This is a genomic window from Acinetobacter sp. SAAs474 (assembly GCF_032823475.1).
In the GTDB taxonomy this organism is placed as follows: Bacteria; Pseudomonadota; Gammaproteobacteria; order Pseudomonadales; family Moraxellaceae; genus Acinetobacter.
The window spans coordinates 1326444-1384114 of record NZ_CP127915.1; the positions used below are offsets into that span (position 1 = coordinate 1326444).

Genomic DNA, 57671 nt, shown 5'->3' on the forward strand with positions numbered 1-57671 from the left:
CTTTATTTTAAAATGGTGATTCAGTCCATTTTAAACGCGATAAAAATATATATTTCAACAAAATATATCAAATTTTCTTATTAAAAATTTAATATTTTTTTCATATCCACGCTACTATATTCATCAATGATAATTCAAGGAGTAGTCATCTGTGGAAAGATTAGAAAGACACGCTTCATTTGGCGGTTGGCAAGAAGTATATAAGCATGAGTCCGCAGTATTAAAATGTTCAATGCATTTTTCAATTTATATTCCCCCATATCATGATCATGAAAAACTACCAGTAATTTATTGGCTTTCCGGTCTTACCTGTAACGAACAAAATTTTATTACCAAAGCGGGTGCTCAAAAATATGCCGCTGAGCATAAGGTAATTATTGTTGCTCCTGATACCTCTCCTCGAGGTGAATCTGTTCCAGATGATCAAAGTTATGATTTAGGTCAAGGTGCCGGTTTTTATCTAAATGCAACTCAACAACCTTGGGCAAAAAATTATAGAATGTATGATTATATTGTTGATGAGTTAAGAGCTTTAATCGATCAAAATTTCCCTACCAATAAAGTTCAAAGCATAATGGGGCATAGTGCTGGTGGACATGGTGCATTGGTGATTGGATTAAGAAATCCTGATATTTACCACAGTATTTCTGCTTTTTCACCGATTGTTGCTCCTTCACAAGTGCCTTGGGGACAAAAGGCATTTACGGCTTATCTTGGTACAGATCAGGCTTTATGGTCTAACTATGATGCTGTCGAGTTAATCAAATCAAGTTCTGTGAAGATGCCTATTTTGATTGATCAAGGTACGGAAGATTCTTTCCTAAAAGAACAGTTGAATCCTGAAATTTTAGTAAATGCATGCAAAGCTAAAGACTATCCGGTTACTGTAAACATGCGAGATGGATACGATCATAGCTATTATTTTATCGCCAGCTTTATTGAAGAGCATGTCAAATTTCATGCCGATTTTTTATACTGATTGATCTGCGGTGATGTTGACGATATAGTCTAATGAAGCGATAAAACTTTGCATGATAAGCACTTAAACGATGTTATGTATCTTAAGAGGATATGGGGTATTCCCTTTAGGATTCATAACATACAGTTTAACTCAGATCATGACTGGCTAAAAAGCATTAGCATGAGACACGTTGCCATACGGCATCTAATGTTTCATTGCCCATGCGACTAAGATGCTCTAGAACGACTTGTTCAAGTTTAGTTTGATCAACTTCATCGGACTGAAATATAATTTCTACTTGAAGTGTATCAGTTTGTGGCTGTAAAGAGACGGTTGCAGTCGGCATAAAAATTTGTAGTTGTGTGCTGGTCTCAGTCACATCAAATTTATGTTTCCAATGGTTGAGTAAACGTTTTGCAATACGATGTGATTGTTGGCTATTAATCGTGGTAAAACTTTTCATCTTCTTTCCTTGTTGGGTGCTTTAAAAACTATAGTATATGATCAATGCTATGCTGCTATTGAGTAAAACTATCTACAGCTCATATCTCAATGGTATTCATTCACTTCAAGACTGTTTAAAAAAACTGATATTTCTGACTGTAAGTTTGATTTACACAATTGATGATAAAAATGATGGATGGATGTAAAGATCTTAAAATGGGACTGAAATAAACTTAAAAGTTATTTTTATTTGATCATTTTACAGAAAAAACTTATCTATGACTTAGGTGAGTTAGAATATAAGGGTGTTATGCGCTGAAGTAAACAAATCAAGCAACGATGATCAGATTTATTTTAATCAGATGGCAGGTTGAATAGTTTGTTATAATTGTTTTACCTATCTTGATCATAGCCAGGTTCATTCATGTCCAAGCCATATTTAATCGCACCGTCTATTTTATCTGCAGATTTTGCCCGTTTAGGTGAAGAAGTAGATAATGTTTTGGCTGCAGGAGCTGATGTTATTCATTTTGATGTGATGGATAATCACTATGTTCCTAATTTAACATTTGGTGCTGGTGTATGTAAGGCATTAAAAAATTATGGTATCCAAGCACCTATTGATGTGCACTTAATGGTATCACCTGTAGATCGTTTAATTGGAGATTTTCTAGAAGCTGGTGCAGATATTATTACGTTCCATCCTGAGGCATCAGATCATATAGATCGTTCTTTACAATTAATTAAATCTGGTGGTGCCAAAGCTGGTTTAGTCTTTAATCCCGCAACACCATTACATTATTTAGATTATGTCATGGATAAAGTTGATCAAATCTTATTAATGAGTGTCAATCCTGGTTTTGGTGGGCAAAAATTTATTCCAATGACATTGGAAAAATTACGCCAAGTACGTCACATGATTGATGCTTCTGGTCGTGATATTCGTTTGGAAGTTGATGGGGGTGTTGGTCCTGCAAATATTCGTGAAATCGCAGAAGCAGGTGCTGATATGTTTGTTGCTGGCTCAGCCATTTTTAATCAGCCAGATTATAAGGTGGTTATTGATCAAATGCGTCAAGCTTTGGCTCAAGTGGGAACCCACTGTATTTAATAGATGATATATCACGAAGCAATCACTTTATTGCTGTGGATAACTTTATGGATATCTATGTTGATAACGGTGATCATAGCTGATGCATATTAGCATAAATTTAAGCATAACAGATTAAAAAAAGGACGATTATTGTTTATTTATTGGTCTGTTGTGCGAATTTTACTCGCTTTTGTGTCGACAAAAGTAATTTTTAAATAATATATCAATAATGATTATTGAATCTTATATTGACCATAAATCATGCAGTCTAATCTACGGGTATTTATTACAGTTGGTTGCAATATGTAATCAAATTGTTTCAATTGATACTTTTTTTATTGAGCAATCGTGATGATTCCGTTATTCTCTGCGCCACTTAAAAGAAGTAGCTTAAATCAAAGGTGAGTTTTGTCTATATTCAAAAACAAACGTTGTTGGTTTGTTTATCTCATAATTTTTTTTATGGGATGGAATAGTATCGCCTTCGCTTCTTTACAACATCATATGCCAGCGCAGCATCATGTTCAGCATAAAATGGTGCATATGGTGAGTTTGTCTTTAACCACTAAAGATCTTCATCATAAAGCCAATTGTCAACAGCATCTGTCACAGACTCATACCGTTTCAGATGGTTGTGATGTATGGTCAGCTCAACAGCATCATCAGCATGAAAACTGTCAAGATTGTTCTTCTATGTTATGTCAGAACGCTTGGCCTTGTTTAGATTTTAATGCTGTAGCGATCATAGTGTCGAATCACTTAAATAGCCATCGTGCTGTGCTGAACTCTAAATATCTTATTCATCCTTTAAAAGGATATAAACGAGACGTATTGCGTCCTCCGCAGACCTAATCCTTAAATTATTTTAATGTTTATTATTTTTAAGGATAAGTCATGTCTATTCAAAAATCACAGTATGTTTTACTGACTGTTGCTGTATGCCTTTCAACAACATCTTGGGCCGCAGTTCGTGAATATCAGCTTTATATTGATGAAGCTTACGTTAATATTACGGGTAAACCTGTCAAAAAAATTACAGTAAATGGCCAATTTCCTGCACCTGCATTAGTGTTTGAAGAGGGAGATGATGCCATTATTCGAGTTCATAATCGCCTAAAAGATCAAGATACTTCAATTCATTGGCATGGATTATTATTACCAGGTTTAATGGATGGTGTGCCGGGGTTTAATCAGTTTAATGCGATTAAGCCCAATCAAAGTTTTGTCTATCAATTTAAAGTGCGTCAAAATGGTACATATTGGTACCATGCACATTCCAAAGGTCAAGAACAAGATGGTTTATATGGCGCATTAACAATTTATCCGCAGCACAAGCAGCCGATTGCAGCACATGAAATCACTGATCGTGATTATGTCATTATGCTATCTGACTTTCATGAGTCAACCAGTGAGCAAATTTTTGCCAATTTAAAAAAATCAGCAGAATATTATCAAAATAAAAGAGAAACATTATTTGATTTAATTAGACAAGTAAAACAGCAAGGCATTCAAAAAACTTGGCAACAACGTGCAATGTGGAATCAAATGAGAATGTTAAGAACAGATCTCTCTGATGTAACTGGCTATACGTTTTTAGTTAATGGTCAAACACCACAGCAAAATTGGCAAGCGATGTTTAAACAAGGTGAAAAGATTCGCTTACGCTTTATTAATGCCTCAGCGATGTCTTTTTTTGATGTCAGAATTCCCAATTTAAAAATGACGGTGGTCAGTGCAGATGGTCAAGCAGTTAAACCAGTACCTGTTGATGAGTTTCGCATAGGTGCTGCAGAAACTTATGATGTCATTGTTGAACCACAGCAGCCCTATTATCAAATTCAAGCAGAATCTATTGATCGTACTGGATTTGCGTTAGCAAGTTTGATGGATGAAGCGCATTCTCAGCCCGTTAGCATCACTGAACCTGTTGCCCGACCACGTGCATTGTTGACGATGGAAGATATGGGCCATGGTGAGATGACAGCTTCTGAACAGCATGATCATAAAATGCCAGAATCCATGCTAACCAACAATGATGATTTACAGCACAATCAACCACATGAGTCGATGCATGTAGCTAAAGATAGATCAGGCTTTGAGGCACAAGATCATCGTACAGCGATGAGTACGAGTATGGAAAAAGATACTGATCTATCAGGACATGAGGCGATGTCTAAGCATGTTAATCATTTAACTGAAAGTACAGCAACTGAAACTTTAGGTTGGGCTAATGCTTCAACACCTGTGGGTGCAAAAGCATTACAGTATTCTGATTTACAGGCACTGGTCCCTCAAAAAGATCTGCGTCCAGCCGAGCGTGAGCTCACCATTCATTTAGGTGGCAATATGGAACGCTATATATGGACGATCAATGGTAAAAAATTTAATGAAGCAGAACCTTTTCACGTTAAATATGGTGAACGAGTTCGCTTAAAATTTGTGAATGATACGATGATGGCTCATCCAATGCATTTACATGGTATGTTTATGCAGTTAGAAAATGGGCAATCTATCACAAATATGCCAAATAAGCATACTATCGTGATTCCGCCAGGAAAGACGATGACAGCCTTATTGACAGCCGATGAGTTAGGAGAATGGGCGATTCATTGTCATCTTCTTTATCATATGAGTGCGGGCATGATGAATAAAATGATCATTGCGCATGTCGATAACGAATCAAAAATAAAAAATGACTTAAATCAAATAAAAATTACAGGAGGTCAGCATGAACATCATTAACCTCATGCATATGCGTATTTTAGGTACATCATTACTTTTAACCATGACATCTGCTTATGCACAACAGGATAAAAATAATATCAAATCAAATGACTATAGCGAAGAAGCTGCTGAAAATCATGCATCAGATAGTCCACAATTAAGTGCGGATGATCATTTATCTGAACATGGTGGTCAACTTCATCAGTCGACCGAAGTGGAAACAAAATGGCTGAATGAAAATGGTCATAATGTTTGGCATAGTCAGTTAGAAAGCCGCATTGGTACAGATGAAAACCAACTATTTGTGCAAATTAATATGGAGAAAGCTGAATCTGAAAAACCGGCCTATGATGCTAAAGTGATGTATGGGCGAGCAATTGCCGAGTTTTGGAATGCGCAAATTGGCTTACGACATTATCGTCAAACAGAGCAACAGGCTGAAAAAAACCAAACCTACGCTGCTATTGGTTTACATGGTTTAGCCCGTTATTTTTTTGATACGGATATTTATATCTATGCTGGAAAAGATCGGCAATTTTTAATGACTGCTGAATTTGATCGAGATATTTTGATTACACAAAAGTTGATTGCACAACCGTATTTACATAGTGAAATTGTCTTTAGTGATCAATCAAAATATGCAAAAAAAACAGGAATTAATCATATTAGTGCTGGTTTGGAAACACGTTATGAAATCACTAAACAAATTATGCCTTTTATTGAAGTAGGCTATAAATATGAAAAAGGTCATCCAGAAACATTATGGCAAGAGCATGAAACTTATTCACATGGCTGGTTATATGGTGCTGGAGTAAAATTCTTATTTTAACGTAGGATGCAAATGATACTGTGGTAAATTAAAGTATAATACTTTAATTGATTTACAATATTATTTGGCTGTAAAACTTGCTCCTTAGTAGCAAGTTTTACAGCTATTAGTTGCTAGCGTTATAGGCAATATTGCCATGCTTTACATCATTTTAGCTCTCATACCAATCTATTGACTATAAAGGCATACTTTTAATAGGGTTTTTTAGGTCTTCTAAGCCATAAAGAATGCTATAGTATCATTTTAATTTTTTCTCTTTTTGCCTTGTTTGAGGGTTTTATGTCTTTACCTAACTGTCCAAAATGTCAATCAGAATATACCTATGAAGATGGGGCTTTATTGATTTGTCCAGAATGTGCTTATGAATGGCAAGAAAAACAACAGGAATTCATTGAGCAGGAGGTAATTGTAATTAAAGATGCACATGGTCAAGTATTGGCTGATGGTGATACTGTAAGTGTAATTAAAGATTTAAAGATTAAAGGCTCATCTGCTGTTGTTAAAGTGGGTACTAAAGCCAAAAATATCCGTTTACTGACAAATGCTGCCGACGATCATGATATTGATTGTAAAATTGATGGTCTGGGAGCAATGAAGTTAAAATCAGAATATGTAAAAAAGGTTTAGTATCGTTTAAAAATCATGCTAATTATCGCTGAATAAAAGTGCATGTGTGTTTTGTTGCTCTGGCCTTATTGGCATAAAACATTCATATTACCTATAAATATTTAGGAATCGTGTTATGCCGCATATACATGTTGAATACTCGGATAATATTGAAAATTTAGCAACACAATCGCTATTACTGGCTTTAAACCATTGTTTGGTTGAAGGACAATATGCTGTTGCAGTCGATATTAAAAGTCGAGCGATTGCTCAAACTGATTATTGTATTGGTTTGGCTGAAAAACAGCAGGCTTATGTGCATGTTAAAGTTTCGCTATTAACAGGGCGTTCTTTAGAGATTCGACAGGAAATTTCTCAAAAAGTATTACAAGTTTTGTCTGATCAATTGGCTGTTCTTTCATCACCATTAACCATTCAAGCTTGCGTAGAAATTTTTGAAATGCCAGTGGAAACTTATGCTAAAAAAATAATCTAATATCTTGACTGAAAATCGTTAATATTGGATCTAGCCGCTATACAATCAATGAGACATATTGAGGTGATAGCGGCTTAATCGTATTACAGTATCGTAGATCAAATTAAAGATGATGATATTATTTATGGTTGATCACTAAGTTGAGGCGTTGCATAAACCTCTGCTGTCGTTTTAATTTTTAATTTAATATAGCTGTATTCTGATGAAAAAGTTTTTTAAGATTTGTATTGCATTAATCATCATCTTAATCCTTTACTGGTTTGTCTCTCCTTATTGGGTGCTCTATCAAGTTTCACGTGCGATTGAAAAAAATCAAACTGAACAATTAATTCAATATATTGATTTTCCAAAGGTACGTGAAAGCTTAGAGATACAGGTGAATCAAAAAATAAATCAGGAGTTAGCGAGGAATCATGTGCTCACACAAGATATGATTGCGCATGGTTTACAGCAACTGATGATCAAACCATTGCTTGACGCAACAATCACACCCGAAATGATCATGCTTGTGATGCAAGGTAAATTATTGACAGATCGTTCTTCACAGCAAATAGCTGTATTGAGTGGCTTATGGTTATCAAAAACCTCTCAACTTGATCAATCTGATGCGAGTTCAGAGATCGTCGCAAATGATGGTGAAAATAAAGTAGAAATTACACAAGCCAGATTCGATACTTGGAATCAATTCCATGTACGTATTGTACTTCATCAACATTATCCACTTGAGGTCATTTTACAACCCGAAGCAGGGCAATGGAAAATTGTTAAGCTGATGATTGTCGATTAGTATCTACTGGGTCTTTGTCTGGATAGATTGACATACGCTCATCACTTAAGTGTTGATTATATTAGGTTTTTATCACCTATTGGTATAGCTCGTCGCTTTAGATCGTATACCTGTGCTTACACGTCATGTGATATAGCAATGCTGTACTTATGTTTAATGATTAAAAAGATTGAGTTTATAAGAACTTGAAATTTATAACAAAAGTAGCTAGATGTTGGCTTAAATAATATTTTAATGCGCGATAATGTGATTTTTTTAACATTATATTTTATTATTGTGATTTTATTTGCTGTAAACTATGATTGCTTTGATCGTCACCAGAATAAAAACAGGATTTAAATATATTAAATCGAGGCTTCATGGGGGTAAGTTAATGCCAGCAATTTTTATTGGTCATGAATACAGTGCTGAAGAAATATTATTTAAAATTAAACAGTGGGATGATGCTATTGCTCAACTAGATTTAGCAACGATTATTGATCTCTGTGAAAAAGATATTCATATTTTTGATTTGACTCAACAAGTTGAAGGGACTGAAGAATTAAAATATTTATGGCAATATTACAAATTATATTTTTCAGAAAACATACGTGTCTATCGACGAAAAATCACTATTTTTGCGCAACCTCATTTAGCGTTTATGTATTGTGATAGTAAAATTGATCATGCCAATCTACAGCAATCCTTACATGTACCTTGGTGTAGAACAACCTTCTGTTTTCAAAAAAAACATACGTCATGGAAAATTGCTCATCAACATATTTCTTTAGCGCAGTCATGGTAAATGTATTGGTCGATATCGGTTTGTATAATATTAAAATCAACAACAAATCTATTCCAATATTTTAAAAAGGAGCATAAATGGCTTTTCATGATTTCTATCGATTGAGCTCACATGCTGTAATTTTCAATGCACAACAGCAAGTCTTATTATTAAAAGCCAATTATGCTGATCATGCTTGGGGATTACCGGGTGGTGGCTTGGATGTGGGTGAAACTATCCATCAGGCATTAATTCGAGAGTGCTGGGAAGAATTAGCTTGTGAGATAGAGATTGAGTATCTTTCAGGTGTTTATTTTCACTCCGCAGTGATGTCTCACGCTTTTATTTTTAAATGTCGATTAAAGGAAAATGCTGCTATCCAATTAAGCACAGAACATTCTGAGTATCGATGGTTTTATCAAGATCAACTTAGTCAGGTACAGCGTATACGAATTGAGGACTGTTTAAACTATCAAGGTCAGGTATTCAGTCGCAGTTTTTAAATAACGACACGCTTGTTGATGTAGCATTGTAATTTTAGATTGGACGAAAATGCTAATCAGTAGGTCTGATTAGCATGATTGCTTATATTTGAGATGATATATTTTAAGCAATTTGTACAGGAATACAGTTAGCAGTATGGTTTACTGTATTATCTGGATTTGCATAAACTAAACGTGGTTGATGTGCTTCAGCCTCGGCTTCATTAAAATCACCAAAGGTTGCAATAATCATAAGATCACCAACATCGGCTTGTAGCGCTGCACCACCATTAACGGAAATAATACCAGAGCCTTCTTCACCACGAATTGCATATGTCGTAAAACGCTTACCGTTTGTCACATTCCACATATGAATTTCTTCATATTCACGAATACCAGCTAAATCCAAAAGGATACCATCAATCGCGCAAGAGCCTTCGTAATGTAATTCTGCTTGTGTCACCACACAACGATGAATTTTTGCTTTTAATAAACGAGATAGCATGGTTTGTGTCCCCTGAGTTGACGTAAGACCTATGATTTTATGTTTAATCAAACACGGTTTAAAACTTTCTTTGCTTCAGAAGATGCTGCATTGTGTGCTATAGATCATCTTATGACCAGATAGATTGATGAACGCGTGTGAATTTATGGATTGGGTTTATATGCATTAATTTGGTTCATTGCTTGTTGAATATCACCATTGACCAATAATTGAATGCGAGATAAAGCATGATGAATAGCATCATCCATAAGTTGCTGTTCATGACTGGATGCTTTACTCAGTACATGACCTGATACACGTTCTTTAGAACCGGGATGACCAATACCAATACGTAAGCGATGGAACTGAGGACCAGTATGAGGAACAATATCACGTAAACCGTTATGACCACCGTGACCACCGCCTGTTTTAAGGCGAATCACACCTGGATCCATATCCAGTTCATCGTGAGCAATCAACATTGCTTCAGGAGAGATATTATAGAATTTTGCAAAGGGTACAACACTTTTGCCAGACAAGTTCATAAATGTTGTTGGTAATAGCAGACGAACGTCCTGACCTTCAATATTACCACGACCACTAATTCCATTGAATTTAGGATCTTTTTTTAATGATATACCATATTGATCTGCAAGTTGTTCAACGAACCAAAAACCTGCATTATGGCGGGTTTGGGCATACTCATTACCTGGGTTACCCAAACCAATAATTAGCGAAATATTGGACACTAATTTACACCATTCAACACTTACGCGCGTTTAAAGTCAGCGTGCATTGGTGTATTTTTAGCTGGGTGACGTTGTAACGCTTGAATTTTAACGTTTTCAACTTGGTCACCAATTTTGATTTCAACAACTTCTTCAAAGAATGCGTTGCTTTCTAAAGCTTTAACAAGTTGGCGAAGCTCTAAAGTTACTGCAACAGGTGCAGCATCACCACCGTAGATGATCGCTGGAACTTTAGATTGAAGACGAAGGCGGCGGCTCGCACCTTTCCCTTGAACTGCTTCTTCACGTGCTTCTGCGTTTAATACGAAGTTTGCCATGATCGACATCCTTAAAATTTATGTTTAAATAAACTAGACTTGCGACCAGTCTAGTGAGACAAAACCCTACCGAAGGGCAGGGTTTTTTATTAGCGCATCATTATAGATAAGAATCAAACATTGCGCTAATAGATTCTTCGTTATTAATGCGACGAATCGTTTCAGCAACCATGCTTGCAACTGAAACTTGGCGAATCTTACCAAGACCTTTCGCTTCGTCAGAAAGTGGAATAGTATCGCAGACCACTAACTCATCAATCACTGAATTTGTTAAGTTCTCGATTGCTTTACCAGACAAAACTGGATGTGTTGCATAGGCAACTACACGGCGTGCACCAAAAGTTTTCAGTGCATCAGCTGCTTTACATAATGTTCCAGCTGTATCAACCATGTCATCGACAATAACGCAATCACGATCTTTAACATCACCAATTAAATGCATCACTTGGGATTCATTGGCTTTTTGACGACGTTTATCGATGATTGCAAGATCGATATCTCCCATTTGTTTGGCAACTGCACGTGCGCGGACGACACCACCAACATCAGGAGAAACAACCATAAGGTTATCATGAGACTGTTGGCGTAAATCGGCAAGCAGTGCAGGAGTACCATAGATGTTGTCGACAGGAATATCAAAGAAACCTTGAATTTGATCTGCATGAAGATCAATCATCACAACGCGGTCAATACCGACAGTCGTGAGCATGTCTGCAACAACTTTAGCTGTGATCGGAACACGCGTTGAGCGAGGACGACGATCTTGGCGGGCATAACCGAAGTAAGGAATTACGGCGGTAATACGACCTGCACTTGCACGACGTAATGCATCTGCCATCACTAAGATTTCCATGAGGTTATCATTAGTTGGGGCACAAGTCGGCTGTAAGATGAATACGTCTTTACCACGCACATTCTCAGTAATTTCTACTGCAATTTCACCATCAGAAAAGGTTGAAACTGAAGCAGCACCTAAAGGAATATGTAAGTGACTTACGACTTTTTGAGCGAATTGTGGATGCGCTGTTCCACTAAAAACGACAAGATTGGGCATGAAGCACCCTTGGCGGTTGGTAATGTATGGAAAATATATGGCAGGGGCGGCTGGATTCGAACCAACGGATGCCGAGATCAAAACCCGGTGCCTTACCACTTGGCGACGCCCCTAATGCGGCAGAACTTTAATATTTTTGCATCTTTTTGTCAAGTTGAATTCACAGTAATGACGCAAATTGATGTTCTGTCTTTTAATTTGAATGGCAGGGGCGGCTGGATTCGAACCAACGGATGCCGAGATCAAAACCCGGTGCCTTACCACTTGGCGACGCCCCTAAATGTGATGTTGTAAATGGCAGGGGCGGCTGGATTCGAACCAACGGATGCCGAGATCAAAACCCGGTGCCTTACCACTTGGCGACGCCCCTAATATACATACATCATACAGGTGTAATGGCAGGGGCGGCTGGATTCGAACCAACGGATGCCGAGATCAAAACCCGGTGCCTTACCACTTGGCGACGCCCCTATTACACTTCAAAGCCAATGAGTGGAGATTCTTTTAAACTGTTGACCAAGTAAGATTTACAAGGCGAGTTAGCCAGAATATCACTAATTTGCATTTTAGCGTTTACTTCAATAAAAACACAAGCACCTGTACCTGTAAGCTTTGCTTCACCAAAATGATTAAGGTATTGCATTGCTTCATCTACTTCAGGATATAAACTTCTTGCCAGAGGCTCAAAGTGATTACTAAAACTAGATGGCTTTAACTGATAGGCGCAAAATTTAGTAGGCTTCGCGTCTCTTGTCAATGTTTTTTGTGAAAAAAGTAACTGAGTGCTGATAAAACAATCAGGTTTTAACACAATGAATTTTTTTTGATCTAAGTTGATGAATGTTAAATGTTCACCAATACCTTCAGCCCAGGCATTTTTGCCATAAATAAAAACCGGGACGTCAGCACCTAACTGCAAGGCAAGCTTGGCCAATTGATCGATATTTAGACCACATTGCCATAATTGATTGATGACAATTAAAGTGGTTGCTGCATTAGATGAGCCTCCTCCTAAGCCTGCACCCATTGGAATATTTTTTTCAATGATGATTTTTAAACCACAGTGCTGTTTTGCATAAGGCCGTAATAATTGTGTTGCTTTAAAAATAAGATTTTGCTCTAATTCAACCTGATTTAAGCCTTCAATCGTAATATCTGCTGAAGTTTGTCGATGAAATTCCAGCCAGTCATATAAATCAATAAGTTGGAAAATAGTTTGTAACTCGTGATAACCATTATCACGACGGCCTGTAATATGTAGAAATAGATTAAGTTTGGCCGGTGAGGGAGCGCGAATCATAGGCTTTAATCATCTGAATTATTAACGATCTTGGATTACCATTGTAATACGATTTTCTTGTCCAGACTCAAGAGCCTGTTTTAAAACGAGTTTATAAGGTAAAGGATTATTTTCATGGTAATTTAAATCAACAACCCAATTTTCTTCAATAATTTGAGTGGGGCGCATTTGACTGTCCTTGGCGATTTCTGCAGTATCCGTTGCGGCTTTTGCCTGTACCCAGTCAATTAAATAGGTAATAGGGGCTTGCCATCCAGTCGCTTGCTGCAATAATTCTTCCGGCGATGCTGCTGAAATAACACCCGTACGTGCACTATTGAGTTCAACCTGACCGGGTTGACCTGAGATTTGTGTTTTTCCTAGGCCTAAAATACCACTGAGTTCAATATTAAATTGTGCTTGCTGTTGTACCCAAGTGAAAAATGCACTACCTGATTGCTGTGGTGTACGTACACCAATTTTACCTTGTAAGCTAAATTGAGGTCCATGATCTGGATGTGTGGATATTTCTTCGCTATTGGGTGGGCTTATTGTCGTAGTGTGTTGAGGAATAGACTGACAACCCGTCAGTAATAAACACAAGGTGGTCAAACTGCTTAGACCTCGTTTTAAATACATAGACATAAGTATTTTAACTCTTTTTTGTTTGTGGCGGTAACACCAAAGAATTCAATGATTCTAGCTGTGGATCATTCGGGAAATTCTGATGCAGCATTTGTAATAGACTGTTAAATTTATCCATTTCACCTAACATATACAATGATCTGGCATAACGGATACCAATTTTAAGATTATTACTTAGTTCAAATGCAGTCGCTAGTGCGAGTGCAGACGCTGCAAAATCATTTTGTAAATAGGCAATTAAACCTAAAGTATCTAAAATAGAGGCCTGATTGGGCTCTAATTCAATCGCTCGCTCAACTGCTTTTCTGGCATCCTTAAGTTTTCTATTCTGTAATGCCAAGGTATAAGCATATGCATTTAAATAAGCTGGATTATTGGGCTCTAGTTCTAATAATTGTTTGAGTAATTTATCTAGTTTATTTTGATCAGCATTTGCATCCAGTAAGAGTACTTCTGCATAAATGAGTTCTGGATCATCAGGTAAATTTTGTGTTGCTTCATCTAATAAACGAATAGCAGCACGTTTATTATTCATATGAATTAAGATATCGGCTTGGGTTTTATATAAAAAACTTGCATATTGTGGATAGTTGACACGTTCTTGAGTTAAAAAGCGTAATGCATCATGTAGCTGTTGCTGCTTATCAAAAATAGCAACCATATTTTTTCGTGAAACAGGATAAAGGCTGCCATCAACCAGACGGTAATAGGCCTTCGCAGTTTCATAGTGCTCTTTTCGCTCGGCATTGATGGCTAAATAAAAATATGCATCATTTTGATATTGGGTTGATGTTCTTAATTTGACTAAGAAATTCTCAGCTTTTTCATATTGTTTTAGATCGATACTGGTTAGGCCTGCAATAAACAATGCATCTTCATTGTCTGGCCATAACGTTAAAATTTGCTCTAATTTATCTAATGCAAATTCAGGCTGCTGTTGTTTAATTAAAAACTTCACTTCAGCCAAACGTATTTCAACATTATTTTTATTTTTTTTACTGGCATACTCATACCAGTGAAGGGTTTGGTTGGTATCTCCAAGTGCATTGAGTAAATTTGCTTTCATTAAAATATAACTGGTTGCTTTGGGACGCTTTTTTAATGCCAAATTAATGGTCGATAAGGCATTTTCCAGCTGACCATTTTGTGCTTCTAGGCCAGCAATTAAGACCAATATTGAAGGGTTGTGTTGTTCAGCACTGGTTTTAAGTGCGTGAATAAGATATTCCCGATCTGTTTTTGTTTCTGGTGCAATCCCGGCTAAAATTTCTTCTAAATCCGCATTTGGGTCAATATTTAAAATTTTATCGAGTGTTTTTGCAGCCAATTCATATTCATGTGCTTTGAGTGCAATATGTGATAAATAAAATAAAGCAGGGACATCAGTGGGTTCCTGTTTTACCCATTCTGTTGCAATGTTCAAGGCTGGTCCCAAGTTGGGTTGCTCAATGGCAATATTTAAAGCGCGTTGTTTAACAGCAGTTGAATTGCTTTTAATTGCAAGTGCAGTGTAGTTGTGTAATGCTGTGGGAATGTCTTTGTTTATCATTGCAAATTCTGCAATCATACTTTGTGTGATTGCTTCATTTTTGGAATTTTCTTGCGGCGGTAAAATTTCTCCAGCAGCTCGAATGTAAGCGCTAGATGTTATGCTACCAAGCAGTAAGAATGTGGTAGAATATAGTTTAATTGTCGAACTAATTGTGAGTCGGCTATTCGTTTGACGCAATTTTTTGTTTATCCAAGTAATGCTTTTTATGACACCAATGTTGCACAATAGCATAAATTTAGCTAAATGATGATTTGATATGTCTTTCTTTGCATTGGGTGTCAACCATCAAACAGCCTCAGTCGAATTACGAGAGCAGCTTGCGTTTAATCCTGAGCGGTTAAGCCTATTGCTTCAGCAACAAAGCCATAATCAGATTTTAAATGATTTGGTGATTGTTTCTACCTGTAATCGTACAGAAGTGTACGCTATGTCTGATCATGTCGATATAGTGTTGAATTGGCTCGCCCAAGTAAATGATATTGATGTTAAACAATTGGCAAATCATGTTTATCGTTATGAAAATGCTCAAGCAGTTACTCATTTAATGCGTGTTGCTAGTGGTTTAGATTCATTAATGTTGGGTGAGCCACAAATTTTGGGTCAGGTAAAAACAGCATTATCGTTAGCTAAAGATGCTCAGACCGTTTCTCAAGACTTAAATCAAATTTTTGAATACGCATTTTATGCCGCAAAACGCGTACGTTCAGAAACGGCTGTAGGAAGTCATGCTGTTTCGATGGGATATGCTGTTGCGCAATTGGCCTTACAGGTTTTTAGTAAACCAGAGGCTTTAGTGGTATTGATTGTTGCTGCTGGTGAAATGAATAGTCTGGTGGCAAAACATTTAGCTGAAATGGGCGTAGCCAAAGTTTTAATTTGTAACCGGACTTATGCACGCTCTGAAAATTTGGCACAAGAAATCGCCCATCGCGTTGATGTTGAAATTATTGAGTTTGATGATTTGGCTGAAAATTTACATCGTGCGGATGTGATCTCAAGTTGTACGGGTAGTTTACATCAAGTGATTCATTATGCTGATGTAAAAATGGCATTAAAAAAGCGCCGTTATCAACAAATGTTGATGGTTGATTTAGCTGTACCTCGTGATATTGATCCGAAAGTTGCTGAATTGGACGGTGTGTATTTATATGGTGTCGATGACCTACAAGGTGTGATTGAAGAAAATCTGGCACAACGTCGTCAAGCCGCTGTAGAAGCTGAAATTATGGTAAATCAGCTAGCAACAGACTTGATTACCCAGCAGCGAGTCAAAGGTGCCGGACATAGTATTCAACATTATCGAGAGCATGGTGAGTTGATGGCAGCAGAAGAGCTGGCACAGGCCTTACATGCACTGGAACAGGGGCAAAATGCTGAAGATATATTGCAGCTTCTCACTCATCGTTTAACACAAAAATTACTACATCCAACCTCGTTACTGTTACGTCAGGCTGCAAAAGCAGAAGATCCAGCCTATTTACAGATGATGCAATTTGAATTGGCAGATATTATTGAAAAACGACGTAAAGTCAAAGCAACAGATACAACATCATGAGGTAGCAAGCGTGATGGCCTTATCATAGTCTATTGACGACTGATGCTTAATACATCATGATCAATGTTAGTCATCAATCAGACTGAGCGAGCGTTTTTTAGCAATTTCATAGATCTGATGTTTTAAGTTTTTCATTTCAGAAATGCTATTAAACTTTTTAGAACGCATTTTTAACTGTAGAAAGTCATATTGTAGCTTAATTGAAAAGTCTTCAGCCAATTTATCAACTTTTTCAGGTGATGTGGTGTAATCACTGACATTGGCTTGTACTAAAATATGTTGTAATTCATAATGAAAGGGCGCACAAGCACCTAAAATATAATATTTTGCTTGTTCTGGATCATCAGGCAAATCATCAAAAATTTGATTAAAAATATTTAAAATTTTATAGAGTAATTGATCTTGAGGAATAAGTGCACGCAGTGGTTCAAAATGAATATAGAGATAGGGATGATGCATTAGAATGGCAATGACATATTCTTCAACATCCACTTTAGTACTAAAGCTTAATGAGGCATCATTATTTGCTTGTGTTGACCATTTACGATTAAATCCAAGTTTTTCTTTAAAAAATTGTTGTAATAAATAGCGATATGAACCTGATTTTGGCAATAACTCAGTTAATTGTCGTAATTCAGCCATCACCTGACTTTTTCCTTCAGGTGTTGTAGCATCATAATTTTGAACAATATGTGCAAAAATAAACTCAGATAAAAGTGGCGCATTTTTTAATAATATTTGGAAATTATCGACACCTTCTCGACGGATCAGAGAGTCAGGATCATGTTGATCAGGAAGAACAAAAAATTTTAATTCACGTCCATCATGCAGCAGTGGCAATGCAATTTCTAAAGTACGTCGCGCAGCCTTTTGACCTGCTAAGTCACCATCAAAAGCAATGGTAATACGATTATTTTGTTTAAAAAGTAGATTCAGATGTTCGGTGTTGCTGGCGGTACCTAAAGTGGCCACTGCACCATGAATGCCATATTGCTGTAAAGCAATCACATCCATATAACCTTCAACCATCAACCAGTCTTGAGCCTTTTGTTTTTGACCTTCATATAAGCCATAAAGCAATTGATTTTTATGAAAAATCTCTGAATCTGGCGAGTTGATATATTTCGGTTTGATCTCATCATTGAGTGCACGACCCCCAAATCCAACGACACGACCTTTGCGATCACGAATCGGAAAAATCACTCGGTCACGTAATAGATCAAAATCTCGCCCATTATCACTGGTTCGAATCAATCCGAGTTGTTTTAATCCTTCAATATCTTGAGGAAAGGCTTTTGCTAAATGTTGCCAATCTTCAGGTGCATAGCCCAAGCGCCAGAGCTGAATCGTTTGGCTATTAACACCACGCTGCTTAAAATATTGCTGTGCAGTGGTATGCTGAGTAAGCTGCTGTTGATAAAATTGGGTAATATTTTCAAGTAAATCAAAGAAATTACCTTCTTGGGCAACTTCTAGCAACGGATCATTTGTATGTGCGAACTCTGCAAAAGGGTCATCATTGAATGCTGGTGGTGTTAAATTAACATGATCTTGTGCTGTAGATAATGTACTGTTGTTAGGATGAGTTGGTGGTATGTTGCTTAATTGCTGCTTTTTGTCAGGCTCACGCTTATATAGCAATTTTTTTGCAGACTTTTGATCTTTAGGGAGTTCAATACCAGTTTGATTAGCTAAGTCTTGAATAACATCAATAAAATTACGGCTATCGATATCCATCAAAAAACGGATAGCATTACCATTGGCTTGACAACCAAAACAATGAAAATATTGTTTGTCTCGATAGACATGAAAAGATGGGGATTTTTCCTGATGAAAGGGACAGCAGCCAGAATATGTACGCCCTGACTTTTTTAACTTTACACGTTGGCCAATCAGATCGACAATATCAGTACGATCTAAAATTTGATCTATTGTATGTTGAGGAATTGCCATATGCTTCAGTCAATTTTTTGATTTAATTGTTGGTCTGTACACGTTGTCAGCGCCAATCATAGTCGTTTTGGTGTCTACAATGTATCGGTTGAGAGCAGAGTTGTCTACCTTTTAGACAAAATCTTAAATGTACGCCAAGCCAATGAAAAGGGCGGCTATCATAACGTGTCCTTGATAAAATTGCGAATATTAAAATAACGACAGCAGTACTGCGTTTATCAATTTACTTGGCTTACGATCGGTAGATTAAAATAGCGCTGTGAATAGAGATAATATTCCTCATGCTATTGATGCTAGGACTGGCTCTTATAGTGTAAATTTTAGTTATATTTAAATATTGATAACTTTATTCCAGCAGCATAGAGGCCGTTTGGCTATCAGTATTTTTTATAGATTAAATACCAATAGTCAAGGACTCTATTGTGCTTGTTTGCTAGATATGAATCTATTATTTTTCAGTTTCTTGATTACTGTCAGCAGATTTTGGTTTGTCGAGTAGGCCTAAGCTTAAACGATTGGTCCAACTGCGCTCTGGTGCCGGAATACTTGCTTTTTGTCCTTGTTTTTCACCACCAAAGAGACCAAGTGTAGCTCTATTGACCCAACTGGCTTGTTTTTGTGCAGCATTTAGATTAACCGTACCATTGGCTTTAACCAGATTTGGATAGTTGAGTTTTAATAGATCAATATATTGTTGCGCTGATGCTGAATCTCCTAATTTTTCATAGGCATACGCAATCGTTGCTAAAGCTTCAGGCACTTGTGGTGCTGTTGGATGATATTGCATGACCCACTGTGCGCGTTCAATTGCAGCAACCCATGCTTTACGTCGAATATTAAAACGTGCAACATTCATTTCTGCTTCAGCAAGCTCGTTATTGATATATTGCATGCGTTGAGCAGCATCCACTGCATAAGGACTAGATGGATAGCGACGTACAAAATCGACAAAGTTTTGATAAGAAATTTTGAGATAACTTACATCACGATGTGCTTGTTTTAATGAAGTATAACGCATCAGGCCATCGTAGTTTTGCTCCATATTTGCGACACCGCGAATATAGTAAGCATAATCAAGATGAGGGTTTTGTGGATTAAGTCGAATAAAACGATCTGCAAGTGCGATGACACTTTCATATTCTTTTTGCTGAAACTTTGTATAGAGCAATTCGAGTTGAGCTTGTTGAGCATATTCACCTGTTGGATAATATGTTTCAATTGCTTCTAAAGCTTTTGCAGCATCTGCATAATGTTCATTTTCAAGTGCTTTTTGAGCTTTTTGAATATAAATTTGTTCGCTAGACTGCGGACCTTTATCGACCACTTCTTTTTTTGGATTACTGCTGCATCCAACGATTGCTGTTGTTAGACCAATCGTGAGAGCTAACACTGTAATTTTATAACGTGGTAGCGACATAAAAATTCCTCTGTTATTACGGGCAATGAGCTACAATTGCACTATTAAACCACTTTTTTTTCAATGATCAAATGACCCAAGCAAAATCTTCCGATTCAAACATCCCTGAAACTGATTTCCATTTACTTGATGATTCTGATGACACAGATCAGCATACTTCAGAAATGACTGCAACGCATTTATGTTTGCAATTTCAACTTGATCATCATTTTTTGGGACAGCGTATTGACCAAGTCGCAGCATCTATTTGGAGTGATTATTCACGCGAAAGACTAAAACAATGGCTTAAAGATGGTCATTTGCTGGTTAATGGTAACAGTGTTAAGCCAAAGTACAAGTGTGAAGGGAATGAAACACTCACTTTAAATGTTGCTTTAGAGGCACAAACCACAAGTCAACCAGAGAATATTCCATTAAGTATTGTGTATGAAGATGATGATATTGTGGTGATTAATAAACCTGTAGGCATGGTAGTACATCCGGGTGCTGGTAATCCTAGTGGTACTTTAGTGAATGCATTGTTATATCACTACCCTAAAGCATCTGAATTAACACGTGCAGGATTGGTACATCGAATTGATAAAGATACCAGTGGTTTGTTAGTGGTTGCTAAAAATTTGGAGGCGCAATTTTCACTGACTAAACAATTGGCCAACAAATCTGTTTATCGCGTTTATGATTTATTGGTTTATGGCAATATGATTGCGGGCGGAACAATTGATGAGCCGATTAAACGTCATCCTGTTGATCGTATTAAAATGACTGTACTACCGGGTGGTAAGTCTGCTGTGACACATTATAATGTCAAAGAGCGCTTTCAGCATTTTACACGTATCCAAGCACGACTTGAAACGGGTCGTACACATCAAATTCGGGTACATTTTAGTTATTTGGGATATGGTTTGATTGGTGATCAAGTATATATGCCACGCGTACGAGTCCCTGCTGGAGCCAGTGCATTACTTGAACAGACATTGCGTAGTTTTAAGCGTCAAGCCTTACATGCAGCTGAACTAGGTTTGATTCATCCTAGAACAGGTCAGGAAATGTTATTTAAAGCGCCTTGGCCTGAAGATTTTACACAATTGGTTGATGTATTGCGTTCAGAGAATGCGGCATACTAACGAGGATGGAATAGCAATTGGATATTCAATTTGTAACAGGTTTACCCTTAGGTGTGTATGCAGGGCAAACTCAAGTCTTATGTCAGGCCACTCAACCAACTCAACACAAAGAGTTGGCTGGATTTAACTTGGCATTGCATGTCCATGATGATCCTCAACGTGTACAGCGACATCGTATGGCACTTCTAGACGCTTTTTCACCTTATGCAATAGAAAAAATGACATGGATGACACAAACACACAGTACTATTTGTCATCGATTCAATGATGAACTCTCTTTTCTGGCCCCAGAGGGGGATGGATTGGTGACACAACAAAAGGGTCATGCGCTGATGATGATGACTGCTGATTGTTTGCCAGTTGTCTTGGGTAATCAAAATGGAACGGAAGTGGCCAACTTACATGCTGGATGGCGAGGTTTAGCACAAGGAATCATTGAAAATACGATTGCTTGTATGCAAAGTCAGCCAACGTGGGCTTGGTTGGGGGCCGCGATTAGTCAGCCATGTTTCGAAGTCGGCGTAGAGGTGAAGGCGGCATTTTGTCATCAGTATCCTGAGTTGGCCAATGCATTTATATCTGGAGAAAAGCCCAATAAATATTATGCGGACTTATATGCAATTGCCCGTTTTATTTTAAAACAACATGGTGTTTTGCACGTGTTGGGTGGTGATCAATGCACTTATACACAGCAAGATTATTTTTCATATCGCCGTGAGGCTAAAACAGGACGAATGGCGACATTTGTATTTATGCAATAACGAATCTAGGCTGTCGGTTTATTTTTTTAAATTGATTGAGCTATATCGGTTTGTTTTTTGATGACTTTTGATGGTGCGCACGATAAAACATGACTGTGCATCATTGATGGCGCTTTTTAGTTATCTGCATATATTGGAAATATTGATTGCGATCTTATGAGCTTCTTATAATCTGATAATCAAAGGTATTGTATTGACAATACCTTTAAATATAGCTTGCATCATTAACGTTGTGCTTATTTGTGGAAAATTCGTGCTTTATCGCGTTGCCAGTCACGATCTTTTTCTGTTGCACGTTTATCATGCAATTGTTTTCCTTTCACCAGTGCAATTTCTAGTTTGGCTAAAGGGCCTTTCCAATAGCAAGCCAAAGGTACACATGAATATCCTTTTTGTTGTACTGCGCCAAGTAATTTTTCAATTTGGCGTTTGCTCAGTAATAGTTTACGTGTACGGCGTGCTTCAGGCACCACATGACTTGATGCACTGAGTAAGGGTTGAATTTGTGCGCCAAATAAAAAGGCTTCACCATTTTTAAACGTGATATAGCTTTCTGTCAGCGTCATACGACCAGCACGTAGAGATTTTACTTCCCAGCCCTGTAAAGAAAGACCTGCTTCAAATTTTTCTTCAATAAAAAAATCGTGGCGCGCACGTTTATTTTGTGCAATGGTACCACTGGTATTTTTTTTAATTACTGTTGCTTTCGCCATAATCAAATACTTCCAAACTTATCGCTATTGTGCCCCAAATTGAAGTGAAAAGACAATTACTAAATCAAAACTCATATAGACTTTAAAAAAACCAATCAATCTCATAGAATTTAATCAGTATTCTTCACTTAAAAATCAACTTTTTGTTAAAATGTACGTCATACAAAATGAATTAGAGTAAAATGGATGTCTAAAACTCGCGTAATTTATCCTGGTACATTTGACCCGATTACCAATGGTCATATCGACTTAGTTACTCGTGCTGCAAAAATGTTTGATGAGGTTGTGGTTGCAATCGCTATTGGACATCATAAAAATCCTGTTTTTACTTTACAAGAACGCGTTGCGTTGGCACAAGCCTCTTTAAAGCATTTACCTAACGTTGAATTTATGGGTTTTGATGGTCTGTTGGTTAACTTTTTTCATGAACAAAAAGCCACAGCAGTATTGCGGGGATTACGTGCAGTTTCTGATTTTGAATATGAATTTCAATTGGCAAATATGAATCGGCAACTTGATGCGAATTTTGAAGCCGTATTTCTGACCCCTTCAGAACAATATTCTTTTATTTCTTCAACCCTAGTACGTGAAATCGCACGTTTAAAAGGGGATGTGACAAAGTTTGTGCCTGCTGCAGTTGTTACTGCATTTGAGCATAAACATCAACAAGGTTGGTGACGTGTCTTTATATATTACTGATGAATGCATTAATTGCGATGTTTGTGAACCAGTTTGCCCAAATGAAGCTATTTTTATGGGTGAGTTGATCTATGAAATTAATCCCAGTTTATGTACGGAATGTGTCGGCCATTATGATCAACCACAGTGTCAAATTTTTTGTCCTGTAGATTGTATTCCCGTCGATCCCAGTCATCATGAAACGCATGATGATTTAATGGCAAAATATAAAAAATTGCTTGAGCAAAAAAAGACGAGCAATTAACAGATATTTTTGTTACTATGCTGCCCTGAAGTGAGCTAGACGATCGCTGCTGTGGAGGTCTTCGTGACTGAAGCAGGAGAGGAAAGTCCGGGCTTCATCGGGCAAGGTGCCAGGTAACGCCTGGGCGGTGTGAACCGACGGAAAGTGCAGCAGAGAGTAGACCGCCTTTTTATTTTAAATCATTAAAATAAAAAGGTAAGGGTGAAAGGGTGTGGTAAGAGCACACCGCATGACTGGTAACAGTTCATGGCATGGTAAACCCCACCGGAAGCAAGACCAAATAGGGATCCTTTAGGCATGGCCCATGCTGGATCCGGGTAGGTCGCTTGAGCGTATGAGTGATTGTACGCCTAGAGGAATGATCGTTCTTGACAGAACCCGGCTTATCGGCTCACTTCGCTAAATTTTGTACAAACAGTGCGTATTAAGACTTGACGTTGATTGCAATACCAAAGATAATGCGCGCACAGTTTACGGCTATGTAGCTCAGTTGGTTAGAGCACCGCACTCATAATGCGGGGGTCACAAGTTCAAGTCTCGTCATAGCCACCATTTTTATAGACCACATTCCTAAATGTGGTCTTTTTTTATCTATTGATTTATTTTAGATTTAAGCCGCGAAATCAATTGGCTACGATAAGTCTTTCTGTTGTTTTAAGTCATGTATTTTTTGAAGCATAAATAATTGGTGAGTAGTGATATCATCAAAAGAGAATCAGTATAAGTAGCATTGGTTTGTATTTAAATTGGACCAGTTAAGTCATTATATTATTTTCGAATCAGTAAAATATTGATGCAATATACGCAACAAAATTAAAAAATGTATATGAGCACTATGATGGCCATGTGCTATTTATTGAAATAAATAAAAATGGGTGTAATCGTCTGATTATTGGTCGATTTAGTAAGAAAAATATCATTTTTTTAAAGAATAAATTTATTTGTATAAACTGTGATCATTTTTTTTATTAAAATACTTGACGCTTATGAATTAAATCTAGATAATGCGCACACAGTTTACGGCTATGTAGCTCAGTTGGTTAGAGCACCGCACTCATAATGCGGGGGTCACAAGTTCAAGTCTCGTCATAGCCACCATTTTTATAGACCACATTCCTAAATGTGGTCTTTTTTTATGTTAAATATAATATTGTTTTGATGGTAAAACACGATCCTCATCTTTCCTACTTTTTTATATATTGATTTACGACTATTTGCGAAGCTATAAGATAGAGCATCTAAATTATATCTAGTTCAGTTGAGTAGTTTATTCTAAATGCCTAGAATGGCGTAGTGGATCAACTTGATATAATTTTAATCTATTTACCTTAATATGATCTAAATTTTGCTTAAGAATGGCGAGTTTCTTATTTTTAGCTCAATTTACTGTGCTGATGGTGAGCAATCATGTATTGAGCCAGCGGTATTGGAACTCAATTCAAATAGGCTTGAACATACTCCTTTATTTTGTTGTTTTAAATAAAAAGTTGATTTGTGGTTTGAGCGATATCCAAATATTTAATGCACTCAAATTTTTGATCAGAATTTGCTTCTGGGATCATAAACTGAAGTTGAATTTATAAATGTCATAAAGTCGATCTATATTGGTTAAAGCTTTATTCTCATGTAATACTTACAATAAGTTTAAATACAGCAAAAAAGTATATTTTTATATTTTTAACTTTAATTCAACCTTGTGTAATATGATCATCATATAAATCATATTGATTTTTCTTATATAAAATAATTTTTAAATTTATTAAATATATTAATATTTTTGTAATCCAAAGATTACATTGGGTTATATTTTGATTTATTTTTATTAAAAATCTCTTTGTTACTACATAGGTTTGTATTCTGATTGATCTTAGTTGGTGCATAATTTTTTATTATTGATGGTATTTTTAGGGTAGGTTTTGATTTTATTTTAAAATTTGGTTAAGATGATTTTTTTTATTTTTGATTTAAATCATTAGTTCTACATAAGTATATTGATAAAAAATCAAATAATTTTTATCTGTTTGTTTTAATATTAATATAAACTAAATAATCTTTATATTGTGATGGCATTAGCATTTTTGTAATGAATAAATAACTATTTATTATTTTATAATTGATAGAAAAAGTATGTAATACTCTTATTTATCAAATAATTTAAAAATAACATTAAATACCTTGTTTTAGTTGTTTATAAATAAAATAAAATAAAATAAAATAGCCGCGATACTTTTAATGGTTAATTTTTATGAAATTTTTAACAATTCTCTTAAGTTCTTTATTTGTTTCTTCTGTATATGCAGATACTGTGAATCAAGATGGTTTGGTTAAGCTTATTGCAGCTATTCAAAAAAATGATATTGATAGTCACAAACCAGATATGAATATGGTCAATAGATTAAGCTGGAAAATAAATTGCTGGGATAATGTCAATGGAAATAATAAAATTTGTATTCTTAATAAAGAAAATGTTTCAATTGTTCGTGTAGATGATACTTATAATTTGGTCATTGGAAATAATCAAAATAAAAGTAAAAACACGGCTCTAAATATTGATAATAAATACAAAGAAGTCGCAAAAGAGGGAATTTATCGTAATGCAAATGCATTAATTGATAATATGAAAACGGGTTATACTTTAGAAATTTCATATGAAGATAAAAGCTTGAATAAAGAAGTTAAAAAATCAATTTCATTATTAGGTTTTACTTCTGCTTTAAACGATTTAGATGCTAATTTTGAAAAGGTTAAAATCTAATCATTTTTTTATGTGTGATGATTTTATACCAATCAATATGAGATAGATGATTGATGTATTTGCTGATATCAGATAAATAATGATATATGTTGTATATACAATTTATCAATAGAAGTCTGAGTGAAATAAATTTTTATATAAAATGAAAGGATTAAACAGTAATCATCATAAAATATTTTATCTATATTGCATCGTTTGCCGCGACTAAGTGATTTGGGAAAAATTGCTTATATATCGATATATCTTGAATAGATAAAAATCTTGATTATTGAGGATCTAAAATGAAATAAATAGTCAAAAATGAGATATTACATTTATTTTTGAGCAAATGAGATAAAAAAGCTATCCTATCTTTAATGGTTATTTTTTATGCATTTTCTATTGGGTGGGAAGCTGCAAATATGTCTAATGATATTTAATATTAGATTGCTATTTATTTGCTCAAAAATTCTGGATCTTGAAGCTGTTTTTGCATTAAAAAAAAATTCGATTAAATTAATTGTAAAGTCATCTTTCTATTATTTTAAGGGAACTATTTATGATAAATATCAGGTATAGGCTTAAATATCGTACTTTCGCTATCTGGCTATGACTGAGATGATAGCGTAAATACTGAGCATGATACTCTATATCACAGAATCAGTATTTTATGGACATGATTTTGTTGATTGTATTCTTAAAATATGACAGCTATTGATCGCTTGAATTTTGTTCTGGATGGTAGGGGTAATCATCTAAAATATGACTTTAATCAGATCATTATTGCGATGCTGTTGGTCGGATTAAAAACGGCATTATAAAATATGCCATTGATTATTTTGGACGTAAATAAAAACTCAATGATGATGAATAAACTACTATGTTGTGGTTAATATCGCGCTATGAATAGCAGATGATGCTTGAGTATGCATTACAATTAAAGGTATTAAGCTAGAGTGGATCAGCTAAGCTAGCGTTCAAATAAAATGTAGCGATGATCGTGGTGGATTAAAATACTTAAAAATATCGACAATGAATATGGTTAATCTATTTGCGGTTTATGATTTTTAGTACTGAAATGTTGAATCATAAAGCAGAATAGCTCCTTGTCCAGTAGTGCTATTTATTCAGTTTGAGGATAGTGATCAAATTTTTCCACTTAATTCTGTGGAGTCGAATAAAATACGCGTAGTACATTGCCCTATATCGTGAAATAAAGATCTTTAATGATGTATGGTTTAAAAAATTGCTGCACGATCTTTGTTGTGTGATTTATCATTTTTAATTGATTTAGTTAATCGTTGAGATAACGATTGATATTATTTTTTCAGTACACTATATGTTTTTAGCGATTGAGTTATATTGGTGAGAATTTTACTAATCACAGGCTGGGGAGGAGGATGTCAATTGCTTCAGCCTTTACAGCAGTCTTTATCACAACAAGGTTATCAAGTTGGATTAATCAATATTTTTAATGGACTTGATCCACAAGTATTGGCACAACATGTTGAGATGGCTTATCAATATGATGTGATTGTTGGATGGTCTTTAGGTGGTCAACTTGCAACACTATTGGTAAATCAAATTGCACAGCAATATCAACAATATAAAATTTTAATTACCTTGGCATCTAATCCGTGTTTTGTTGCTCATACAGGTTGGTTAAATGCAATGACAGCACGCACTTTTACTCACTTCACCCACTCATTTCAGCAAGATGCTGTGTCTACTTTAAAAAAATTTGGTTATATGGTTTGTCAAGGTGTAGAAACCAGTCGACAAGATTTTATCAAGCTGCAAAGTTTAATACAGCCACAGAATATTGAATTATTAAAACAGGGTTTAACATGTTTGGAAAAATTAAATAATGTTGATATCTTGAATAACTATGCTGGATATCAATATCATTTATTTGCAAAACAAGATTTCTTAGTTAGCTACAAAGTTAGCCAAAATTTCTCTAACTTAACTGCAAAGTTTTTAGAGTTTGAGTTGATATCTGGCAGTCATGGCTTTCCAATATTTGCAGCACAAGAAATAAGTCACAAAATCTACCAATATTTAAAGAAAATAAGTGAAACAGAAGCATAATTGGCTTTTCTTGCAATTTTAATTTTAAAGTGAGCTGTTTAATATTTATATTCTTATAGATAAAAACTTGAAAAGGGGTTTAGGGTGGCTGAATTAACAGATCAGCAATTTGATCAGCAGCATCTTTGGCATCCATATACTTCCATGATTGATCCTTTGCCTACTTTTCAGGTAGCACATGCATCGGGTGCAATAATTCATTTATGTGATGGGCGGCAATTGATTGATGGTATGTCCTCTTGGTGGTGTACGATTCATGGTTATAATCATGCTGAATTAAATCAGGCGATCACGGATCAATTGCAGCAGATGTCACATATTATGTTTGGTGGACTTACTCATCAACCTGCGATTGAATTGGGGCGTTTACTTTTAGAGATTACCCCTCCTCGTTTGGATAAAATTTTTTATGCTGACTCAGGATCAGTTGCTGTTGAAGTGGCCTTAAAAATGGCCGTACAGTATTGGGTTTCATTGGGTAAAAAGGACAAAACCAATATCATAACAACGCGTTCTGGTTATCATGGTGATACTTGGAATGCGATGTCGGTATGTGATCCAGTCACAGGAATGCATCAAATTTTTGGTACAAGTCTACCGCAGCGTATATTTGTAAATGCACCACAGACCACATTTACACAAGATTGGAATCCAGAAGATACTGCACAATTAGAGCAAACTTTGCATCAGCATCATGAAACTATTGCTGCCTTTATTATTGAGCCGATTGTTCAAGGTGCGGGTGGAATGCGTTTTTATCACCCTGAATATTTGCGACAAGTTAAAAAGTTATGTGAAAAATATAAAATATTGCTAATTTTTGATGAAATTGCGACAGGATTTGGTCGTACTGGAAAGTTGTTCGCGTGGGAGCATGCGCAGGTTGAGCCTGATATTATGTGTATGGGTAAGGCACTGACGGGTGGTTATATGACCTTATCTGCGACCTTAACTACACAGCATATCGCAGAGGTGATAAGTCAGGGAGAGGCTGGTGTATTTATGCATGGCCCGACCTTTATGGCTAATCCACTGGCTTGTGCGGTTGCACTCAAGAGTACCCAATTATTATTATCTCAAGATTGGCAAGCCAATATTCAACGGATAGCACAGCAACTTCAGCAAATATTGACACCACTTTCAGCGTTGGATCATGTACAAGATGTGCGTATTCTGGGGGCAATTGGTGTCGTTGAGCTTAAGTATGCAGTAAATATGCGTATCTTGCAGGAGCAGTTTGTTAAACGTGGTATTTGGGTGAGACCCTTTGGCAAACTGATTTATGTGATGCCACCTTATGTGATTAGTCAAACGCAATTACAGACCTTGTTAACGCAATTGGTAGAGGTTGTGACTATGATGGAGTTTGTTGTGTCATGAATTTATTGAATCACTATGCAGATCATTTAGAGCGATTAAAACAGCAAGGCAATTTACGTCAATTTGTTTCACACACACAATATAATCAATATATTCAAATTAATCATCATGATATGTTGAATTTATCAAGCAATGATTATTTGGGCTTGGCAGGTCAAATAGATTTACGTGAGCAGTTTTTTCAGCATCAGGTTGATGTGTTGCCACGAATGAGTGCCTCATCTTCACGTTTACTGACTGGTAATTTTGTGGAGTATGAACAGTTAGAAGCGAGTTTAAGTCAGGCTTTTCTAGGACGATCCGCTTTAATTTTTAATACTGGCTATCATATGAATATTGGTATCCTGCCTGCTATCGCGGATCAAAAAACGTTAATACTGGCAGATAAACTGATACATGCCAGTATTATCGATGGCATTCGTTTGTCCAGCGCCAAGTATTTGCGCTATCGTCATAATGATTTGGCTCATCTTTGTCAGTTGATAGAAAAATATCATGATGATGATGTATATGAGCGTATTATTGTAGTGACAGAATCTATCTTTAGTATGGATGGTGATGAAACTGATTTGACACATTTGGTGCAGATTAAACAGCGGTTTTCTAAAGTCATGCTCTATGTGGATGAGGCGCATGCCATTGGTGTGCGTGGTGCTATGGGCTTGGGATGTGCAGAGCAATATAATGTAATTGCGAATATTGATTTTTTAGTAGGAACATTTGGTAAGGCATTGGCATCAGTCGGAGGATATTTAATTTGTCATGAAGTGATTCGACAGTATTTAATTAATACCATGCGGCCTCTTATTTTTAGTACAGCACAGCCACCAATCTGTATGGCATGGACACAATTTATTTTTGAATATATGCAAGGTTTACAGTCGGCACGACAAGATTTAGCGATCAAAAGTGATTTCTTAAGGCAGCAAGTTATTGCACGTGGTTTTGATTGTCCATCTAGTTCTCATATTGTTCCTGTGATTATTGGTGATTCAAAGCAAACTGTTATACAAGCAAAAAAATTGCAAAACGCGGGTTTTTATATGATGCCTGTACGACCACCTACTGTACCACAGCATTCTTCTCGACTGCGTATTTGCCTCAATAGCATCATTGAAATATCTGATTTACAACGGTTGGTTCATTTATTATGAAATCGAAAGTAATCATTGATAAGTCTAAGATTGCACTAAGATTTTCGCAAGCACATACCAGTTATGATCAACATGCATTGGTACAAAAAAAAATCACCTTGACCTTGTCTAATTTAATTCAGCATTATTGTTTATCAAATCAACTTGATCATGTCCTTGATATAGGTTGTGGTTCTGGACAGCTATCACGTTTATTGTTGCAAAAAACCAATGTGCAGCGCCTGTATTTAAATGATTTGTATCCACAAATAATGATGCATTGTGGTGATTTTGATTTGAATAGTGTGGAATTTTACATTGATGATATTGAACGATTAGATCTGGCTGTTTGTTTTGACTTGATTATGTCTAGTTCTGCATTGCAATGGGTAATCGATTTAAATCAGTTATTTTCTAAAATTGCAGCACATTTAAAACCTCAGGGTTTATTGTGTTTTTCGACATTTGGTGTTGATAATCTGACCGAAATAAAACAATTAACAGGCCAAGGTTTACATTATCACAGCGCTGCGACCATTCAAGCTTACTTATCTAATCATGGGTTTGAGATATTGCATTTTTCAGAAGCGTTTGAGTGCCTGAGTTTTGATCATCCGAAGCAGGTATTGCAACATTTAAAGGCAACTGGTGTTACGGCAACAGCGACGGATTTTAAATGGAGTAAAACCACCTTACATCAGTTTTATCATGATTATGAGCGTTTTGTGTCGATAGATGGCGAAGGTCAACGATTATATCCACTGACGTATCATCCTATTTATTGTATTGCACGGAGTATTGTATGACTGTTCAGACATCTCAGGTTTTTTTTGTGAGTGGTATTGATACAAGTATTGGTAAAACCTATGCAACAGGTTATTTAGCAAAATTATGGAATGCTCAAGGTATTGCAACCATTACACAAAAATTGATTCAAACGGGTAATGTTGATATTTCTGAAGATATTGAGCAGCATCGGCAAATTATGGGAACTGGATGGCTGGATGTTGATATTGAAAAATTAACCATGCCGGAGATTTTTAGTTATCCAGCCTCACCACATTTAGCGACCAAGCTGGATGGAAGGGAGATCGATTTTGGTAAAATTGAGGCCGCAACACAGCAATTAATGCAAAAATTTGATCGCGTATTGCTTGAGGGTGCGGGCGGGTTGATGGTTCCGCTCAATGAGAAATTACTTACGCTGGATTATGTGGCTATGCAAAAGTTTCCAGTGATTTTGGTAAGTTCTGGTCGTTTAGGTAGTATTAATCATACACTATTGAGCTTAGAGGCTTTGAAGGCAAAAAATATTGAGTTATATGCCTTGGCCTATAACCTACATGATGAATCTCAAGATCCTTTAATTTCTAACAGTACAGCAGATTATTTAAAACAATATTTAACGACACATTTTCCACATGCGCAGTGGTTAGAGATTCCTATTATTGAATCTTTATAATCATGGCAAATGTTAGTCATCATGATTTATATTTAATCATGATGATCACAAATAAGACTTGATCACTATATGCAGGCTGAACTGAGTAATGGAGATCAAAAATGCCAATCAGTTATGCAGATTGGCATTATTCAGTCTATTTTTAACCGATATAGTTTAGAACTTTTTAAAACCTTTATTGATGCCAAAAGGTTTGCGTAAACCATGTTCATTACGGCGTTCACGTTGACCTGTATGATCATCACGGTCACGGCGTTCACGCTGATGCTCTTGCTGTTGGTTGCCACCTTGAGTTGCTTCGGTATCTCGACGCTGTTGGCGTAAATAACCACCACGACGCGCAGCCATTGGTTTTTCTTGCATACGTTCATTACGACGTTTTGCCATACCAAATAGACCAGTGCCTTGGCGTGGTTTAAGTTCGACACTTTTGGTTAGATTGTCGATATCCTGTTTATCCAATTCGATCCAACGGCCTGTACGCAGTTCACGAGGTAAAATGACTGTGCCATAGCGAGTACGTAATAAGCGGCTTACTTTTAAACCTTGTGATTCAAAAATACGGCGTACTTCACGATTACGTCCTTCTTTCACAACGACTTGATACCAACGATTGATACCATCACCACCAATTTCAGCAAAAGATTCAAATTTTGCAGGACCATCATCCAGTGTTACGCCTTGTAGCATATTTTGGCGAAGTTGTGGTGTAACTTCACCCATTACACGTACTGCATATTCACGTTCAATTTCATTTGAAGGATGCATGAGTCGATTGGCTAATTCACCATCATTAGTAAACAGTAATAAGCCTGTAGAGTTGATATCTAGACGTCCAACCATGACCCAGCGATCATTGGCAATAGGAGGGAGGTTGTCAAATACCGTGGGACGGTTTTCAGGATCGTTGCGAGAACAAATTTCACCTTCAGGTTTATAATAAATTAAAACACGACGGCGAATTTCATCTTCGATTTGAAATTGTACTTTACGACCATCAATGCGAAGCTCATCGCCTGGTTCGATACGTTCACCTACTTGGGCTACTTGACCGTTGACACTGACACGGCCAGCAGCAATGACTTCTTCCATATAACGGCGAGAACCCAAACCAACACGTGCAAGCACCTTTTGCAATTTTTCACTCATGACAGTATAACCTTAGAAATGATCATCAACAGTTTACCTATTTATGATTTCGCTGCATTTGCATCGATTGTCATAAAAGCTTCCTTGGTATTCTGTAGGGGTGGCAGTTGACCTAAAGAAGTTAGGCCAAATGCGTTCAAAAATTGAGGCGTTGTAATTAACAACGCGGGTCTTCCAGGAAGTTCACGAAAACCAGATTCTTTAATCCAGTTCCATTCAAACAATGTACGTAGTATTTGACTATTGTTTGTGACTCCACGAATTTGTTCAATATCTGATCGAGTTACGGGTTGATGATAAGCAATCACCGAAAGAATCTCGAGCAATGATGGCGATAAACGAGTTGGTCGTTCAGGCCAAATTTGTTTGATAATATTACGATATTTATCACGAACTTGGAAACGAAAACCTTGAGCTGTTTCAATTAATTCAATAGATCGACCATGCTGTAATACGGATAGTTGTTGTAAAAATTGTCGGAGTTGTACTTTACTATAGCGATCGTGAAATGCATCTTTGAGTCGAGCCAATGAAACAGGTGTTTCACTGGTAAAAATAATGGCTTCTAACTGCATGAGAATTTCATGTAGATCATGAGAAGAAGGCAATAACTCGTCAGCACTCATAGCGGTGACCTTTGAATGGTGAGTGGTGCATCGATACCGGTCGTGATAATACAGATTTTTTGTTGACGGCTTAATTCAAGTACAGCCATAAAGGTGACGACCATACCTAAACGCCCCTGACTCGGTTTAAGTAATCGCTTAAATTCAAGTACCTGACCTTGTTGTAGTTGTTGTTGAATTGAGGCAATACGTTCCTCTAATAAAACAGGTTCTTGAAGAATTTGATGCTGAATGGGTTCTGGTCGATTAAATAAACATTGTAATGCATCATGAAGCTGACTGGCTGCATAAGTTTGATGCTGAGGTATTTGTTCTAGATTAACAAATGGTTGAAAGGTATCACGTTCTAAAATAGACATTTGATTTAGACGTTCAGCTGCATGCTTGATATTTAAATACGTTTCAAGTCGATCAATTAAATTTTGTTTGGGATCTTTCTCAATTATGTTGATGCTAGCTGGTTTTGGGAGTAACAAGCGTGACTTTAGATCCGCTAAAAGTGCAGCCATCACCATATAATCTGCAGTTAGTTCTATATTGAGTGACTTCATGCTATCCATATAGGCAAGATATTGTGAAGCAATCGGTGCAATATCGAGATTGATGAGATCAAAACCATTTTTTTGAATGAGGTAAATTAAAAAGTCGAGTGGTCCTTCGAAATGCTCTAAGAGAATTTCAAATGCAGCTGGAGGGATATAGAGATCCTCAGGAAGTTCATCTTGCCATTCATCCATTACACGGATGCTTTGCAGATTTTCCATAGCATTTTGGACAATTTGTGTCATTACAGTTTAGGCCACGCGAATTTTCAAAAGCATGAATGCTATTTGATGGACATTGAAGCGTAGAGATTGGAGTTATTTCATCAATACAATAGCAAATCTTAGTCTAATAGAAATTTAGACTTAAATAAATCGAATTATGACGATATTTAAATAAAAAATCGAAAATAAATACAAAACATTTATTTCAGTGATAATGATCGTGATCGTAAATTTAAAGCATTGCCGCGCAAATGATATATGACGATCTGCAAGATCGTCATATTAAAGTCAATAGCCAATAGATAGGGGTTAACACTAACACATTAATATTAAAATATTTTTATCTCTATTTTATTCAAATTGACGAGTATCACCCATACCATGACGAATCACTTCAGGATGTGTACCTGATAAATCAACAATACTGGTGGTTGCTAATGAACCAAGTCCACCATCAATCAATACATCTATGCGTTTTTCAAGTTGTAATTCAATCTCATAAGGATCATCAAGAGGATCACTGTCACCAGGTAAAATTAATGTACTGGTGAGCAGAGGCTCATTTAATTCTTTGAGTAACATTTGACAAATTGGATTACTTGGAATGCGTAAACCAATCGTTTTTTTCTTTGGATGCATCAGACGTCGAGGGACTTCGCTGGTCGCAGGAAGGATAAAGGTGGTAATTGCAGGAGTATTATTTTTAAGTAATCTGTACATTGCATTGTCTACTTTTGCATAGGTTGCAATATCAGAAAGATCGGCACACAAAATGGCATATTGGTGTTTGGGTCCCAGACCACGAATTTGCGAAATTCGCTCCATGGCATGTTTATTACCAATTTGACAACCAATGGCATAAGCAGCATCTGTTGGATAGACCACAACATCTCCCGCACGGATGCGCTCCACTGCCTGACTAATTAAACGTGGTTGTGGATTTTCAGGATGTACCCTTAAATGTAGCATATGTGATCCTTTTTCATTGTTTTATCTGATGGCATTATCTCTCTGCTTTTTTAGCGGATGCAATCTACAACACGTTGTAATGTGTAAGTTAATCTAAAGCTTCTCGTTGAAATTCATCTGCCTGTAACATTTTGCCATGTCGAGTACAGTGACAAATATAGCGAATGAATTGCTGTGCATCTCGAGGAAGACGTGCTGTACCAGAGAAATAATCATTTACTTGCTTAAAAACATGATCTTTAAAATGTTGACCGTTACTACTTTCACCCGTGAGATTATCTAAAGAAACACGAAATTTACGCCCAAAAGCTTGTGCAAATAACCATTCGATGGCTTGTGGCTTGATTTCAACTTGTTCAAATAATGCCTGCTGTGCTTCAGTTCGGCCATCGGGTGCATACCAATATCCTAAGTCAGCTTGTAAACGACGTTTGGGTCCAGCAATCGTCCAATGGCTAATTTCATGTAGCGCACTGTTAAAGAAACCATGTGCAAATTGGATACGTGCAGGCGTTTCTGGTGTTGCTGGAAAATATTCTGGTTCAAAATCACCACGAACTAATAACACATTTAGGTGGGAAAACCAGTGATTAAAGTGTAAGATGAGCCAATCCACTTGTTGGGGTTCTGGCGATAAATTCACCCATGGTGAGAGTTGCACTTGTTGAAGTGAAGTGTCAGAATCGGAAGTTGGAAGTGTGCTAACAAGTGATGAGATATTCACTTCTGTTTGCGGCTGCAACAGATGCATGACTTAATTTACCCAATTGGTCTGTCTAAATAAGTACAAAATTGTATCTTAATCTTTGACAGAGTACTGATGAATTTGTAGAATTGCCGCCTTAATTATGTCAGCAAATACCTTTCCGGCACAGATTGAGCCGTTTAAATGGGCTGAACAAGGTTTTACATGGTCAGGAACACTGCCATTGTCTAGCTTTGCTCGTATTGCCCGTGAAGCTGTTGGATCAATTGATGATCAATTGATTAACATAGACTGTAAGCTATCAATGGATGCGTATCATCGCATAATTTGGTTGGATGGTCATGTTGAAACAAAAGTTCCAATGGAATGTCAGCGTTGTTTAGATGCTGTTGATATTGAACTTGTTTCAGATTTTCATTTAGCTCTTGTGGATGATGAGTCACTGATAGAGCGCTTGGATGAGGATGCTGATTTCATTGTCTTAGGTGAAAGTGAAGCGACCACAAAAGGTGATTATGATACACCTGCAATGGTTAATTTATTGGCACTGATAGAGGATGAGTTGCTATTGTTGATGCCTTTGTCTCCTAAGCATGATACTTGTGAGCATAAGCATCAACCTGCTCAAGAAGAGTCTGCCGAAGAAAAGCGGGATAATCCGTTTGATGTTTTGGCTACTTTGAAGGGTAAACTTAACTAATTTTTGTGTTATACTGACAAGTATAAGACAATCGAATTTGTTCTGATCCATTTTTTCGATCTTTGTAAGGAGCCATCATGGCCGTTCAGCAAAACCGTAAAAGTCGCTCTCGCCGTGACATGCGCCGTTCACATGACGCTTTAACCGAGAATGCATTAACTGTAGACCAAGCTACTGGTGAGACTCATCGTCGTCATCACGTATCTAAAGATGGTATCTATCGTGGTCGTCAATTATTCGCTAAAGCATCTGCTGAATAATTGATGATGTATTAAGCGCCAAGCTTAGTAGAAAAAATGGGAGCATTCGCTCCCTTTTTTTTTAGGCTAAATTTAACCTGCAGTATCGTTATCATAGCAGTGATGTATATTTGATGATCAATCTTTTTTGTCTATTTAAGACAAATGATGATGATCAGAACATGACGTTGTAAATATAAACAAATTATGAATAGAAACGCGTTTTTGTTGTATTTGGCAATTACTGAAATAAAAATTACGTGCTAAATTGCGCTCCATAAATAAGCTTACATGAAGTAATGTGAATATCATGAGCAATTTTGCCATATTGACATATCTTACTTAAAGGAATTTCTTATGTTTGCTAAACAACTAGAGCAAGCGGCTAAGGCAACAAAAACTGCCTTTGTATTTCCAGGCCAAGGTTCGCAAAAAGCGGGTATGTTGGCAGAATTGGCTGAACAATTTACCAGCATACGTGAAACTTTTGCGGAAGCATCGGATGCTGTTGGTTTTGATTTATGGCATATTGCACAGACCGGCGAAGGTTTAGATCAAACTGAATTTACCCAACCTGTTCTATTGACAGCGAGTATTGCCTTGTGGCGTGTCTGGCTGGAGTTGGGGGGTGTTGCACCTAAATATTTAGCAGGACACTCTTTAGGTGAATATAGTGCCTTAGTTGCTGCTGGTGCATTAAGTTTAGCTGATGCAGTAAAGTTGGTAAATTTACGTGGTCAGTTAATGCAAAGTGCAGTGCCGCAAGGTACTGGTGCTATGGCTGCGATTTTAGGCTTAGATGATGCTAAAGTTTTAGAATTATGTGCTCAAGTCAATGCCACTACTGAAGATGGTGCTGTTGAGGCTGCAAATTATAATGCCAATGGCCAAGTGGTGATTGCAGGCCATAAAGCTTTAGTTGAACAAGTGATTCATCTTGTGAAAGAACAAGGTGCTAAAGCAATTGCACTTCCTGTGTCAGTTCCATCTCATTGTTCATTAATGAAGCCGGCTGCTGAACAGTTTGCTATTGCTTTGCAACAAACGGCAATTCAGTTGCCATCGCTGGCAGTAATACAAAATGTCAACGCACAAATTGCTGTTGATGTGGCGGGTGTGAGTCAAGCGTTAACACAGCAGTTATATCAATCCGTGCAATGGACCAATACGATGCAATATCTTCAAGATGAAGGAATTGAATATATTGTCGAATGTGGTCCTGGTAATGTATTGGCCAATTTAGCAAAACGGTTACCAAAAATTGAAAAAGCATTTCCGTTAGACAGTAAAAGTCGCATGGAAGATGCACTCAATGCCATCTTAGTGGCTGAAGGAAAAATCGCATGACACAGGAACGTAAAATTGCATTAGTTACTGGTGCAAGTCGAGGAATTGGCGCTGCTATTGCAGAACAGTTAATCCAAGATGGTTTTTTTGTTGTAGGTACGGCAACCTCTGAAGCAGGTGCAGCTAAACTTACCAGCAGTTTCGCAGCGCAAGGTGTTGGAAAAGTCCTTGATGTTCGTGATGGCACTGCAATAGATACACTCATTACTGAAATTGAACAACAGTATGGTTCAGTTTTGGTTTTGGTTAATAATGCAGGAATTACAAAAGATAATTTGTTACTGCGTATGTCAGAAGATGACTGGGATGACATTTTAAATATTCATTTAAAAGCAGTTTATCGTCTATCTAAACGTGTTTTAAAAGGTATGACCAAGGCACGTTTTGGCCGAATTATTAATATTAGCTCGGTTGTTGCCCATTTTGCTAATCCAGGACAAGCCAATTACTCAGCGGCAAAGGCAGGGATTGAGGCATTTGGTCGTAGCTTGGCTAAAGAGATGGGAAGCCGTCAAATTACTGTAAATGCTGTAGCTCCTGGTTTTATTGCCACTGAAATGACTGATCAATTGAGCGAAGAAATTCGTAAAAAAATGAGTGATCAAGTGGCATTAAATCGATTAGGCGATCCGCAAGATATTGCGAATGCTGTAAGCTTCTTAGCTTCAGATAAAGCAAGTTATATTACGGGTTCAGTATTACATGTAAATGGTGGTTTATACATGAGCTAAACAAACAGCTACAGTATAAACTTTCCAAAAACTAAAGATTCAATTAAACTAACGGCATTAAAAACGCCACAAGCAATGAGGAGAATTCCTGTGAGCGATATCGAACTACGCGTTAAGCAAGCAGTAGCAGAACAACTTGGTCTTAAAGCTGAAGAGATTAAAAACGAAGCATCTTTCATGGATGATTTGGGTGCAGACTCTCTTGATCTTGTTGAGCTCGTGATGTCTTTTGAAAATGATTTCGATATTACGATTCCAGATGAAGATTCTAATGAAATCACTACAGTACAATCAGCGATTGACTATGTTGCTAAAAAACTAGGTTAATCGATGATGGTCAGCTGTGCTGAACATAAAAAAAACCACCATTTTGGTGGTTTTTTTATGTGGATTAAAATACTTATATCGGTATTTTTTATTGATTAATCTCGAATAATCATGACTGGTGTAGTGCCTTCACTGAGTACACTTTGTGCAACACTGCCAAGGAACAGTTTTTTTAATCCTGTACGGCCATGTGATCCCATAATAATAATATCGGCATGGATATCTTCAGCAGCTTGTGTAATTTCTCTATGAATGACTTGTCCTTCGAGTAGTTTGGTTTCGACGGTCACACCACTTTCGGCAAATTTGGCTTTTGCTTCTTCAAGTGATGCTAAAATAAATTTTCTGGCTCTTTCAATGAGTTCATTTGTTTGAGATGCTGAAATATATTCAGCTGCAATATAAGGATCTAAAGTCAGAACTTGAACGACCGTAATTTTACTATTAAATGCTTTAGCAAGCTCTACAGCTTTATCTACAGCGGAATATGCTGTTGCTGAACCATCAATAGGAACGAGGATATTATTAAATGCCATTTTATTACTCCTTATTTTACAATGTTACATTTTGCTGAATGATGTTTTATTTATCACTTCATTCTAACTGAAACAAAAATGAATTAAAATGTCATTATTAAAATAATTTAAAACATAAATTAATATAAAACAGAAGCTTGTTTAAATGCGGATCATCGTCAAGAAGTAAAAGTTTGCTCAGTCGGTAATGTTGGAATTATTTGCTGCTGATTGATATCAGCTTTGCTGGTTGTGCTGAATATTTGTTCGCCATCTATCGTTTTTTATTATGTATAAGATTAAATAATCGTATAATTTTCTTTTATTTGTATATATTTATATATTCGGGGAAATAGCATGCTAGATAAAATTGTCTTACTCAGTGTTATCAGTGTATTTGGTTTAAGTGCATGTTCAACAACAGAAAGTTCTAAAGTTATTCAAGCAACCAAAGTGAATACTGCAGGTCAAGCAACGCAATATAAGGGATTAAAAACACCGATTTCAATTGGCAATTTTGATAATCGTTCCAATTATATGCGTGGAATTTTTACAGATCATGTCGATCGATTGGGGGGACAAGCCAAAACAATTTTGGAAACCCATTTACAGCAAAGTGGTTATTTCTCTGTATTAAATCGCGATAACCTCGCAGCCTTAGCACAAGAGAGTCAGTTTAATCAGGCACCACAATCCATTAAAGGTGCACGTTATGTGATTACAGGTGATGTTTCGGAATTTGGTCGTAAAGAGGTGGGTGATCAGCAATTATTTGGCCTATTAGGGCGTGGTAAATCTCAGATTGCCTATGCAAAAGTCAATTTAAATATTGTCGATGTCAAGACTTCAGAAATTGTGCATTCAGTACAAGGTGCAGGTGAGTATGCCTTAAGTGAGAGAGAGATCTTAGGATTTGGCAGTACAGCATCATATGATTCCACTTTAAATGGTAAGGTTTTGGATTTGGCAATACGTGAAGCGGTTAATAATCTGGTAAATGATATCCAAACCAATCAATGGCTTGTACGCTAAAACAGGTGCTAAGCCATGAAAAGATTAAAGATGCTAATGGTTGGCTTGTTTCCACTTGTGATGGCCGGATGTATGAGTCAAACGGCTCAGCCCTTATATTATTGGGGAAGTTATCCTCAACAATCTTATTTGTTGATGAGTAAACCTGAAAAAATATCCATTGAGGCACAAATTACGCTGCTTGAAAAAGATCTTGAAAAGGCTAAAGCACATCAACAGGCTGTTCCACCAGGTTTTTACGCACATCTTGGCTTGTTAAATTTGGATATTCATCATACTGCTCGCGCTATTGAATACTTTCGTTTAGAGCGCCAGACCTATCCTGAATCCGCAACATTAATGGATTATCTATTGAATAAAATGATGCATTCATCTGGGAGTAAGCCATGAAAAGCATAGGGTTGCTTTTAGCTATCTGTAGTGTCTTGATGGGTTGTATGGTAAATCCACAGCCTTCTCGGGATTTGAGTGTCTATCAGTCTCATATGCCAAAATCTATTTTGGTCTTACCACCGATTAATGAATCACCTGATCCACGTGCGACATATGGTTATTGGTCTAGTGTGATGGTTCCACTTGCAGAAGCGGGCTATTATGTTTTTCCAATGTCTATTGTCGATGTGATGTTTAAAGAGAATGGGATTAGCAATGGTTTTGATGCACAATCGATTACGCCGCAAAAGTTGCAGAAAATTTTTGGTGCTGATGCCGCTTTATATATTAAAGTTAAGCAATATGGTTCCAAATATCAGGTTGTGCAAACAGTAGCTTCTGTTGCTGTAGAGGCAAAACTGGTGGATTTAAAAACCGGTCAATTACTGTGGCAAGGGCAACAACAGTTGACTGAATCAAGTGCTGAGAATAATTCTGGATTAATTGCAATGTTGGTTGGTGCAGTAATTGAGCAGATTTCGAATGATGTACAAGATAAGGGCTATCTGTTGTCACAAGCACTTAGCCAGCAATTATATACACCGCAATTGAATCGTCAGCAGGGTCTACTTTATGGTCCACGTTCACCTTACTTTCCACAAAATACAGTTGAGGCAAAGTAAAAAGTCAATTTAATATTATGTTGATATTTCTATACAATTAGTTTTAGATTGAGAAATATCAACATCAACAAAATAATAAACCGTATCGTTATAATAATATTTTGATATCAAAACGTGATCCGTCACTATTTTTATTAGTATTTACAAAATATAGAGAAAATATGATGGTCAAAGATAACGGTATGATCATCGATCATGATAAATTAATTGTTTAGTTAAAATACAATATGATTAAATTATATTCATTTGATTTAAATGTTAAAAGAGGGAGAAATGCGCTTATCAATTTTTATATCATTAACGATTATAATATCTTTAGTTGTCTTTCTCTTTTTTTATTTTTATCAATTAAGAAAAAAATCATGTTTAAAACATCGTCTATTATCTGGTAATGCCGATCATCAACGACTTCAACATTATGATCAATATTTACAGCATCTGGGTTTGGCTGGTCGGAAAAATATTCAACATTTAGAGTCGCAACAGCATGATTTAAATCATCTTATTTTGAAACAAGAGATACCCAGTTTGGCATTAAGTTTTGCACAAGATGCATTGTCTGCTTTACAGCAACAATTGATGCTGTCACCACAACAATTAGAACGATTACTGGCAAGTACACAACAATCCCAGCATACCTTTGAGTTAATTCTGACTGATTTATTACATCAGTCAAAAGACCAGATCCGCGATATACCAATTCATTTTAAGTGTTCAGAACAGTATCTAACCTTTCAAAATAGCTATATTTTGAGTTGTTATCTCAGACACAAACAAATCTATGCTTATCATATTCGTGATATTTGGGCAAATCCTGAGGTTTCCTTAGAACATGTTTATACGCAATATATTGAAAAGCACTGCCAGTTTATGCATTTGGGTTGGAAAAATTATTATTATCCACATGAAGCGCGATATGCACTTTCCTCTGCTGCAAAACTCTTGATTGAAGAACAGCGTATGATTGCGCCTCAACTACTTTCTTATCAACAATTTTATCAATGCTTGATTGAGCAAGGGCAGGCGATACATTCATGTTGGTATTTAGATGGTGTTGTAATGGAAATTTTATTTACAGCAGATTATTCTGCCCTGATTGAGCTGTCTAAAGCAGATTATTTATCTTTTTATCAAGCACATTATTTGGCCAAGCATTGTGAAATTCAGGATATTGCAGATGGTGATTTATATAGCGATGAATTTCAAATATATAAAGAAAAAGCAGCAGATTTAAGAGATCTTGCAGAACAAGCGGCTGTGACACAGGGCTATGAAATTGATCAGGACTATCAAGATCCATATGCAGTGTAATTCAGGATATTTTTATCTACTGTCATAATAAAATAACATGCCAGTCACGATGTGACTGGCATGTTTGAGATGAAGTTTATGAAACACAGCAACGGTGATTAAAGTGCCGCAATTTGTTCCATATTGGCTCTGATTTTATTTAATTGATCTACAAATTCAGCCAGTTTAGCTTTTTCACCTTCAACCACGGCTGCGGGTGCCTTATTGACAAATCCAGGATTAGAAAGCTTATTGGCAATCTGATCATGTTGCTTTTGTACCTTGTCTAAGTCTTTTTGTAACCGTGCTAATTCTGCTTGAGGATCAATCAAACCTTTCATTGGAACCAAGACAGAAACATGGCCGATGACAGAAGATGAAGACAATGGTGCTTGTTGGTCAGAATTCAAGAATGTAATATTTTCAACTTTTGCTAAAGCTTTAAATAAAGGTTCAATACGTGAAATCTGAGCTTTTTCAGCGTCAGTAGTATTTTGTAATAATACAGGCAATAAACGTGCATTGCCTAGGCCCATTTCTCCACGAATATTACGTACAGCACCAATCAGACCTTGTAACCATTGCATATCTGCTTCGGCTTGTTCGTTGATTTTTGCACAATCAGGCGTTGGATATGATGCCAGCATAATCGTTTCACCTGCAATCCCCAATTTTGGTGCAAGCGTTTGCCAAATTTCTTCAGTTAAATATGGCATAATTGGATGAGCGAGTCGTAAAGAGGCTTCCATAACAGCCAAGAGTACGCGACGCACTTCTGCTTTACGTGCTTCAGGGACTTGTTCATCATTGAGTACTGGTTTGGTTAATTCTACATACCAATCACAATATTCATTCCAGATAAACTCATAAATTGCTTGTGCCGCTAAGTCTAGACGATAAGTCGCAAATGCTTGCTGAACTGCAGCTTCGGCTTTTTGTAATCGGCTGATAATCCACTGTTCTGGTAATTCCCACAGTTCAGGATGCGCAGTTTGTCCAACCTGTTGTCCTTCAACATTCATCAGTACAAAACGTGTAGCATTCCAAATTTTATTGGCAAAATTACGATAGCCTTCAACACGTTTCATATCAAATTTGATATCACGACCTGTATTGGCAAGGGCACAGAAAGTAAAGCGTACAGCATCAGTTCCGTATGCTTGAATACCTTCAGGGAATTCTTTACGGGTAGATTTTTCAATTTTAGCCGCTTGTTTCGGGTTCATTAATCCATAAGTACGTTTTTGTACCAGTGTTTCCAGATCAACCCCATCAATTAAATCTAATGGGTCGAGTACGTTCCCTTTAGATTTTGACATTTTTTGACCTTCACCATCACGAACTAGGCCATGTACATAAACGGTTTTAAATGGAATTTGAGCGCTACCATCTTCATTTTTCATAAAGTGCATGGTCATCATAATCATACGGGCAACCCAGAAGAAAATGATATCAAAACCAGTGACCAGTACATCTGTTGGATGGAAGGTATTTAAGAAATAATTGTTTGCATCTTTCTCAGCATCGCCCGTCCAGCCTAGAGTTGAGAATGTCCAGAGTGCAGAAGAGAACCAAGTATCAAGGACATCTTCATCCTGATTTAAAACAACGTCGGCAGCAATATTATTTTGTTGGCGTACTTCAGCTTCATTACGTCCAACATAGACATTGCCTTGCTCATCATACCAAGCAGGAATACGGTGGCCCCACCATAATTGACGAGAAATACACCAGTCTTGAATGTTGTTCATCCAAGCCATATACATATTGCTGTATTGTTCGGGAACAAATTTGATATCACCATCTTTGACTGCTTGAATTGCAGGTTGTGCTAACGGTGCAATTTTGACATACCATTGATCGGTCAGTAATGGTTCAACAATGACACCAGAACGGTCACCACGAGGTGGTTTAAGGGTATAAGGTTGAATTTGATCTAACCAACCTTCTGCCTCTGCCTGTTCAACTAATTTTTGACGTGCCGCAAAGCGTTCTAAACCAATATATTCTGCTGGTGCAGGGATGGTTTTTGAAATTTGTTCACCTGCTTTAGCGATATACTCAAATTCTGCTAGAACTTCTGCATTTTTATTAAAGATATTAATAATCGCTAATTCACAGCGTTTACCGACTTCATAGTCGTTAAAGTCATGTGCAGGTGTAATTTTAACACAGCCTGTACCAAACTCTTTTTCAACATATTCATCTTGAACAATCGCAATTGCACGACCTGTAATAGGTAAAATAATGTTTTTTCCTACCAGATGCGCATAGCGTTCATCATCTGGTGCTACGGCAACAGCGGTATCACCTAACAGTGTTTCGGGACGCGTAGTTGCAACGACAATATAGTCTTTACCATCATGTGTACGTAATGACTTATCTTCAAAGAAGTATTTGAAGTGCCATAATGAACCTTGTTCTTCTTTATCAGATTCTACTTCTAGATCAGAAAGTGCAGTTTGTAATTTAGGATCCCAGTTTACTAGGCGTTTACCACGATAAATGAGTCCTTCCTCATGCAGTTTAACAAAAACTTCTTTAACGGCATTGGATAGACCTTCATCCATTGTAAAGCGTTCACGTGACCAATCAACAGATGAACCTAAACGACGAATTTGACGCGTGATGTTACCGCCAGATTGTTCTTTCCATTGCCATACTTTTTCAATAAATTTGTCACGGCCAAGATCATGGCGGCTAATATTTTCTGCAGCAAGTTGACGTTCAACCACCATTTGTGTCGCAATACCAGCATGATCGGTACCCGGTTGCCATAAGGTATTTTTACCTGACATCCGATTATAGCGAGTCAGTGCATCCATAATGGCATTGTTAAAGCCATGTCCCATATGTAAATTACCAGTGACATTGGGTGGCGGAATCATGATACAAAAAGATTCGCCTTGTTGAGATGGTTTAAAATAACCACGTTCTTCCCAAGTTTGATACCATTTTTTTTCGATCTCGGTTGGATCGTAGGTGGTCGCAATATTTTGCGCTGAATTTGTCATAGTCTAAATAGATTAAAAGTAGATAAAAATTGTTGCTATTGTAGCAAAAAAATAGACTTTTAGTGATGTCTTGAACAGCCGGCACGATGTCGTATTAAGATTGATAAAAAATAGATTTAATCCACTTTTATCATGATATTAATAGGATGAACAGCATGTATAAGCTCGCTATTTTTCCAAGATTTCGCTTAACTTCATACCGTCATTCTATATTATAGAGATCATCAACTGATGATGAGAATAGCTTGTAACAACTATATATCAAGATATGATTATTTTTTAGATTTAATTTAGACTATTGATATTGAACTAATTTTTAGTTGTCATCAGAAGAGATATTGATCGGGCTGGCATCAGTATCATGATAAAAATGGAGAAAACGAATGGACTATTTTATCTATATTCAATTAAATGCCAAGACTTTCCAGCATTTTCAGCAGATACGTCAGCAGTTAAATCAATATGATGCGCAACCTTTGGCTAAACCATTAGGACGGATATTGACTGATATTGCTTGTGAAGTCATTGAGCAGGTTTTTGGCACAATAACGGAACAAAATTTTAAAGGTGTAGGTGAAACCGAGCAAACGATCACGCAGATTAAGGATTATTTACGTCATTATATGCCTTGGTCAATAGCCTTGCTGAGTAACCAGCGTTTAGTGCCTATGGTCAATTATCTTTATGATCAAATCGTTCAACAATCTTCACAACAGGTATTTTTAACCTATCCCATTGATTATCAATTGGCACGACAAGCACTGCATAGCGTTAGACAACTAGACTTGGCAAATATCGCCTCCATTCAAATCTGCTTTGATATTTTTATTGATATTATTGATCAAGGGGTCAACTGTTTAATTTATCAGCCTAAAGCATTGTTAAAATTTAATTTTATAGTAGATAAAACATTAAATGGTGTTATAAAACTGAGCACTCAATTGGCGTATAAACGCATTGAAAAAATTGCATCTCAATTAAGTTTAGATACGGCTCAAGATTATTTTCATTACTTTATCACTTTTTTAAAAATGATTTCTAAGGATCAACCACTTCAGTATCATGGGATTGCATAACGATATGAAAAAATTAAATCATTTAAATCAACAGGTAGTATGGATTACAGGTGCATCATCTGGTATTGGTAGGGCACTGGCAAAAGCATGTGCCTTGCAGGGTGCATCGGTTATTTTAACTGCACGTCGTTTTGACGTACTAGAGCAGGTTCGTTTGACACTCGCTCATCCAGAACAACATCTGTGTATTGCCATGGATATTACCAATGAAGCTGAAGTCTCTGAAGCCTATCAAAAGGTATTAGCGCATAAGGGACGTATTGATTGGTTGATTAACAATGCGGGTTTGAGTCAACGTGCTTTAATTACAGAAACCAGTATGCAAACTGAACGTACCATTATGGAGATCGATTATTTTGCACAAGTGTTTTTAACTAAAACCGTATTACCAACTTTTATGCAACAACAGTCAGGACGGATTATTTTTGTATCGAGTGTCGCAGGATTGTTGGGCACTCAATATAGAGCCAGCTATTCTGCTGCCAAAGCCGCAATTCATATGTGGGCCAATAGTCTTCGCGCTGAAATTGCCGATCAAGGCATTGAGGTATCTGTTCTTTTTCCTGGTTTTGTCAATACAGACGTATCGTTAAATGCACTCAATGGTGCAGGAGAAGCACAATGTCATCAAGATGAAGCAATTGAGCAAGGTTTAGATGCGGATCAATTTGCTCGGATGGCATTAAAAGCACTGATGGATGGTCAAGAATATATTGTCATTGGTGGTGCCAAAGAACGTTTAGGCACGTGGATTTCACGTTTATCGCCGAGTACTTTATATAAAATGATTCGTAAAGCTAAAGTAAAATAAATACATCAAGGAATTTAAAAAATTAAGGAGTTTATGACTAAACTCCTTAATTGATGTGTTTGAATATCAAGTCAATATCAATTACTGATTTTGACGATGCTGTTGCTCAGAACTTAACGGTTTTTGTACAGTTGTACTACTGTTGGCTTTTACACCGCCGCCTAAAGATTTATAAAGCTCGACTTGATTGTTCAAGTTTGCCTGTTCTAATGTTAATAAACCTTGTTCAGCCGCATAAGAACTACGCTGCGCATCTAAGACATTAAGATAACCATCAATACCCGCATTAAAACGGGCACTTGAAAGTCGGTAAGATGCTTTAGATGCCTCAACTAAGCGTCGTTGTGCAGAAAGACGGTCAGCAATATTATAGCGGACCGCTAAAGCATCATTGACTTCGCTAAATGCAGACTGAATAGATTTTTCATAATCAGATAAGGCAATTTTTTGATCAATTTCAGCAATTTTAACATTACTGCGACGTGTACCCCAGTCAAAAATCGGAAGATTCAGGCTAGGACCTACAGACCAAATAAAGCTACCTGATTTAAATAAATCACTTAAATCAGTACTACCATAACCTGCAGTACCTGTGAGTGTAATGGTTGGAAAGAGCTGTGCTCTTGCTGCACCAATATTAGCACCTGCTGCAGACAGTTTAAATTCTGCACTACGTAAATCTGGACGATTCAGCAAGAGATCACTTGGTAGTCCAGTTCCAATAGCATCAATATTGGTGATTTTACTCACTTTATTTTTTGCTAATAGATTGTCAGGTACTGGTTCACCAGCCAATAGATTAAGTGCGTTTTTAGCTTGAGCTACTTGTGTTTTATAGCTTGCTACATCATTACGTGCGGTTTCAACAGAGATTTGTGCTTGACGTACGGAGAGTTCGTTGTCAATCCCAACATCAAAACGTTTTTTATTGAGATTATAGGCATCCAGTTGGCTTTTGAGTGTTTTCTCAGCCAGTTGTAAATTGGCATTGGCATAGGCATAGGTTAACCAAGCTTGAGTGACTTGGCTAATCAGTGAAATCTGTGTCGCATCACGTGCACTTTGTGTTGCAAGATAGGTATCTAAAGCACTATCTTTTAAACTACGCACACGTCCCCAGAAGTCTAATTCATATGCCGTTAGACCTAAGCCAATATTATAGCTTGTTGTAGGTCCAGACGATCCAATGGTGTCTTGACGTAATACACTACCACTGGCACCAATGGTCGGAAGCTCATTATTGCGTGAGATTTGGTATTGTTGCTGAGCACGTTCGATATTTAACGCTGCTGTACGCAAATCACGGTTATTCTCTAATGCAAGATCGATGACTTGTATTAATCTTGGATCAGCAAAAAAATCTTTATAACCTTGTTCTGCAATAGATGAACCAGAAGCATTGCTATAACTGCTTGGAATATTTGCCTGTACGACGGGCTCTGGGCCACGCATGCTTTGGCATGCAGCCAAAGCAAGCGCGAGTGCAGATACCGTCATGCTACGACCTGTGATAGACCATAATTTTTGCATTACGATGATTGCTCCTGACGATTAATATTTTTCGGTTTGTATTTGAAGATCGAACGAATCCAAACGAAGAATACAGGAATAAAGAAAATACCGAGTAGAGTCGAAGACAGTACGCCACCTAAGACACCATAACCTACAGAGTTTTGGCTTCCTGCACCAGCACCGGTACTGAGGGCGAGTGGGAGTACACCAAAACCAAATGCTAAAGTAGTCATAATGATTGGACGTAAACGCATTTTTGCTGCATGCAATGTTGCTTCAAAAAGCTCTTCGCCTTTCTCTTGCAGTTCTTTCGCAAATTCAACAATAAGAATCGCATTTTTTGCCGATAGACCAATTACCGTAATAATCGCAACTTGGAAGTAAATGTTATCTGATAAGTTAGGATCACTTTTCAGAATCATAGCCAAGAAGGTTAATATCACAGCACCTAAGACACCTAGTGGTACCACCAAAATAACGGAGAAAGGTACTGACCAACTCTCGTATAATGCGGCTAAGCATAAGAAGACGATTAATAATGATAGGGTATATACTAAAGGTGCTTGAGATGATGAATCTTGAGAATCTAAGGAAATACCTGTCCATTGATAATCAAAGCCTTTCAAACCTTGTTCAGGCAGTTTTGCAATAATTTCTTCCATGGCAAGCATCGCATCACCAGAGCTTGAGCCTGGCGCTGCAGAACCTTGGATATTGATCGCAGATACACCATTATAACGTTGCAGCAATGGCGAACCATAGGTCCATTCACCTGTGGCAAACGTTGAAAATGGTACCATGGTATTTTGATTGTTGCGAACATACCATTTGTTTAAATCTTCCGGCATCATACGCGCATCAGCTTCACCTTGTAGATAGACTTTTTTCACACGACCGCGGTCAATAAAGTCATTTACATAAGATCCACCCCAAGCAATACTCATGGTGTTATTGATATCTGCTAAATTAATCCCCATAGCACCGGCAACAGCCTGATCAATATTAATTTGATATTGAGCATTATCATTTTGACCATTTTGACGAACTTGCATCAAACGTGGATCTTTTGCTGCCATTGCAAGTACAGCATTACGTGCTTCATTGAGTTTTTGATGGCCATTGCCTCCGACATCACGCAGCTCTAAGTTAAAGCCATCGCTGACTCCTAATTCAGGCATTGCAGGGAGCTGTAGTGGCAAGATATATGTTGCATCTTTAAACAACATATTCATCATCATACTACGTTGAATAATGGCACCAATCTGAGTCTCAGGTGTCGTACGTTCTTTCCAGTCTTTTAACTTAACGAAGGCTAGACCCACGTTTTGCCCAATGCCTGAGAAAGAGAAACCTGCAACACTAAATACAGATTCTACAGCCGCTTTTTCTTTTTCACGATAATAACTGCTCATTTGTTCAACGACTTTTTCAGTACGTTGTAATGAAGCATTATCGGGTAATTGAACAAGGGTAATAATCACCCCTTGGTCTTCGTTTGGTAAATATGCCGAAGGCATTTTATATAATACTAAAACGATAACCCCAATTACAGCAACATATAAGACACCAGAAAAGATTTTATGGTGTGTCATACGGTTGACACCATTTTGATAACGGTGACTAATATTTTCGAAGGTTCGATTAAACCATCTAAAGAAGCGTGCGGGTAGACTATTACTTGGTTTTTCATCGGGATTATGTGCTTTTAACATGGTTGCACATAACGCAGGTGTAAAGGTTAATGCGATTAATAACGACAATACCATTGCAACAACAAGTGTTACGGAAAATTGACGATAAATAACCCCTGTTGTTCCATCAAAAAATGCCATCGGAATGAAAACGGCAGAAAGCACACTGGTGATCCCGACAAGAGCACCAGAAATCTGCTTCATAGAGATTTCCGTCGCATGTACAGGGTCTAAGTGATCTTCTTGGATAACACGTTCTACGTTTTCCACCACAACAATCGCATCATCGACCAGCAAGCCAATAGCAAGTACCATTGCAAACATGGTCAAGGTGTTGATCGAGAAACCAAAGACATTAATAACAGCAAATGTTCCAAGGACAACAACGGGTACAGCAAGTGTTGGAATTAACGTTGCGCGCCAGTTTTGTAAGAACAGGAACATGACCAAGAATACCAGTACAATCGCTTCAATTAGGGTATGTACGACATTCTCGATTGAGATTTTAATAAAAGGTGTTGTATCAAATGCAATTTGATCTTGTAAGCCTTCAGGGTAGTTTTTACGTAACTGAGCGAGTTGTTGTTCAACGGCTTGTGCTGTATCTAAAGCATTGGCACCCGTTGAAAGTTTAATCGCTACACCACCTGCTGGTTTACCATTAAATTTGGAATCAAACTGATAATTCTCTGAACCTAATTCAACACGTGCAACATCGCCTAAGCGAACTTGAGCACCGTTGGTGGTGGTTTTAAGATAAATTTGACGAAACTGTTCTGGTGTTTGCAGTAAACTTTGACTGTTTACGGTCGCATTCAGTACTTGTCCTTTTACAGCCGGAACACCGCCCACTTGACCTGCCGCAACCTGCGCATTTTGTGCAGTCACTGCATTAGAAACATCGGTCGGTGTAATTTGATAGCTAGCAAGTTTTGCAGGATCTAACCAAATACGAATGGCATAATAACTACCAAAAACCTGTACCTCACCCACACCAGTGACACGACTTAGTGGCTCAGAAATATAAGAGTTGACATAGTCTTTGATGTCTTCTGCAGATAATTGGCCATTATCTGAATAAAAGGCAATTACTTGTAAAAAGCTTGAACCAGACTTGGTGACAGTCACCCCTTGACGTTGAACGGCCTGAGGAAGTAGTGCAGTTGCAGATTGCAATTTATTCTGTACTTGTACCTGTGCAATATCTGGATCGGTCCCTTGTTTGAAGGTTACTGCAATAGATGCTTGACCATTACCATAACTACTCGAAGAAATATAGCGTAAGCCATCGAGACCATTCATTTGCTTCTCGATAATTTGCGTTACAGTATCTTCAACAGTTTTTGCTGATGCACCAGGATAAGTTGTTGAAATTGTAACTGTTGGCGGAGCAACAGTTGGGTATTGTGCAATTGGCATATTAAGCAGGGAAGTAATCCCGGCCAGCATAATAACCAATGCAATCACCCAAGCAAAAATAGGGCGATGAATAAAAAATTGAGCCATGCAGTCTACTCCTTATTATGTAGTAGCTTTTTGTTCAGGTTTAGCACTGGCTTGATTTGCAGGCTGTGAACCTTGAGGAGCAGCTGCTTGAGGTTGATAAGGTTTAGCAACAACTTGTTGATCAGGTTTGACTTTGGCAATACCATCAACAATGACTTTATCTCCAGTTTTTAAACCGTCGGTGACAATCCAGTTGGTTCCTTGCGTACCCGCTGTTGTTACTGGTCTAGATTCCACTTGACCTTTCGCATTGACCAGCATTGCCATTGCTTGACCTGTTGGTGTACGCGTAATCGATACTTGTGGAATTAAGAAAGCATTTGGAATGACACCTTGTACAATTTGTGCGTTGACAAACATACCAGGAAGTAAAACATGGTTAGGGTTTGGGAATACCGCACGTAATAACACGGTACCGGTATCCGGGTTTACACTTGCATTTGAAAATGCCAACATACCTTCAAGTGGATAATAACTACCATCTTCCAGTTTTAGTTTCACTTTGGTGTTATTACTACTATCAATACTTCCTTTGCTGAGTGCTTGACGTAAACGTAACATTTCTGCGCTGGATTGGTTGATATCAACATAAACTGGATCTAAACGTTGAATAGTCACTAAAGGATCAGCTTGATTTGCCGTGACCAATGCACCCACGGTGACTGTTGAACGATTGCTCTGACCTGAAATAGGTGCACGAATGGTTGAATAGCCTAAATTGATTTCAGCATTTCTCACTTGTGCTTGAGATGAAATCACATCTGCTTCAGCAAGCTTAACTTGCGTTACCGCATTGTCATATTCCTGTTTAGAAATAGCATTTGCCTTGACCAGCTCTTGATAACGTCGTTCAGTCACACGTAACATCGCTAGATTTGCTTTTTGGCGATTCAGTGCAGCTTTAGCATTTTCTAGGTCAGCACGATTCGTCCGAGAGTCTAGTTCATAAAGAGGCTGGCCTTCACGAACATAACTGCCTTCAACAAATAAACGTTTTAGAATAACGCCACTGGTTTGTGGACGAACTTCGGACACTTCATAAGCATTAGTACGTCCAGATAACTCTACCGATTGTTCAACACTTTGTGGCTGAGCGACAATGACACCAACTTCAGTTGGTGGCATTTTCTGGGCAGCAGCCGCTTGCTGAGCATCTTTAGGATCTTTGCTACAACCAACAAGTGCAATACTCGTTGCTAATGCGCAAGCAGTCAGGGCGGGCGCCCAAAGCTTTGCAGACATCATTGTTTCACCTCGATTAGATTTTTATCTAAAACTATTAATTTCTTTGTATAATCATTACTGATTAACAAAGAGTAAAGTATTGAAATATATTAAATTTGTACAATAGACCACCATATTTCCGTGAGCTAAGGCACGCTCTTCATATCACGTTTAAAATTTCATTAACATACATTAAATAGCGCATCAAATATCATGCGATGTTCTAATCAAGATATGCTAATGTAAATGATAGCGTTGATGTTAAAGTTCAATTTACATTGAGAATATATGCATCAGGTGTCATTTCAGCGTAATGCTTGATTATCATTTATCGCGATAAATACACCACCTATTTTCCGGGAAATTCCGTGTAAATAAAATTCGTAATTCTGCATTTTTATACCATTAGTCAGTACACAAACACCATATTGATGTTGTAAAAAACACACGATATACCTACTCATTTAATGCTAATTTTTGCATGACGATGCCTTATATACTGCAATTGAGCAGTGTGATTTAGGGCTGATCATCTTGTTTATGATTAAAAATCAATATTTTATTAAAAAATAGCGCCGTAAATGAGTTTGCCTTAAATTATGCTCGATACATCAAAACACCGCATCTGCTTAAACACGATTGATGGCTGGAGTGATCGTCAATCCAATTGATTTTTAGCAATGATACGACTAAGTTTTCAATCTAAAATTGATTGAGAACTCGATGGAATAATATGCTAATGCCTGATCTGTAGCATGACTGGCGCAAGATTTAAACTAAAAGTTTAGCCTACGCTTTGATGACAAATAAAGCGGTGTATTTCATCAACTGAATTTGATGTTTTTCACATCTTATATGGTTTAGTTTCTCCTGCTGCTGAATTAACAAACACAAAGTGTACCCATCAGTACACTTTATTTCAAGCAATCTGTGAGGATTCATTATTAAAAATAGCAATCATTTCTATTTGGTCATATCTTGACATGGTTGGCGATTTATATGGATAAATTATGTTGAGGGGAAGAGTCACTGTTATTGTGGGAAAAGAAGTCGATATTTAAGATAAAGTCGGTACTTAAACTAAGGCAGTATCGATTGCTGATATCCATCAGCGTGTAAGTGAGTTTGGATTGGATAGAGCAGTCCACTCACGCTACTACTCTTGTTCTAAAGTTATCGCGATAATGTTTTGATTTTTGTCATAAGCTCGGTGATATCATGTGTTAGGTACATTATGATACGGTAACGCCATGATTTTAATATGATCATTTATGGTGATCATGATGGTCATGAATTTGTAAAGGTTGTTTAGGAGGCCAAAAAAAGTCACTTGGTCGTGTTAAAAAGTGTGTGAGTACCAACTTTGCTAAGGCGTTCCATTGTTCAAAGCGTACGCGTCTGGCGCGTAATGCCACAATAATGGTGAGTGTAAAGCTGACAAATAAATTGGTTAAACCAATCAGCAATACGCCTAAAAATGACACAATAATTAAGCCAATATCAGGTGAGCCATTAATATTCATTAAACCTTGAATAAAGTTTGCAGAAGCAAATGCAATATGGCGAATATCGAGAGGTAAACCTAAAATATAGCCGAGTGTTCCCATACTGCCTAACATGATCCCAAATAAACAATTACCCGCTAAAGCCCCCAAGTTTCTTTCAATATAGACAGCAAAACGATTTAATCGTGCTTGACCCAATAACTTCTCTAGGCGGCGATGTGCTTGAATTCGTGGCCCAATTTTACGATATACCGCCATATTATCGAAATATCCAGCCAATAGTCCTGAGAAAAATAAACATACGCCCGCAATCGCAGCATGAAAAACGGCCAAAGAGGTAAAAGGATTGAGATCATGTAATGTTTTAGCCGCTTTAATATGTGTCATCAGCGGCTCATGTAATGCTTCATTCCAAAAAAAAGCGATACATGCAGCAACGGGAATAGCAATGGAGATATTGCCTAAAATGGCAATAAATTGTGTTCTGATAATATTCACAATGAGTGCCGCAACTTCAGCCAACTGCGCCGTTTTTGAACCTTTACGATGATGTACTGTGGCGGCCAATGCGGCAGCTGTCATTGCAGGTTGTTTGGTTGCAACCGTAAAGTGCACAATATGAATCAGCATAAAACCAAGTGAATAGTTCATACTATAAAAAAAGGCTTGCATTAAGGGCGCTAGGCTAACACGTGCCATCAGGGTCTTAAAGGTCGCCATAAAAGCGATTAATACACCGGCACCTGCAGCAGAGCGATACATCGCAAAAAAGCCTTTTTTATCGGTGCTGACATAATGTTCTCCAGTTTTACTTGCATTCTCAGTTACTTGAAGTGCAATTAATTCACTGTTTTCGGCAAGTAGGGAACGAACACTGGTTTCACTATAAATGGCATCTGTAATATCACTGAGTAAGTTACCCAAAGATTGATAGCGCAGCTGATCTTCACCGACCAACAAATTTAAAATGATTTCAATACGCTCTAAACATTGTTCTTGTAAAGACAACAGATAAGTAAGACTGATGCTTACCCCAATACGTTTTGTTGAACGACGAATTTTAAGTACAGCATCACGACATTGTTCTAACATGACCAATGCAGGTGCAATATCTGGCAGTGTGATATCGCTAAAGTCTTCATGATTTTGTAAGAGTTGTTTATATTGTTGTATAAAATCAATAATTTCACGGTTTTGTACCAGAAATGGTGATTCATATTCGGTTAATTCGGGGGATGCATTAATAAACTCTGGATATAAACCAATACCACTAACACGATAAGAAAGTACAGTCAGTGCTTTAATTAAATCCCGACGAATAATATGCTTTTCGTGTTGATTACAATGA

The 57671-nt window shown here is 37.1% G+C and carries 54 protein-coding genes, 6 tRNA genes and 1 other RNA gene (1 of these 61 only partly in view); 35 read left to right on the forward strand and 26 right to left on the reverse strand.

Annotated elements, in window-relative coordinates:
- Nucleotides 1-151: 151 nt before the first annotated feature.
- Nucleotides 152-979 (forward strand): S-formylglutathione hydrolase, encoded by an 828-nt coding sequence (fghA, locus tag QSG86_RS07235; protein ID WP_317030872.1) that lies wholly within the window; start codon nucleotides 152-154, stop codon nucleotides 977-979.
- A 157-nt stretch (nucleotides 980-1136) separates the two neighbouring features.
- On the opposite strand, the gene QSG86_RS07240 is transcribed toward fghA, so the two are convergent.
- Entirely contained in the window at nucleotides 1137-1424 is a 288-nt protein-coding gene (locus QSG86_RS07240; protein WP_317030873.1) for a DUF2218 domain-containing protein, read from the reverse strand.
- Nucleotides 1425-1829: 405 nt separating this feature from the next.
- On the opposite strand from QSG86_RS07240, the gene rpe reads away from it, so the two are divergent.
- From rpe to QSG86_RS07285, 9 genes are all read left to right on the forward strand, one after another.
- On the forward strand, nucleotides 1830-2516 hold the full coding sequence (rpe, locus tag QSG86_RS07245; protein ID WP_317030874.1) for a ribulose-phosphate 3-epimerase: 687 nt from the start codon (nucleotides 1830-1832) through the stop codon (nucleotides 2514-2516).
- A 444-nt stretch (nucleotides 2517-2960) separates the two neighbouring features.
- Nucleotides 2961-3350, forward strand: coding sequence for a hypothetical protein (locus QSG86_RS07250; protein WP_317030875.1), 390 nt, complete (start codon nucleotides 2961-2963; stop codon nucleotides 3348-3350).
- A 42-nt stretch (nucleotides 3351-3392) separates the two neighbouring features.
- A complete protein-coding gene (locus QSG86_RS07255) occupies nucleotides 3393-5240 on the forward strand; it encodes a copper resistance system multicopper oxidase (RefSeq protein ID WP_317030876.1) in 1848 nt (615 codons plus the stop codon).
- Entirely contained in the window at nucleotides 5227-6051 is an 825-nt protein-coding gene (locus tag QSG86_RS07260; RefSeq protein WP_317030877.1) for a copper resistance protein B, read from the forward strand. Before QSG86_RS07255 ends, QSG86_RS07260 begins: the two co-directional genes overlap by 14 nt.
- 279 nt (nucleotides 6052-6330) lie before the next feature.
- On the forward strand, nucleotides 6331-6678 hold the full coding sequence (locus QSG86_RS07265; RefSeq protein ID WP_317030878.1) for a zinc ribbon domain-containing protein YjdM: 348 nt from the start codon (nucleotides 6331-6333) through the stop codon (nucleotides 6676-6678).
- A 115-nt stretch (nucleotides 6679-6793) separates the two neighbouring features.
- The gene (locus tag QSG86_RS07270) at nucleotides 6794-7153 is read left to right on the forward strand and encodes a 5-carboxymethyl-2-hydroxymuconate Delta-isomerase (RefSeq protein ID WP_317030879.1); all 360 of its coding nucleotides are present in this window, start codon (nucleotides 6794-6796) and stop codon (nucleotides 7151-7153) included.
- 202 nt (nucleotides 7154-7355) lie between these two features.
- Complete coding sequence (locus QSG86_RS07275; protein ID WP_317030880.1) at nucleotides 7356-7940, forward strand: DUF2939 domain-containing protein; 585 nt, start codon at nucleotides 7356-7358, stop codon at nucleotides 7938-7940.
- Nucleotides 7941-8313: 373 nt separating this feature from the next.
- Complete coding sequence (locus QSG86_RS07280) at nucleotides 8314-8724, forward strand: YybH family protein (RefSeq protein ID WP_317030881.1); 411 nt, start codon at nucleotides 8314-8316, stop codon at nucleotides 8722-8724.
- A gap of 77 nt (nucleotides 8725-8801) precedes the next feature.
- Nucleotides 8802-9206, forward strand: a complete 405-nt coding sequence (locus QSG86_RS07285) for an NUDIX hydrolase (RefSeq protein WP_317030882.1) — start codon at nucleotides 8802-8804, stop codon at nucleotides 9204-9206.
- A gap of 103 nt (nucleotides 9207-9309) precedes the next feature.
- On the opposite strand, the gene panD is transcribed toward QSG86_RS07285, so the two are convergent.
- From panD to QSG86_RS07340, 11 genes are all read right to left on the reverse strand, one after another.
- Nucleotides 9310-9690, reverse strand: coding sequence for an aspartate 1-decarboxylase (gene panD, locus QSG86_RS07290; RefSeq protein WP_317030883.1), 381 nt, complete (start codon nucleotides 9688-9690; stop codon nucleotides 9310-9312).
- A gap of 143 nt (nucleotides 9691-9833) precedes the next feature.
- Nucleotides 9834-10418: an aminoacyl-tRNA hydrolase gene (gene pth / locus QSG86_RS07295; protein WP_317030884.1), complete on the reverse strand. Its 585-nt coding sequence runs from the start codon at nucleotides 10416-10418 to the stop codon at nucleotides 9834-9836.
- Nucleotides 10419-10438: 20 nt separating this feature from the next.
- Entirely contained in the window at nucleotides 10439-10735 is a 297-nt protein-coding gene (gene rplY / locus QSG86_RS07300) for a 50S ribosomal protein L25 (RefSeq protein ID WP_317030885.1), read from the reverse strand.
- Between the two features lie 100 nt (nucleotides 10736-10835).
- Nucleotides 10836-11789 carry a ribose-phosphate pyrophosphokinase gene (locus tag QSG86_RS07305; RefSeq protein WP_317033361.1) on the reverse strand — a complete coding sequence of 318 codons (954 nt, stop codon included), beginning with the start codon at nucleotides 11787-11789 and terminating at the stop codon, nucleotides 10836-10838.
- 38 nt (nucleotides 11790-11827) lie between these two features.
- A tRNA-Gln gene (locus QSG86_RS07310) sits at nucleotides 11828-11902 on the reverse strand.
- Nucleotides 11903-11992: 90 nt separating this feature from the next.
- A tRNA-Gln gene (locus QSG86_RS07315) sits at nucleotides 11993-12067 on the reverse strand.
- 17 nt (nucleotides 12068-12084) lie between these two features.
- Nucleotides 12085-12159 (reverse strand) — tRNA-Gln (locus tag QSG86_RS07320).
- Between the two features lie 26 nt (nucleotides 12160-12185).
- A tRNA-Gln gene (locus QSG86_RS07325) sits at nucleotides 12186-12260 on the reverse strand.
- Nucleotide 12261: 1 nt separating this feature from the next.
- Nucleotides 12262-13089 carry a 4-(cytidine 5'-diphospho)-2-C-methyl-D-erythritol kinase gene (ispE, locus tag QSG86_RS07330; protein ID WP_317030887.1) on the reverse strand — a complete coding sequence of 276 codons (828 nt, stop codon included), beginning with the start codon at nucleotides 13087-13089 and terminating at the stop codon, nucleotides 12262-12264.
- A 21-nt stretch (nucleotides 13090-13110) separates the two neighbouring features.
- Nucleotides 13111-13713 (reverse strand): lipoprotein insertase outer membrane protein LolB, encoded by a 603-nt coding sequence (lolB, locus tag QSG86_RS07335; protein WP_317030888.1) that lies wholly within the window; start codon nucleotides 13711-13713, stop codon nucleotides 13111-13113.
- Between the two features lie 7 nt (nucleotides 13714-13720).
- Entirely contained in the window at nucleotides 13721-15442 is a 1722-nt protein-coding gene (locus QSG86_RS07340; RefSeq protein WP_317030889.1) for a tetratricopeptide repeat protein, read from the reverse strand.
- Between the two features lie 79 nt (nucleotides 15443-15521).
- Here QSG86_RS07340 and hemA point away from each other — a divergent pair, with 79 nt between their 5' ends.
- Nucleotides 15522-16820: a glutamyl-tRNA reductase gene (gene hemA / locus QSG86_RS07345; RefSeq protein WP_317030890.1), complete on the forward strand. Its 1299-nt coding sequence runs from the start codon at nucleotides 15522-15524 to the stop codon at nucleotides 16818-16820.
- Nucleotides 16821-16886: 66 nt separating this feature from the next.
- On the opposite strand, the gene QSG86_RS07350 is transcribed toward hemA, so the two are convergent.
- Entirely contained in the window at nucleotides 16887-18773 is a 1887-nt protein-coding gene (locus QSG86_RS07350; RefSeq protein ID WP_317030891.1) for a DNA primase, read from the reverse strand.
- A 448-nt stretch (nucleotides 18774-19221) separates the two neighbouring features.
- Nucleotides 19222-20190 carry an outer membrane protein assembly factor BamD gene (locus QSG86_RS07355; RefSeq protein ID WP_317030892.1) on the reverse strand — a complete coding sequence of 323 codons (969 nt, stop codon included), beginning with the start codon at nucleotides 20188-20190 and terminating at the stop codon, nucleotides 19222-19224.
- Nucleotides 20191-20261: 71 nt separating this feature from the next.
- On the opposite strand from QSG86_RS07355, the gene rluD reads away from it, so the two are divergent.
- The gene (gene rluD, locus QSG86_RS07360) at nucleotides 20262-21314 is read left to right on the forward strand and encodes a 23S rRNA pseudouridine(1911/1915/1917) synthase RluD (protein ID WP_317030893.1); all 1053 of its coding nucleotides are present in this window, start codon (nucleotides 20262-20264) and stop codon (nucleotides 21312-21314) included.
- Between the two features lie 23 nt (nucleotides 21315-21337).
- Complete coding sequence (gene pgeF, locus QSG86_RS07365; RefSeq protein ID WP_317032698.1) at nucleotides 21338-22075, forward strand: peptidoglycan editing factor PgeF; 738 nt, start codon at nucleotides 21338-21340, stop codon at nucleotides 22073-22075.
- Between the two features lie 236 nt (nucleotides 22076-22311).
- Here the strand turns inward: pgeF and smpB are convergent, their stop codons facing one another.
- On the reverse strand, nucleotides 22312-22788 hold the full coding sequence (gene smpB / locus QSG86_RS07370) for an SsrA-binding protein SmpB (protein WP_317030894.1): 477 nt from the start codon (nucleotides 22786-22788) through the stop codon (nucleotides 22312-22314).
- Between the two features lie 186 nt (nucleotides 22789-22974).
- Here smpB and coaD point away from each other — a divergent pair, with 186 nt between their 5' ends.
- The 11 genes from coaD to bioD all read left to right on the forward strand — a co-directional run bounded on the left by coaD (nucleotide 22975) and on the right by bioD (nucleotide 32531).
- Nucleotides 22975-23466: a pantetheine-phosphate adenylyltransferase gene (coaD, locus tag QSG86_RS07375; protein WP_317030895.1), complete on the forward strand. Its 492-nt coding sequence runs from the start codon at nucleotides 22975-22977 to the stop codon at nucleotides 23464-23466.
- Between the two features lies 1 nt (nucleotide 23467).
- Complete coding sequence (locus QSG86_RS07380; RefSeq protein WP_317030896.1) at nucleotides 23468-23731, forward strand: YfhL family 4Fe-4S dicluster ferredoxin; 264 nt, start codon at nucleotides 23468-23470, stop codon at nucleotides 23729-23731.
- A 27-nt stretch (nucleotides 23732-23758) separates the two neighbouring features.
- Nucleotides 23759-24133: RNase P RNA component class A (gene rnpB, locus QSG86_RS07385), an RNA gene on the forward strand.
- Nucleotides 24134-24206: 73 nt separating this feature from the next.
- A tRNA-Met gene (locus QSG86_RS07390) sits at nucleotides 24207-24283 on the forward strand.
- A 469-nt stretch (nucleotides 24284-24752) separates the two neighbouring features.
- Nucleotides 24753-24829 (forward strand) — tRNA-Met (locus QSG86_RS07395).
- Nucleotides 24830-25976: 1147 nt separating this feature from the next.
- Nucleotides 25977-26486: a hypothetical protein gene (locus tag QSG86_RS07400; protein ID WP_317030897.1), complete on the forward strand. Its 510-nt coding sequence runs from the start codon at nucleotides 25977-25979 to the stop codon at nucleotides 26484-26486.
- Between the two features lie 1338 nt (nucleotides 26487-27824).
- Nucleotides 27825-28556 carry a hydrolase gene (locus tag QSG86_RS07405; protein WP_317032699.1) on the forward strand — a complete coding sequence of 244 codons (732 nt, stop codon included), beginning with the start codon at nucleotides 27825-27827 and terminating at the stop codon, nucleotides 28554-28556.
- A 144-nt stretch (nucleotides 28557-28700) separates the two neighbouring features.
- Complete coding sequence (gene bioA, locus QSG86_RS07410; protein ID WP_317032700.1) at nucleotides 28701-29936, forward strand: adenosylmethionine--8-amino-7-oxononanoate transaminase; 1236 nt, start codon at nucleotides 28701-28703, stop codon at nucleotides 29934-29936.
- Nucleotides 29933-31090 carry an 8-amino-7-oxononanoate synthase gene (locus QSG86_RS07415; protein ID WP_317030898.1) on the forward strand — a complete coding sequence of 386 codons (1158 nt, stop codon included), beginning with the start codon at nucleotides 29933-29935 and terminating at the stop codon, nucleotides 31088-31090. Before bioA ends, QSG86_RS07415 begins: the two co-directional genes overlap by 4 nt.
- Nucleotides 31087-31875 (forward strand): malonyl-ACP O-methyltransferase BioC, encoded by a 789-nt coding sequence (gene bioC, locus QSG86_RS07420; protein WP_317030899.1) that lies wholly within the window; start codon nucleotides 31087-31089, stop codon nucleotides 31873-31875. Before QSG86_RS07415 ends, bioC begins: the two co-directional genes overlap by 4 nt.
- Nucleotides 31872-32531, forward strand: a complete 660-nt coding sequence (gene bioD, locus QSG86_RS07425; protein ID WP_317030900.1) for a dethiobiotin synthase — start codon at nucleotides 31872-31874, stop codon at nucleotides 32529-32531. The genes bioC and bioD overlap by 4 nt, the downstream gene beginning before the upstream one ends.
- 156 nt (nucleotides 32532-32687) lie before the next feature.
- Here bioD and rluB read toward each other — a convergent pair whose 3' ends face one another.
- From rluB to QSG86_RS07450, 5 genes are all read right to left on the reverse strand, one after another.
- Nucleotides 32688-33680 (reverse strand): 23S rRNA pseudouridine(2605) synthase RluB, encoded by a 993-nt coding sequence (gene rluB / locus QSG86_RS07430; protein ID WP_317030901.1) that lies wholly within the window; start codon nucleotides 33678-33680, stop codon nucleotides 32688-32690.
- 41 nt (nucleotides 33681-33721) lie between these two features.
- Nucleotides 33722-34306: an SMC-Scp complex subunit ScpB gene (gene scpB / locus QSG86_RS07435; protein WP_317030902.1), complete on the reverse strand. Its 585-nt coding sequence runs from the start codon at nucleotides 34304-34306 to the stop codon at nucleotides 33722-33724.
- Complete coding sequence (locus QSG86_RS07440) at nucleotides 34303-35094, reverse strand: segregation and condensation protein A (RefSeq protein ID WP_317030903.1); 792 nt, start codon at nucleotides 35092-35094, stop codon at nucleotides 34303-34305. Before QSG86_RS07440 ends, scpB begins: the two co-directional genes overlap by 4 nt.
- A 330-nt stretch (nucleotides 35095-35424) precedes the next feature.
- Nucleotides 35425-36042: an L-threonylcarbamoyladenylate synthase gene (locus tag QSG86_RS07445; RefSeq protein ID WP_317030904.1), complete on the reverse strand. Its 618-nt coding sequence runs from the start codon at nucleotides 36040-36042 to the stop codon at nucleotides 35425-35427.
- Nucleotides 36043-36130: 88 nt separating this feature from the next.
- Nucleotides 36131-36793 carry an elongation factor P hydroxylase gene (locus QSG86_RS07450; RefSeq protein ID WP_317030905.1) on the reverse strand — a complete coding sequence of 221 codons (663 nt, stop codon included), beginning with the start codon at nucleotides 36791-36793 and terminating at the stop codon, nucleotides 36131-36133.
- A 97-nt stretch (nucleotides 36794-36890) separates the two neighbouring features.
- On the opposite strand from QSG86_RS07450, the gene QSG86_RS07455 reads away from it, so the two are divergent.
- From QSG86_RS07455 to acpP, 5 genes are all read left to right on the forward strand, one after another.
- Nucleotides 36891-37448, forward strand: a complete 558-nt coding sequence (locus QSG86_RS07455) for a YceD family protein (RefSeq protein WP_317030906.1) — start codon at nucleotides 36891-36893, stop codon at nucleotides 37446-37448.
- A 77-nt stretch (nucleotides 37449-37525) separates the two neighbouring features.
- Nucleotides 37526-37708 (forward strand): 50S ribosomal protein L32, encoded by a 183-nt coding sequence (gene rpmF / locus QSG86_RS07460; protein ID WP_004279227.1) that lies wholly within the window; start codon nucleotides 37526-37528, stop codon nucleotides 37706-37708.
- A gap of 336 nt (nucleotides 37709-38044) precedes the next feature.
- On the forward strand, nucleotides 38045-39034 hold the full coding sequence (gene fabD / locus QSG86_RS07465) for an ACP S-malonyltransferase (RefSeq protein ID WP_317030907.1): 990 nt from the start codon (nucleotides 38045-38047) through the stop codon (nucleotides 39032-39034).
- A complete protein-coding gene (fabG, locus tag QSG86_RS07470; RefSeq protein WP_317030908.1) occupies nucleotides 39031-39765 on the forward strand; it encodes a 3-oxoacyl-ACP reductase FabG in 735 nt (244 codons plus the stop codon). Before fabD ends, fabG begins: the two co-directional genes overlap by 4 nt.
- Nucleotides 39766-39855: 90 nt before the next feature.
- Nucleotides 39856-40092 (forward strand): acyl carrier protein, encoded by a 237-nt coding sequence (acpP, locus tag QSG86_RS07475; RefSeq protein WP_317030909.1) that lies wholly within the window; start codon nucleotides 39856-39858, stop codon nucleotides 40090-40092.
- A gap of 95 nt (nucleotides 40093-40187) precedes the next feature.
- On the opposite strand, the gene QSG86_RS07480 is transcribed toward acpP, so the two are convergent.
- Entirely contained in the window at nucleotides 40188-40628 is a 441-nt protein-coding gene (locus QSG86_RS07480; RefSeq protein WP_317030910.1) for a universal stress protein, read from the reverse strand.
- A 336-nt stretch (nucleotides 40629-40964) separates the two neighbouring features.
- Here QSG86_RS07480 and QSG86_RS07485 point away from each other — a divergent pair, with 336 nt between their 5' ends.
- From QSG86_RS07485 to QSG86_RS07500, 4 genes are all read left to right on the forward strand, one after another.
- On the forward strand, nucleotides 40965-41639 hold the full coding sequence (locus QSG86_RS07485) for a CsgG/HfaB family protein (protein WP_317030911.1): 675 nt from the start codon (nucleotides 40965-40967) through the stop codon (nucleotides 41637-41639).
- A gap of 15 nt (nucleotides 41640-41654) precedes the next feature.
- Nucleotides 41655-42029 carry a DUF4810 domain-containing protein gene (locus tag QSG86_RS07490; protein WP_317030912.1) on the forward strand — a complete coding sequence of 125 codons (375 nt, stop codon included), beginning with the start codon at nucleotides 41655-41657 and terminating at the stop codon, nucleotides 42027-42029.
- Nucleotides 42026-42694, forward strand: coding sequence for a DUF799 domain-containing protein (locus tag QSG86_RS07495; protein WP_317030913.1), 669 nt, complete (start codon nucleotides 42026-42028; stop codon nucleotides 42692-42694). The genes QSG86_RS07490 and QSG86_RS07495 overlap by 4 nt, the downstream gene beginning before the upstream one ends.
- Nucleotides 42695-42967: 273 nt before the next feature.
- Entirely contained in the window at nucleotides 42968-44005 is a 1038-nt protein-coding gene (locus QSG86_RS07500; RefSeq protein ID WP_317030914.1) for a hypothetical protein, read from the forward strand.
- A gap of 98 nt (nucleotides 44006-44103) precedes the next feature.
- Here the strand turns inward: QSG86_RS07500 and QSG86_RS07505 are convergent, their stop codons facing one another.
- Nucleotides 44104-46998: a valine--tRNA ligase gene (locus QSG86_RS07505; RefSeq protein ID WP_317030915.1), complete on the reverse strand. Its 2895-nt coding sequence runs from the start codon at nucleotides 46996-46998 to the stop codon at nucleotides 44104-44106.
- A gap of 383 nt (nucleotides 46999-47381) precedes the next feature.
- On the opposite strand from QSG86_RS07505, the gene QSG86_RS07510 reads away from it, so the two are divergent.
- Nucleotides 47382-48074 (forward strand): hypothetical protein, encoded by a 693-nt coding sequence (locus tag QSG86_RS07510; protein ID WP_317030916.1) that lies wholly within the window; start codon nucleotides 47382-47384, stop codon nucleotides 48072-48074.
- Between the two features lie 4 nt (nucleotides 48075-48078).
- Entirely contained in the window at nucleotides 48079-48885 is an 807-nt protein-coding gene (locus QSG86_RS07515) for an SDR family oxidoreductase (protein WP_317030917.1), read from the forward strand.
- A gap of 81 nt (nucleotides 48886-48966) precedes the next feature.
- Here the strand turns inward: QSG86_RS07515 and adeC are convergent, their stop codons facing one another.
- The 4 genes from adeC to QSG86_RS07535 form a co-directional block, all read right to left on the reverse strand.
- Nucleotides 48967-50415, reverse strand: coding sequence for an AdeC/AdeK/OprM family multidrug efflux complex outer membrane factor (gene adeC, locus QSG86_RS07520; RefSeq protein WP_317030918.1), 1449 nt, complete (start codon nucleotides 50413-50415; stop codon nucleotides 48967-48969).
- Nucleotides 50415-53594, reverse strand: coding sequence for an efflux RND transporter permease subunit (locus tag QSG86_RS07525; RefSeq protein ID WP_317030919.1), 3180 nt, complete (start codon nucleotides 53592-53594; stop codon nucleotides 50415-50417). Before QSG86_RS07525 ends, adeC begins: the two co-directional genes overlap by 1 nt.
- A 15-nt stretch (nucleotides 53595-53609) precedes the next feature.
- Nucleotides 53610-54839, reverse strand: a complete 1230-nt coding sequence (locus QSG86_RS07530; protein ID WP_317030920.1) for an efflux RND transporter periplasmic adaptor subunit — start codon at nucleotides 54837-54839, stop codon at nucleotides 53610-53612.
- A gap of 1244 nt (nucleotides 54840-56083) precedes the next feature.
- On the reverse strand, nucleotides 56084-57671 hold the 3' portion of the coding sequence (locus tag QSG86_RS07535; protein WP_317030921.1) for a site-specific recombinase. It continues 452 nt past the right edge of the window; only the last 1588 of its 2040 coding nucleotides appear in the window; its start codon lies off the right edge, out of view; it ends in the stop codon at nucleotides 56084-56086.

What these genes read in the sequence shown, in the direction of transcription:
- QSG86_RS07240 (WP_317030873.1), bottom strand. Translation starts at nt 1,424, where the DNA reads ATGAAAAGTTTTACCACGATTAATAGCCAACAATCACATCGTATTGCA.
- rpe (WP_317030874.1), top strand. Translation starts at nt 1,830, where the DNA reads ATGTCCAAGCCATATTTAATCGCACCGTCTATTTTATCTGCAGATTTT.
- QSG86_RS07250 (WP_317030875.1), top strand. Translation starts at nt 2,961, where the DNA reads ATGGGATGGAATAGTATCGCCTTCGCTTCTTTACAACATCATATGCCA.
- QSG86_RS07255 (WP_317030876.1), top strand. Translation starts at nt 3,393, where the DNA reads ATGTCTATTCAAAAATCACAGTATGTTTTACTGACTGTTGCTGTATGC.
- QSG86_RS07260 (WP_317030877.1), top strand. Translation starts at nt 5,227, where the DNA reads ATGAACATCATTAACCTCATGCATATGCGTATTTTAGGTACATCATTA.
- QSG86_RS07265 (WP_317030878.1), top strand. Translation starts at nt 6,331, where the DNA reads ATGTCTTTACCTAACTGTCCAAAATGTCAATCAGAATATACCTATGAA.
- QSG86_RS07270 (WP_317030879.1), top strand. Translation starts at nt 6,794, where the DNA reads ATGCCGCATATACATGTTGAATACTCGGATAATATTGAAAATTTAGCA.
- QSG86_RS07275 (WP_317030880.1), top strand. Translation starts at nt 7,356, where the DNA reads ATGAAAAAGTTTTTTAAGATTTGTATTGCATTAATCATCATCTTAATC.
- QSG86_RS07280 (WP_317030881.1), top strand. Translation starts at nt 8,314, where the DNA reads ATGCCAGCAATTTTTATTGGTCATGAATACAGTGCTGAAGAAATATTA.
- QSG86_RS07285 (WP_317030882.1), top strand. Translation starts at nt 8,802, where the DNA reads ATGGCTTTTCATGATTTCTATCGATTGAGCTCACATGCTGTAATTTTC.
- panD (WP_317030883.1), bottom strand. Translation starts at nt 9,690, where the DNA reads ATGCTATCTCGTTTATTAAAAGCAAAAATTCATCGTTGTGTGGTGACA.
- rplY (WP_317030885.1), bottom strand. Translation starts at nt 10,735, where the DNA reads ATGGCAAACTTCGTATTAAACGCAGAAGCACGTGAAGAAGCAGTTCAA.
- QSG86_RS07305 (WP_317033361.1), bottom strand. Translation starts at nt 11,789, where the DNA reads ATGCCCAATCTTGTCGTTTTTAGTGGAACAGCGCATCCACAATTCGCT.
- ispE (WP_317030887.1), bottom strand. Translation starts at nt 13,089, where the DNA reads ATGATTCGCGCTCCCTCACCGGCCAAACTTAATCTATTTCTACATATT.
- lolB (WP_317030888.1), bottom strand. Translation starts at nt 13,713, where the DNA reads ATGTCTATGTATTTAAAACGAGGTCTAAGCAGTTTGACCACCTTGTGT.
- hemA (WP_317030890.1), top strand. Translation starts at nt 15,522, where the DNA reads ATGTCTTTCTTTGCATTGGGTGTCAACCATCAAACAGCCTCAGTCGAA.
- QSG86_RS07350 (WP_317030891.1), bottom strand. Translation starts at nt 18,773, where the DNA reads ATGGCAATTCCTCAACATACAATAGATCAAATTTTAGATCGTACTGAT.
- QSG86_RS07355 (WP_317030892.1), bottom strand. Translation starts at nt 20,190, where the DNA reads ATGTCGCTACCACGTTATAAAATTACAGTGTTAGCTCTCACGATTGGT.
- rluD (WP_317030893.1), top strand. Translation starts at nt 20,262, where the DNA reads ATGACCCAAGCAAAATCTTCCGATTCAAACATCCCTGAAACTGATTTC.
- smpB (WP_317030894.1), bottom strand. Translation starts at nt 22,788, where the DNA reads ATGGCGAAAGCAACAGTAATTAAAAAAAATACCAGTGGTACCATTGCA.
- coaD (WP_317030895.1), top strand. Translation starts at nt 22,975, where the DNA reads ATGTCTAAAACTCGCGTAATTTATCCTGGTACATTTGACCCGATTACC.
- QSG86_RS07400 (WP_317030897.1), top strand. Translation starts at nt 25,977, where the DNA reads ATGAAATTTTTAACAATTCTCTTAAGTTCTTTATTTGTTTCTTCTGTA.
- bioA (WP_317032700.1), top strand. Translation starts at nt 28,701, where the DNA reads ATGATTGATCCTTTGCCTACTTTTCAGGTAGCACATGCATCGGGTGCA.
- QSG86_RS07415 (WP_317030898.1), top strand. Translation starts at nt 29,933, where the DNA reads ATGAATTTATTGAATCACTATGCAGATCATTTAGAGCGATTAAAACAG.
- bioC (WP_317030899.1), top strand. Translation starts at nt 31,087, where the DNA reads ATGAAATCGAAAGTAATCATTGATAAGTCTAAGATTGCACTAAGATTT.
- bioD (WP_317030900.1), top strand. Translation starts at nt 31,872, where the DNA reads ATGACTGTTCAGACATCTCAGGTTTTTTTTGTGAGTGGTATTGATACA.
- rluB (WP_317030901.1), bottom strand. Translation starts at nt 33,680, where the DNA reads ATGAGTGAAAAATTGCAAAAGGTGCTTGCACGTGTTGGTTTGGGTTCT.
- scpB (WP_317030902.1), bottom strand. Translation starts at nt 34,306, where the DNA reads ATGAGTGCTGACGAGTTATTGCCTTCTTCTCATGATCTACATGAAATT.
- QSG86_RS07440 (WP_317030903.1), bottom strand. Translation starts at nt 35,094, where the DNA reads ATGACACAAATTGTCCAAAATGCTATGGAAAATCTGCAAAGCATCCGT.
- QSG86_RS07445 (WP_317030904.1), bottom strand. Translation starts at nt 36,042, where the DNA reads ATGCTACATTTAAGGGTACATCCTGAAAATCCACAACCACGTTTAATT.
- QSG86_RS07450 (WP_317030905.1), bottom strand. Translation starts at nt 36,793, where the DNA reads ATGCATCTGTTGCAGCCGCAAACAGAAGTGAATATCTCATCACTTGTT.
- QSG86_RS07455 (WP_317030906.1), top strand. Translation starts at nt 36,891, where the DNA reads ATGTCAGCAAATACCTTTCCGGCACAGATTGAGCCGTTTAAATGGGCT.
- rpmF (WP_004279227.1), top strand. Translation starts at nt 37,526, where the DNA reads ATGGCCGTTCAGCAAAACCGTAAAAGTCGCTCTCGCCGTGACATGCGC.
- fabD (WP_317030907.1), top strand. Translation starts at nt 38,045, where the DNA reads ATGTTTGCTAAACAACTAGAGCAAGCGGCTAAGGCAACAAAAACTGCC.
- fabG (WP_317030908.1), top strand. Translation starts at nt 39,031, where the DNA reads ATGACACAGGAACGTAAAATTGCATTAGTTACTGGTGCAAGTCGAGGA.
- QSG86_RS07480 (WP_317030910.1), bottom strand. Translation starts at nt 40,628, where the DNA reads ATGGCATTTAATAATATCCTCGTTCCTATTGATGGTTCAGCAACAGCA.
- QSG86_RS07485 (WP_317030911.1), top strand. Translation starts at nt 40,965, where the DNA reads ATGCTAGATAAAATTGTCTTACTCAGTGTTATCAGTGTATTTGGTTTA.
- QSG86_RS07490 (WP_317030912.1), top strand. Translation starts at nt 41,655, where the DNA reads ATGAAAAGATTAAAGATGCTAATGGTTGGCTTGTTTCCACTTGTGATG.
- QSG86_RS07495 (WP_317030913.1), top strand. Translation starts at nt 42,026, where the DNA reads ATGAAAAGCATAGGGTTGCTTTTAGCTATCTGTAGTGTCTTGATGGGT.
- QSG86_RS07500 (WP_317030914.1), top strand. Translation starts at nt 42,968, where the DNA reads ATGCGCTTATCAATTTTTATATCATTAACGATTATAATATCTTTAGTT.
- QSG86_RS07505 (WP_317030915.1), bottom strand. Translation starts at nt 46,998, where the DNA reads ATGACAAATTCAGCGCAAAATATTGCGACCACCTACGATCCAACCGAG.
- QSG86_RS07510 (WP_317030916.1), top strand. Translation starts at nt 47,382, where the DNA reads ATGGACTATTTTATCTATATTCAATTAAATGCCAAGACTTTCCAGCAT.
- QSG86_RS07515 (WP_317030917.1), top strand. Translation starts at nt 48,079, where the DNA reads ATGAAAAAATTAAATCATTTAAATCAACAGGTAGTATGGATTACAGGT.
- adeC (WP_317030918.1), bottom strand. Translation starts at nt 50,415, where the DNA reads ATGCAAAAATTATGGTCTATCACAGGTCGTAGCATGACGGTATCTGCA.
- QSG86_RS07525 (WP_317030919.1), bottom strand. Translation starts at nt 53,594, where the DNA reads ATGGCTCAATTTTTTATTCATCGCCCTATTTTTGCTTGGGTGATTGCA.
- QSG86_RS07530 (WP_317030920.1), bottom strand. Translation starts at nt 54,839, where the DNA reads ATGATGTCTGCAAAGCTTTGGGCGCCCGCCCTGACTGCTTGCGCATTA.